Here is a 57,009-nt window from a genome sequence, read left to right on the forward strand (position 1 = left end):
CTTAGATTAATCTGCTGAATCCAGTCTGCCGCGATGCCGCTCACCGGACGATCCAGGCCGGTGCCGAACAGGGCGTCGATGACCAGATCGCACTGTTCCAAGCGTTCGGGCGTGAAATCGACAGGAGCAATCTTTAGAGGCTTAAGTTCGTCAAACGCCTGGCGCGCCTCGTTATGAAGACTGTCCGTTGAACCTAGCAGGGTCAGGTCCACCTGGAATCCGGCCATGGCCGCCAGTTGGGCGACCACAAAACCGTCGCCACCGTTATTGCCGCCGCCGCACACAATCAGCAGACGCTGCGCTTTAGGGTAATGATGGCGCAGGGTTTCAAAGGCGTAGAGGCCGGCGCGTTTCATCAGCAGCAGGCCGGGAATGCCGGCGGACTCGATGGCAAAACGGTCGATTGCCCGACTTTGTTCGGCGGTGTGAAAGCGCATCATAGGCAGATTCCTTGTCTTTATGCAGAATTATAGTGCAAGCATGAAATGAATTTCACCTTGTCTAAGTCTGACATCGTACAGGATTTAGCGTTAAAGAAATCGGCTGAGGTTAAGATGGCGTTTGTCAGCTGTGACGTTGACTGGAAGGGAGGAGAAAAAAGACCAATGACTGGCGTTTTATTCCGGGTCATTGGTCTTCGCATGTGATTTGAGCAGGCCGGTTTAGATCGTGTTAGAACACAGGCCTGTTGAGTTCAAATTAGAAAGTACTCCATTCGCTGGATTCATCTTCATTTTCGCTCACCGGAGAGGGGGCAACCGGCTTGGAGGCTGATTGCACGGCCGGTTTTGAAGGTATCGCTTTCTGAGCGGGCTCCGGTTTTTTTGAAGGGCTAGGCAGGGCCTTACTATGTCCTTGGTTACCGGTTTTAAAGAACGCCATATTGTGGCTCAGTTCTGTTGCCTGTTCAGACATGCTTTCTGCTGCCGCCGAAGTCTGTTCTACCAGAGCGGCGTTTTGCTGGGTGACCTGGTCAATGTCAGCAATGGCTTTATGCACCTGTTCAACCCCTTCAGCCTGTTCGCGAGAGGCCTGTGCAATGTGCTCGATCATCTGCGAAACGTTTTCAACCGCTTCGTTAATCTCTTTAAGCACTTCGCCCGATTCAGAGGCCAGTTTAGTCCCTTGATCGATGCGGGTAACGCTTTCGTCAATCAACTGTTTAATGTCCTTGGCGGCTTCTGCCGACTTCTGTGCCAGTGCGCGCACTTCACCGGCGACGACCGCAAAACCACGGCCGTGATCACCGGCGCGAGCCGCTTCGACCGCTGCGTTCAGAGCCAAAAGGTTGGTCTGGAAAGCGATGCCGTCAATCAAGGTAACGATTTCAGCGATTTTGTGGCTCGATTCCTGAATTTCATTCATGGCTGAAATGGTTTGCTGCATGACCTGGGTACCGTTATTGGCTTTACCTTGTACTTCGGTCGAAACACGTGTCGCTTCCACTGCATTTTGCGTGTTGTTCTGTACCGCGGAGTTCATTTCATCCATGGTGGCAGAGGTCTCTTCAAGCGCAGCGGCCTGTTCCTGAACGCGCTGACTCAGGTCGAGAGAGCCGCGAGAGACTTCTTCCGCCGCGCCGTTAACGACATTGGCGCTATTCAATGCGGAGGCGATAATATTCGCTAGATTGTCAGCGTTGCCATTGATGGCCGTTTTCAACTGATCCAATTGACCCGAGCACTCGGTGGTCACCGAAAGCGTCAGATCGCCCTGACTTTGCGCATCCATGACGCTGGTGATGTCACCAATGACCTTTTCAAGCACTTCAACGGTATTGTTGATGGCGTTTTTCAGTTGATCCATCTCACCGGATGCGGCAACGGTAACGCGTTCGTCAAAGGCCCCTTCAGAGACTTGTTGCATTACCTGATTGATTTCACTGATCACTCGATTCATGGTTTCCATCGAGTTTGATGCGGTTTCAATCATCGCCTTGTACTCACCTTGCGCGTTGGTGGTCAAGTTGACATCAAACTGCCCGTCACGCAGGTATTCCATGACTTGTTTTAGTTGCCCCATCACCTCGGTGATGTTGTCGGCACTGTTATTAATGCCGGATTTTAAGGTGTTCAAGTCACCGACATAGTCGCGTTCGATGCGCTGTGAGAAGTCACCTTGCGCGAGAGCACCGATGGTGGCATTGGCGTCACCAATGGCATTTTGAATGCTTTTAAGCAGTTCGTTAAGCGCTTCGGCGGAAAGCCCGATTTCATCTCGGCTTTGAACCTCTACCTGCTTGTCAAACTGTCCGGTGCGTACCACTTCTTGCATCGCGTTTTGCATTGCCACCACAGGGCGTACGACGGCGCGCATAATCCACAGGAAGAAACCGATACCGATGATCAGAGCAATGACCAAGATGACAATGGTGCTCGTCACCGCATTGCTGGCGGCCTTGGAGCCGTCATCGGAGGCGGTTTGGCTCAAGTGTTGCTGGTACTCAACCAGCTTAGCCAATGAGTCGCGGTAATCGCGGCTGAATTGACGCGTTTCAGGGGAAAGATACAAGGCGATGGCTTCTTGCGTTTGGTTGGCCAGAATCAACGCTTGAAGTTTTTTGTTGTTCGCGCTCTGCTTGGCGCGTGCGTCGATGACGTTTTTCAGCAGCTCCTTGCCTTTCTGTGAGCCGATCGTGCTTTCCAGGTAGTCGTAGCTTTTAGCGATGGCTTCACGACGTTTTTTAATTCGGTTGTCGGCCGTTTGCTTTTGCGCCGCATCCGTCGCCAGGAGCATCTGCGCGACATCACGCTCTGAGGCGACACGGTATTGATCCAGTCTCAGGGCTTCAGCAAGTTTGGGGGCACGGTCTTCCGCCACCAGGGTTAACGATTGATCGAGTTTGGAAATTTGCATTAACGCGGTGCCGCCAATAATCGCCGCCATCAGAATGATGGCGGCAAATGCGAGCATTAACCTGAGTTTCACGGTCATAATTGTTCTCTCTTAAGATTTAAAAAATAGCGCAAACGGGGTTTGTAAAGCCTAAAAACCGAAATAGAAGTAATTTTGTTATAAGCTATAAAATTTGCTTATAAGAAAGGTGGCGTAATATATAGAGATCTTGTCTAATTATCAAGACGTATCATAGACGATTTTTAGCTTATTGGTTGTTTTTTAAGGAATAGTCGGTTTTTTTCCGTTTTGGGGATGGGTGAGGGATGGGTGAATACAGTCGTTTATGCCGTGGCTGAGGGGGCGACACCATTCAGTCGCCAATGGGTATGTTGGCGGCAATGGAAAGGGGGTGCTGTATGGATTCGTGGGGTATCCGACTCAACCGGCCTGTTCGGTTTTCATATTCCGTTACCAGAAAAGGTAAATCAGCAGGCCGCCTAAGGCGAAACGGTACCAGGCAAACGGTGCCATGCCGATGCGGTTAATCCACTTTAAAAACAGCGCGATGACGATGTAGGCGCTGACGGCGGAAAGTAAGGTACCGCCAATCAGGGCTTGCCACTGCACTGGATCAGTGCTTTCCATCAGGTCTCTGGTTTTGAGCAGGCCCGCTCCCAAAATCACCGGAATGGAGAGCAGGAACGAGAAGCGTGCCGCCGCCTCACGGGTCAGGCCGAGCATCAGCGCGGCGGTAATGGTGATGCCGGAGCGCGAGGTGCCGGGAATGAGCGCCAGCGCCTGTGCGCCACCGATAATGGCGATGTCCTTGAAACTCAGACTGTATTCGTCGCGGATGCGCTTTCCCTTTACGTCGGACCACCACAGCAGCACCCCGAAACCGATGGTCGTCGCGGCAATAATCAACGGGTCGCGCAACTGTTCTTCCAGGCCGTTATTGATAAGCAGGCCAAAGCCGATGGCGGGCAGAGTGGCGAAAATCACCCACCAGGCCAAGCGGCTGTTGGAGGTCGGTTGGCGGGTGATGAGGGAGGTGCTCCAGTCGCGGGTCATGAGCCAAATATCATGGCGGAAGTAGAAAAGCACCGCCGACAGGGTGCCGATGTGTACCGCCACGTCAAATGCCAGTCCCTGATCCGGCCAGCCGAACAGGTGCGGCATCAGGATCAGGTGGCCGGAGCTGGAAATCGGCAGGAATTCGGTCAACCCCTGGATCAGGGCTAAAAAAGTGATTTGAATCCAGTCTAAAGTCGGTTGCATGGCGCCTTCTTGATTCTAGTGTGTCAATATTAGAGCTGGTGGCGCAGATCGCGCATTTTAAAGCCCATCAGTTTCAGGTCGAGCTGTTTGCTTAACGCTATGACCTTGAAAGTTTCGCCCATCTCATTCGGCAGCGTCAGGGTTTTAATTTGTTGGGCGATTTTAAGCTGCTCGGTAATCGGCGCGTTCGGATCGGACGACATTTCCAACAGGCCTGTCGCCATCAGAAAATGCGCCTGGGTGGTGTAACCGGCCACTTTCAAGCCGCTGTCATAAGCGGCTTCGGCCACCGCGGTAAAGTCAACGTGAGCGGTAATGTCCTGCAGTCCCGGATAAAAGAACGGGTTGCTGTGTGCTCGGTGCTGGTAGTGGCAGCGCAGGGTGCCCATGACGCGCGCGGGTTGATAATACTCTTCGCGCGTGTAGCCGTAATCGATCAGAAGAATCACGCCTTCACTCAGGCTGTCGCTGACCGCTTGTAGCCAAGGCCGAATATTGAGGTTGATTTCGGTTTCGTAGCCCAGTTCGGAGACCTCACCCAAATGTTCAATTAGCTGGTTGGCGAACTGCTGTAACGGCTTGTCGGTGATTTTCTGATAGTCCCACTCAAATTGCCGGGTTTCTTCGTTGAAGCGGACGTAACCGCGTAGCGCTTGGTGCGGTTCGATACGAAGGCGTTCAAACGGCATCGCATCCAACACCTCGTTGGCAAGTACGACGGCGGAAATCGGCTGCGCCGGCAGGGCGTCGAGCCAGACGACTTTATTAAACCACTCGATTGGCAATGCATCTTTAAGTGCCGCCTGTTGGCGTTCGCGCAGGTCGGCACTCAGTTCAATAATAAAATAGTGCTCTAAAGGCTGTTGCTGAAGTTGCAGCTCCAGCAAGATGTCTTTCGCCATGGTGCCCTGTCCGGCCCCAAATTCTATGATGTTCGGCGTTGGCAAGGTTTGCAAGACCTGAATCGCCTGGTTGGCGAGGCAGCGGGAGAAGATCGGCGACACTTCCGGGGCGGTAATGAAGTCGCCGCGTTCACCGATTTTCGGCAGTCCGCTGGCGTAGTACCCTAAGCCCGGAGTGTACAACGCCATCTGCATATACTGTGCAAAGGTCATATGCGGGTGGCGACGCAAACTGCGTTGAATTTTTTCACTGAGTTGCAGGCTGTGGTGTTTGGCGTCTGCCGAAGGTTCCGGAAGGGTATGTTTGGCTTTCATGCTTTTGAGTATTCGTTTAATGTGGAACTATTATGCAATAAAGGCAAACAAACGACCAGTCACAGAATGTGACAGTGTCATGATGATAAGCTGGTAATTGGCGAATATATTGCTTATATTGCCTCAATAGAGCGGTTAACGAATCTGTTTAATTTACAGTCAGTGGCTCTTAGGAGTAAGGGATATGAAGGTCGGAATAAAAAAGCTGCATGAAAATGAGTGGCAGGTGCATATTGGTTGTGCTTCCATGAAGCTGGATCGTTTTTCGTTGGCACTGTTGCAGATTACGCTCGATCACCTGTTGGCGCTGGAGCATGGACAGACCCATTCCACTTTGCAAAGTTACGTCAAATTGGGACTGAGGTTAAATGAACTCAGTGATCGCGCTTTACAGATCGTACTGAGTGAAGTGGATGATCGCGCCTTGTTGGATCTGTTGCTGTTAGCCAATGACAAAGAATTTACCGAACGAGTGTTGAGCAATACCGGGGGGATATTGGCGAAGCAGCTCAAGGAGGATCTGGATTCTGCCGCGATGCCGGATGAGGCGGACGCCAAGCAGGCGGTTAAACATTTAATTGAAAAAATGTTTGAGCTTGAGGCGGAAGGCAAAATTGAGTTTATTACCTCTGAAACCCGCTATATATAAAATAAACCTGGAACCGTTTTGAGGAAGTAAAAATGGATGTGTCGGCAAAACGAGGTCATGATGGTGAATGCTTGCTTGAGCTGGGACCGGTCACTTTGACACTCTCGGATCAAGTCATTCAGGCATTGCATGATGTGATTGAGCAACGTCTAAATCAGTCGGGCGCACAGCAGGCTGAAGAGCTGCATAGAAAGTTGCAGGCGTACCGCACGCTGGCTTCAAAGATTTCAGAAGTGGATGATCGTATTTTGCAGAAGTTCGCGCCTCAAGTGCCGGCCGAGCAGCTGGTGACTTTGGCGCGTTTGGCGGAGGGCGATCGATTACGCGAGAAGATTCTTAAAAATCTTTCCAAGCAGAATCGCCGCCAGTTTGAAGAAGATGAAAAATCCTTGGATAAAATTACTGAACAACACGCCTGTATCTACATGGAGAAGCTGGTGCCTACTTTGAAAAAAGTCGCCCAGGAGCAGAAAGCGCTCCAGGCTGAGTTGGAAGCCGAAAAATCAGGCGGTTGATGTGCGTTTCCGCCGGCTGTGCTACGGTCGATGGCGGCGGATTTTAAGTCCGACTCCGTCGGCCTCAGGCACCGCTTGCGGTTTGTTGACTTTCAAACTGACGGATTGCACCGCCGGGTGATGTGACAAAATGTGATCGCAGAGGCTTTCTGCCAAACTCTCTAACAGTTCAAAACGGTTGTTCTCGACCAGTTCAATAATCTCATCGCTGACCTGTTTGTAGTCAACCGTATCGTCAATGGCGTCACTTTGCGCGGCCTGGGCAATAGGGAGTTGCATTTCGATATCAAAAATCAGGGGTTGGCGCTGTTCGCGCTCCCACTCGTAAATGCCGATAATGGCTTGGGTTTTTAAGCCTTCAATAAAAATGGTGTCCATGTTTGCCGCCTGCTATGCCTGTTTTTTGGGGAATGAGATTTAATTGCCCGCTTATTATCTACTTCTTGTACAATCATGCCAACTTCAATCCATGCAAACGCCTCTCCCTGTCTGATAGGGTTACGGCTTAGAACATGAGAAATGATTAAAAGGTTAAGGAAATGGAATTCACTGCAATTGGGTTAATCGTCGGCGCTTATTTATTGGGCTCTTTATCGTCGGCGATTATTGTTTGCCGTTTGATGGGCTTTGATGATCCGCGTCAAGGCGGTTCCGGTAACCCGGGAGCCACCAATGTTAAGCGCCTCTACGGCAATAAGCCGGCCGCGATTACCTTGGCGGGCGATCTGTTGAAAGGGGTGTTGCCCGTATGGTTGGCCCACGCTTTGGGAATGTCCGCTGAAGTGGTTATTTTGACCGGCTTCGCCGCGTTTATCGGCCATCTTTATCCTGTGTTTTTCGGGTTTAAGGGGGGCAAAGGGGTGGCGACCATGTTGGGCGTGATGCTCGGATTGTCTTGGTCGATCGGTTTGGCGGTTGCGGCGACCTGGTTGTTTGTGGCCAAGGTGTTAAAGATTTCTTCTGCGTCGGCGTTAGTGGCGACCGCTTTGGCGCCGCTTTACATCTATTTTTTATCCGGCGAAATGAGCTGGGTGTGGCTGACCGTGGTGATGACCTTGATTCTGTTCTGGCGCCATAAAGGCAATATCGAACGTTTGCTTAAAGGTGAAGAAAGCAAGATCAAAAAAGAGGCTGAAAAGAGCGAATAGCGTTAAACCCTGACGGTAAAAAGTAGGTTTAAAACACAACAGGCCTGGTCAGATTCCATCTGCCAGGCCTGTTTGGTTCTCGGTGCGGGAATAAGTTTCTTACGGGAATAAGTTCCTTAATTGATCGGGGTTAGTTCTTCCAGCGACCATCTGGGCGTGGCGGCAAAATCCAGCCCCTGATGTTCACCAGCCAATAGGCGTTGTGCGCCGGCATAGGCGATCATGGCACCGTTGTCGGTGCAGAATTCCAGGCGCGGGTAAAAGACTTCGCCGCGGCGTTTGTTCATTAAGGCATCGAGTTTGGCGCGTATCTCGCGGTTGGCACTGACACCGCCGGAAACCACCAGGCGATCGAGCCCTTCTTGGTCGAGGGCGCGCTTGCATTTGATGCTGAGGGTATCGGCTACCGCCAGTTCAAAGGCGCGGCAAATGTCGGCTTTGGTTTGTTCGGTCGCGTCATTTTCCGCCACGGCTTCTTGCCAGGTGTTCAGCGTGTAGGTCTTCAGGCCGCTGAAACTCATATCCAATCCCGGACGGTCCACCATCGGGCGGGGAAATTGGTAACGATCACTGCGACCTTGCAGCGCCAGTTTGGAAACTTCCGGACCGCCAGGGTAGCCCAAATCCAACAGCTTGGCGGTTTTATCGAAGGCTTCGCCGGCGGCATCGTCCAATGTATCGCCCAATAATGTGTAACGCCCGATGCCGTCCACGCGGATGATCATCGAGTGGCCGCCGGAGACCAGCAGACAGATAAACGGAAACTCCGGTTGTTTCTCTTCGAGCATGGGGGCGAGAAGGTGGCCTTCCATATGATGCACGCCGACAGCGGGAATGTTCCAGGCGTAAGCTAAACTGCGCGCCACCGACGCACCGGCGAGAAGCGCGCCCATCAGCCCCGGGCCGGCGGTGTAAGCGATGCCTTGAATATCGGTCGGAGCAATGTCGGCTTGCTGAATGGTCTGCTGAATGAGTGGCGTTAGTTTGCGGATATGGTCCCGGGAAGCCAGTTCCGGCACGACGCCGCCATAGAGGGCGTGCAGTTCCACTTGAGAGTAAAGGGTGTGTGCCAACAGGCCTTTTTGAGTGTGGTACAGCGCAACTCCGGTTTCATCACAGGAGCTTTCAATGCCTAAGACAAGCAGGGCGTTATTCATCAGGATTACTCTACGACCATTCAAAGTGGCTGAATTTTAACAAAAATAATCGTTTTTTATTGGAAGTTTTCTTGCAAAAGGGTTTGCAAAAAATAGAATACAAAACTATAATTCGTCGTTTTCCACTGTCTTCTTACTGAGTTCGAACATTAAAAGGCCAGTTGGATGACGGTAAACCGAATTCAAAATTTAATAGGTAGAGTTATGCCAAGTGTAAAAATTCGTGATACAGAACCATTTGACGTCGCATTGCGTCGTTTTAAGCGTGCTTGTGAAAAAGCAGGTGTTTTGACTGAAGCGCGCAAGCGTGAATTCTATGAAAAGCCAACTTGGGCGCGTAAGCGTATGAAAGCGGCTGCAGCTAAGCGTTTGGCTAAGCGTCTTTCACGTGAGAACCGTCGTACAACTCGCATGTACTAATCCGGAGTGATTCGTGTCTAGTGAGTTGAAAGCACAGCTAAGCGCAGCCATGAAGGCTGCGATGAAAGCGAAAGAAAAAGAGCGCTTGAAGGTCATCCGTTCAATGCAGGCTGCGGTTAAGCAGGTTGAGATTGATACTCAAACCGAACTGGATGATGCAGGGGTGTTAGCGGTATTGGATAAAGCGATTAAGCAACGCCGCGATGCCGAACAGCAGTATCTTGATGCCGATCGTGCTGATTTGGCCGAACAAGAAGCTTTTGAAATGACGGTCATTCAAGAGTTTATGCCGCAAGCGCTGACTGAAGACGAAATCAATGCGCTCATCGATGAAGCGATGACTGAAACCGGTGCCAGCTCCATGCAGGACATGGGCAAGGTGATGGGTCTGCTAAAACCAAAAATGCAGGGTCGTGCCGACATGGGCCAGGTAAGTAAGTTAATCAAGGCGAAGCTGAACGGCTGATTTCAGATACGGTTGTTGGTTCCACTGCTGGACGAATCAATCTGATTTTTAAAAAAAACCTGCCAATTGTTGGATTGGCGGGTTTTTTGCGTTTTAGGGTGTGTGTATTTCCTGTGGATAAGGTGTGAATATTGGTGGCACAAAGCGGATCCATCCCACGTTCCTTTATCGAGAACCTGTTGGCTCGAGCCGACTTGGTGCAGGTAATAAATCAACGCGTCCCTCTTAAAAAAGCGGGGGCTACCTATAAAGCCTGCTGCCCGTTTCATGACGAAAAAACCCCTTCCTTTAACGTCAATCCGCAAAAACAGTTTTATCACTGCTTTGGCTGCGGTGCCAGTGGCGATGCCATTAAGTTTTTAATGGAGTATGACGGCCTTTCCTTTGTTGAAGCCGTAGAAGCGTTGGCCGCACAATACGGCATGGAAGTGCCGCGCGAAAAGCTTTCCCCAAAACAGCAGGCGCAGCAGCAGGTCAAGCAGCAACAGCAGCGCGACCTGTATGATGTGATGCATTTGGTGGCTAAATTTTATCGCCATCAGTTGCGGGATCATCCGGCTGCACAGGAAGCCAAAGCGTATCTGAAAGCGCGTGGCCTGAGTCCGGATATTGCCAAAACTTATGTGATCGGTTTTGCTCCGCCCGGCTGGGATTCGCTGTTGTCGGGTCTGAAAGCGGATGAAAAATTAAAGCGGCAGCTGATTGAGACCGGCATGCTGGTTGAAAAGGAAGGCGGCAAAATTTACGACCGTTTTCGCCACCGAATCATGTTTCCGATTCGCGATGGGCGCGGTCGAGTCGTGGCTTTTGGTGGCCGGGTGCTGGGCGACGACCAGCCAAAATATTTGAACTCCCCGGAAACCCCTATCTTCCATAAAAGCTATGCGCTTTATGGGTTGTATGAGATGCGCCAATCTCGCCAGAAGTTTGATCATATTCTGGTCGTGGAAGGGTATATGGATGTGGTGGCGCTGGCGCAATTTGGCCTGCGCAATGCCGTCGCCACCTTGGGTACCGCCACTACGGCCGATCATCTGGCGATGCTGTTCAGGCAGGTGAATGAAGTGGTGTTCTGTTTCGACGGCGATCCTGCCGGAATGAAGGCGGCCTGGAAAGCGATGGAGCTTGCGGTGCCATTGATGGAGAATGAGCGTTCGGTGAAATTTCTGTTTTTGCCGCAGGGAGAGGACCCCGATTCGATGGTGCGTAAAGAGGGAGTAGACGCCTTTCAAACCCGAATTCGCAATGCTCTGCCTTTGTCCGATTTTTTATTACAGGGACTGCAGGGAAAGTTGTCTCTGCCGTTAAGCAGTATAGAGGGACGGCAACAGCTGGTATCGATGGCGCAGCCTTATATTCAGCAAGCAAAAGGCTTGTACCAGTACTTGTTGGTGGAAGGTTTGGCGCAATTGGTGGAATTACCCGCTTGGCGCTTGGAAAAGCAGATGAATGTCTATTCAGGATATGCCGGCTTTAAAAAGGGGCATGCGAATTCGTCAAAGTCAAAACAAACTCAACAGGCCTCCTCCCCGGTGAGTCGCGTGGTGACCTTGCCGTTAAAATTGGTGCGAATTTTGTTAAAAAGACCCGGGTGGGCGCAATTTTTTCCAGAAAATTTTGCTCAAGACCTTTTAAAAAGCACGCAGCGTGACTATCAAGTATTAGGCGGCGTGATCCAAAGTCTGGTTTTTAATGCTTTTTTAGCGGAAGCCGCCGTGCAGTGGTTGTTAGAAAATGGCTTTAAATCGGAGTTGGAGTTGATTCAGCAATCGGACTTACCGGATGATGACGGTTTTTTGCGTGCAGAGTTTGATGTGGCCATTGTCTCGCTCGCAGTGGCTTTGGATGAGGCGCAGCTAGGGCATTGCGGATGGGATTTGAATGAAATGATCCGTTTGCAGAGCTTGGCAGGGGCGCGTGATTAAGCTAACACGCTATTTTTAAAGCGATTTTAATAATATTTTCATTAAAAGCAGATTAAATTAGGTATAATTAAGGGTTCCGTTTTTCTGCGTGATTGCAGAGCAGAGTCCACAAGTTTCGAGGCAGACATGACAAAAGTTGAAAGAAAACAGCAGTTAATTGATTTGATCGAGCGTGCTAAAGAGCTGGGTTATTTGACCTATGCTGACGTAAATGATGTATTGCCCGATGATATCGAAGAGGATCAGTTGGGTCAGGTTTTGACCATTCTGAAAGATTTCGGTATCCAGCTGTTTGACTCTGCACCAGATGAAGACGAACTTTTGACCAAAGATGGTGAGTTGTTTGATGATGCCGCCGCTGAAGCGGCCATTGCCGCACTCGCTGAAGTCGATTCTGAGTTTGGGCGCACCACCGATCCGGTACGTATGTATATGCGTGAGATGGGATCGGTTGAGTTGTTGACTCGTCATGGCGAGATTGAAATCGCTAAACGTATTGAGTCCGGTATCCGTGGTATGTTGGATGCCCTAGCCACTTATCCGGTATTTGCTGAAACCATCCTCGATACCTTTTCCAAAATGGAAGACGGTGAAGGAAAGGTCGCGGACGTTATTCAGGGATTTGTACGTCCAGGCGATTTAGTGGATGTTCCTGTTGAAGAACTGTCTCCGGATAACGATAACCAGGAGCCAAAAGAAGACGGTGTTGATCCGGAAGAGCTGGCGGAATTCTTGGCGAAACTGGAAAAATTGAATTCGGCTGCACTGGAAGCGGAAGCCAAATACGGTTTTGATGATGAAAAGGCGCAAAAGAAACGCGCGGAAGTGGTTGCGCACCTGCAGGGCATTAAAATCACGCCAATCTTCTCCAATAAGATGATCAAACAGATCAAATCGAAAATTGCCTTAATCCGTGAACAAGAGCGTGTGATTGTGGATAAAGTCATGCGTGAAATCAAAGTGCCGCGTCCGGTTTTCCTGGAAACATTTGTAGGTAAAGAGATTGATTACGAGTTAATTGACCGTTTGATCGAAAAATGCCCTGATTTGGCCGACTCGCTTGAAGCGGCGCGCGCCGATGTTAAACGCGCACAAAAACGTTTGGCAATGATTGCCAAAGCTGAAAAAATGCCGATCGCACTTTATAAGTCGAACTACAAGGACTTGAGTAAGGCGGAAAATCAGGCACGCACTGCCAAGCGTGAAATGATCGAAGCCAACCTGCGTCTGGTTATCTCCATTGCCAAAAAATACACCAACCGTGGTTTGCAGTTCCTGGACCTGATCCAGGAAGGTAACATTGGTTTGATGAAAGCGGTGGATAAATTCGAATACCGCCGTGGTTACAAGTTCTCGACTTATGCGACCTGGTGGATTCGTCAGGCGATTACCCGCTCGATTGCCGACCAGGCACGCACCATCCGTATTCCGGTGCATATGATCGAAACCATCAACAAACTGAACCGTATTCAGCGTCAATTGCTGCAAAAAATGGGGCGTGAACCGACTCCGGAAGAGTTGGCGGAAGAGATGGAAATGCCGGAAGATAAGATTCGCAAGGTGATGAAAATCGCCAAAGAACCGATTTCCATGGAAACCCCGATCGGGGATGATGAAGATTCTTCATTGGGTGATTTCATTGAAGATTCGAATATTCTTTCGCCTCAAGATGCCGCGGATGCCGAAGGCATGAGCGAAACGGTGCGTGAGATGTTGAGTACTCTGACGCCGCGCGAAGCCAAAGTGTTGCGCATGCGTTTCGGCTTGAGCATGAACACCGACCATACCTTGGAAGAGGTTGGTAAGCAGTTCGATGTCACGCGTGAGCGTATCCGTCAGATTGAAGCCAAAGCGTTGCGTAAGTTACGTCATCCTAGCCGCGCCGAACGCCTGAAAAGTTTCTTAGACTAAGACCCTCTTATCGATGAACCGACCTGTTGGGGTTTGCTCAACAGGCCGAATCAAAAAAGCACGGCTTTATCGTTCCCTAAAGATCATGCAGCCGTTATAATAAGCGGCGTTTTTCGTATTTAGAACTGACCAGGCCTGGTCGGTTTTCTTCCTATCTAAGGGCCCTTAGCTCAGTTGGTTAGAGCATCCGACTCATAATCGGCAGGTCCACGGTTCAAGTCCGTGAGGGCCCACCATTTATTTCTGTCCAAATCGTTTAAGAAACAAAAATCATTAAGATGCAACTTGCCCTGGGAATAAAAGCTTACTCAATAGGTTTTGCTGATTAGGGTGTGTGAAGATTTTGTTTCCACTTGCAGTTTTTGCTGGCGCAGCGTTTTTTTGTGATGCTATGATGAGTAAAAAATAATAATAAGTAAAAAGGTTGAGCCATGGTTGTTGACGGCGTCAAAGGGCACTCTTCTAAAAAGAGTCTGATCATTTATTTTCTGGTGTTTATTTTGATTAACGCTTTCGGTTTAGGGGCTTTCTTATATTTGCAAAAGCAACATATCAAGACGATCAATCACGCAGAAAATGAAATTAGTCAGAAGCTCGTGCTTTATAACGATATTGTTTATCAATTAGGGTATGGCAATTACATTCACAATTTCAAGAATTTGATTTTGCGAGGAAAAGCGGATTACCGAGAAGCCGATTATCGCGAAAAGCTTCAAGAAAACTCCGCCAAATTAAAGCAGGCTTTTGCTGAGTATCGTCAGTTGACGGGTGTGGAGCCTTACGAGTTGGAGCGCTTACAGGTTGTTGAAAAAACGGTTACAGAATTTGACCAAATGGTTGCCAAAGCGGTTCAGCTTCGTAATCAAGGCAGTCGCATCGGCGAGATCGACCGTAACGTAGTGGTGGATGACCGTCCGGCGATGTTGGCGATCAAAGAGTGGCATGATTTCCTGCAGGAAGATGCCCAGGCAAAGAAACAGAAGGTCATTAGTGAATTAGCCTATCAAGAGAGAATGGATCTGAGTGTTTATTTTGTTCTGCTTATTTTGCTCAACTTAATCGCGTTTGAATTTTTGGTCCGCCGAGATTTGATTAAACCGGTTCTGCAGTTGCAGACGCAATTGAAGCACTTTTGCGACACCCGTGGCGAAGGCATCAGCGAAGATTTTCAGGTTAAAGCCAAGGGGAGTTTGGAAATCAATTTGGTTACCGAATACCTCAATCGCATGTTATGCATTATTTATCACAATATGCATGAAGTTGAAGCGGTTAAAGCGGTTGTCGATCAAAGCAGCGCCAATATCATGATGGCGGATGAAGACTTGGTCATCACTTATATGAACCCATCCATCGTGACCACTTTAAAGAAAGTGGAAAAAGAGATCCAGGAGATGTTGCCGCATTTTTCCACAGAAAAACTGGTGGGGCAGAATATCGATATTTTCCACGTTCATCCCGAGCACCAACGCAAGCTATTGGCTGAACTTAAAGAGACCTATGTGGCCAAATTGACCTTGGGGGAATTGCATCTTGAAATTGTGGTGAATCCGATTTGGGGGCCGAATGGTAAGCGTAACGGTTTTGTCACCGAGTGGCGTGATGTCACTCAATCGGTCAAACTCGAACAGATGCAGCATGCCGTTGAAGAAAACCTTAAGGTCATGGTGGAAAAAGCCGCTAAAGGGCATATTGGCGAACAAATTGATGTTTCGGTATTGAACGGCTTTATTCATGATCTGGGGATGCAGATCAACTTTATGTCGAAAGCGATTTTTGACGCCAACAATAAAATTTCTGAAGTGATTCAACAGCTTTCTCAAGGCAATTTAACCCAGCGCGTTGTCGGCGATTATGAAGCGAGTCTGGGAGAGATGAAAGACGCGATTAATCTCTCCTTGGATACGCTTTCTCAGATTTTGGCGCAGGTTCATGTTTCGATCAACCAAATTGCTCAAGGCATTGAGCAAACCTCTCAAGATAATTCCGAGCTTTCCAGCCGAATTCAACAGCAAGCGGCTTCCATTGAAGAAACCGCAGCGACGATGGAAGAGATGACCTCTTCGGTTCGCAATAACGCCGTCAATGCTCAGGAGGCGAATGCGTTAACGGTGCAAGCCAGCCAGAAAATGGCCGAAGGCGCCGACATCATGCGCCAAACCATTGAGGCGATGGAACAGATTCGGGATTCCAGTAGCCAAATTGAACAGATTATCGGCCTGATCGACTCGATTGCGTTCCAGACGAACTTGTTGGCGTTGAATGCCGCTGTGGAGGCAGCAAGAGCCGGTGAGCACGGGCGCGGTTTTGCTGTAGTGGCGGGTGAAGTGCGCAATTTGGCGAGCAAATCGGCGGAAGCTGCAAAAGAAATAAAAAACTTGATTGAACGTTCTGCACAACAAGTTCAAAAAGGAACCGAGTTGGCAGAAAGTTCCGGTTCGTCTCTTAACCAGATTTCCGAATCCATTCGGCATGTTACCGAAATCGTCGGTGAAATCGCGACCTCTTCAAATGAACAAGCTCGCGGAATTGAGCAGTTGAATCAAGCGGTGGTGTCTCTTGATAAAAACACTCAGGAAAATGCGCACCTCGTTGAGCGTTCGGCTGGGTCTGCAGAGATGATTGCTGAGCAGTCGCGCGAACTGGTCAAGCAGATCGATCAATTTAAGATTGATGAGGCCTTCATTCGTTCGGCAGAAGAGCAGCAACGAGCAACGGCGCTGACGTCGGTTGCCGAGAGCAATCACCTTGATCTTAAAGAAGCCCCGCAGCCTGTTAAGCCAGTTGTCGAAAACAAAGAGCGTTCTAACGACGAGAAGAAAAACCGTGTGAAGACGTCTTCAGAAGCGAGTGTCAGCCCTATGGGTGAACAGTGGGAAGAGTTCTAGCATAATGAGATTAACCGTGGCGCCCTAGGGCGGCTCGGTTCATCGCTTCCTTCACTTTGATTAAGATGGCCGCTTTGGCTTCAGGAGGAACGATTAATCGCTCATTAAACGTAGAAAAGTTTTTCAACTTTTCATAGTTGGCCTTAGCTTGCGGGGGGACTCGAAACTCGCTTTCGCTAAAAGCGGTGAAATCCAATTCCAGCTTGGGGGCTTCTTCATCCTCCGCCATTCTTTCAATGTCTTTAATGAATTCATCGGTATGTTCAAGCACTCGGCTTTGGGTTGCCAGGGTAACGGAGGTGTATTCTTTGGTGGTAAAGTCCACGTCTTTGGCAATACGCTGGGCGATGGCTTTTTGATCGTCAACCACAAAGGGTTCAAGGTGTTTCATGAACTCTTTTTTTTCCAGTTTCATAATCTGCTTCAAGGCTTGAGATTGGGCAAGGTTTTTATATTTCAAAATGATCGTGTAATAAATCAACCCGAACAGCAGCAGGGCGGCCAAAGTCAATAACCCTATTTGCAGAGTGGGCCAGTTTGAAAAAAACAGCAGCAGAAAGCCGATCAATAAGGTTGATGAAATGACGGCAAAAGAGATGCCCTTGATCGCGTTGGCTTGGATAAACCAAGGATAGTAAAGTTCAGGTTTAAAGACCGTGGTGTCCAGCTCTAACAGGTGTTTTAGAGCGGAGAAGTGACTGAACTTTGATTGCATTAATGACCTCCGGGGGCCGTGCCCATCGCATGGCCCCATTTTACCACGGCAGCACTGGCCGCCGTTAGTGCGTTTTCAGGCAGGTTTAGGGCATCAAAGGCCATCTCTTTATATTGCTTGAGTTCTTGGGTGATGTGCGTGTCATCGGCCGTGGCAACGGCAAAGTTCGCCGCCATGATCAGGGCCACCATCTGTCTGATTTTGTTTTGACTATTTGCTGTTTTCAGCAGAGCTGTATCATGGTGCATCAGGATGGTTTTGCAGAGAGTGTCATCCAGGCGCCATTTCTTGGCAATGAGCGCGCCTAAATGTACGTGGGTTGTTCCATACATCTCCGCTTCTTCTTCAAGGCTTTCGATAGGGTGCGCTAAATGCTGGCGAAAACGGAGAATGTAGGCCTGTGGGTTCAGTCGAGACAGGAACAGAGCGCCCAGGTTCTGCATCAAACCGGCCATATAGGCTTCTGAGCGCGAAACTTCGTAAACCCAAAAAGAAAGTTCTGATGCAGCGATCCCCGCTTTACTGCCGTGCGCCAGAATTTCTTGTTCAATCGCATTTTGGCTGACAGCTTTTTTTAGGCTAGCACTGACAAAAAGGTTGCTGATTTCGTCCAAACCGAGCAGGTTTACAGCCGTTTTGGCTTCTTTGATTTCGTGCTTGTGCTGAGTGACATTGGAGTTCGCTAACGCTAAAAAGTCGCCCAGTAATTCGGAATTGTGAGCAATTAAATTCGCAATGGTGACCGTATTGGGGTAAGGCTTTTCGAGTTCGGCTTTGAGTAATAGAACTTCTTCTGAAAGCGTCGGGACGTTGACCTTAGGGTAAATTTGTGCCGCTTTTTGAAGCCGTTCCTGCATACGCCGACCTTTGATTTTTTGATTGTTTACTTCGGTCCATTTTATCTATTTCTATTCGGTTGCGATAGTAAAAGCATTTAAGGTGTTTTATGCAGCGAGCCATGATGTGTTTTTGCGTTGTTATTCAGGGTTTGGTATGATTCCGGTTAATAAAATAAGTGCTTGAACATACTTGGTTTTTCCGTTAAATGATTACGCCAGCTTACTCTCATTCATCGATGCTATCGTCGCTGCACTCGCAGGCAGCACGACCCGTTGTGGACCGCTCTCAGTTCAGTCCGGGAAACACTGGAACCGTCGAAACGAATACGGTAGGCAACGCTCCATCCTCCAGAACGGCTGGTACAGATAAGTCTACAGCCTCAAATGAGGTCTCTTCGACTCAAGCTCCCGACGCTCAGTCTGAACAAAATGAAGTACAGGTTCAGCAGGTCATCAATCAGCTTAAGTTAAGAGATCGTGAAGTCAGAACGCATGAACAAGCCCATCTGGCTGCCGCTGGAAGTTATGCCACAAGCAGCGCCTCCTTTGTGTATCAGCAAGGACCGGACGGTAAACGCTATGCCGTGGGGGGCGAAGTGGGGATTGATGTCTCGCCTGTCGCCGGTGATCCGCAAGCGACTATTCAAAAAGCGATGGTCGTTCGTAGTGCCGCTTTAGCCCCTGCGGAGCCTTCTTCGCAGGATATTAAAGTGGCTGCGCAGGCCGTGCAAATGATGGCGCAAGCGCGCGCTGAGTTGGCGCAACAGTCTCAGCAAAGCGGTGAAGAGGGTAAAAGCGAAACGCCCGAATCAGAAGTGAGTGAGTCAAGTCGTTCTCAAGATGAAAGGTCCGCTTACATTGCGCCAGCAGGACAGGACGGAACAGAAAAGGAAACCGAAGCGACAGGCCTGGTCAATAATTCGCGTAATGCGTTTGATTTAAGGGTCGCTTTTCAAAACGTCTAGGTGAGCGGTTAGGGTAGAAGGCATGGAGGTGAGGCTTTAAAGGCCGTTCCTGATTGCGATGAAAAACGGCCTTTAGTCGATTTCAATCAGTTTACTGGGCAGAAGGTTTCTTGCATTGCATCCATCAGTTTAAGGATGGCCGGATCTCGCACCTTACATAAAATTTTGCTGCCTTCACGGCGTGAGGTGATAATTTCTTTCTCCCTGAGAATGTCGATATGCTGAGAAATATTGCTTTGGGTCGTACCGACTTTAGAGACAATGTCCATGACCGGCAACTCCTGTTCTCCAATGACGCATAAAATTTTAAGTCTCAATGGATGCCCCATGGCTTTGAGTGCTTTAGAAGCTTTGTTAATATTCTCTTCTTTCATTTCAAATGGTTTAGCGTCTGAGTTAGCTTCTTGCATTCTGATATCACCAATTCACTGTATAACAATATTATTAATTATTTAATTCTGTTTTAATTTTCAAGATTTTAATGAAAAGCGGCCATCATGTCACGCAAACATAATTTATAATGAATTAAATTATTTTGCTGGTAAACGGCTTTTAATGGGCGCTTAAAGTCGCTATAAAGACTTAAATGAACCGCTCGAAAAACAATTCTGGAGATGCATGTGCAAAGTATGGCATATAAAAAAGTAACCTGGATGGGAATGGGGATATTATTGGGGGCCTTTATTGTGCTCGCTTCCACGGTCATGGCCGATAAATCCGACCGTGATGAAACTGCTCAGGCCTCATCGCCCACTGTTTCCTTACCTTTACAAGAGTTGCGTGCTTTTGCCGAGGTGTTTGAACGAGTCTCCAGCGATTATGTTGATGAAGTCGATGACAAGAAGCTGCTGGAAGGCGCGATCAGCGGCATGTTGTCGAGTTTGGATCCGCATTCGGCCTATTTGCCACCAAAAAACTTTAAAGAGATGGAAGAGCATACCAAAGGCGAATTTGGCGGCCTGGGTATGGAAGTAGGCATGGAAGACGGTTTTGTGAAAGTTATCTCGCCGATCGATGACACGCCAGCGCAAAAAGCCGGCGTTAAGGCAGGGGATCTGATTATCAAGCTGGGGGATGAGCCGGTTAAAGGCAAAACCCTGAGCGAAGCAGTTGACATCATGCGCGGTAAACCGGGCACAAAACTTAAGTTAACGATTGTGCGCAAAGGCGAAGATGCGCCGATTACCTTAACCATCACCCGCGCCATTATTAAGGTAAAAAGCATTAAGCAGCGCCTGTTGAATGACGGCATTGGCTATGTACGCATCAGTCAGTTCCAAGTGCGCACCGGCCAGGATATGGTCGAAGCGATCAAAAAACTCGAAGAGGAAAATCAAGGTGATCTGAACGGATTGGTTCTGGACTTGCGCAACAACCCGGGCGGAGTCTTAACTGCTGCGGTTCAGGTATCGGATGCCTTCTTGAATGACGGTCTGATTGTGTATACCGAAGGTCGAATCAAAAACTCGCAGATGCGTTTTGAAGCGACTAAAGGGGATGTGATGCAAGGCAAGCCGGTGGTGGTTTTGATCAATGAGGGTTCCGCCTCGGCTTCGGAAATCGTGTCCGGCGCTTTGCAAGACCAACAGCGCGCGATTGTGGTTGGACGTACCAGTTTTGGTAAAGGGTCGGTGCAAACCCTGCTGCCACTCAACAATGGCGCGGCCATCAAAGTGACGACGGCGCGTTATTTCACTCCGTCCGGACGTTCCATTCAGGCCGAAGGGATTAAACCCGATATTGAAGTGGATCTGGTGAAAGTGGAGAAGGTTGATGCCTCAGAATTGATGAACGTCAAAGAGAAAGACCTTACCGGGCACCTTGAGAATGGTAATGGCCATGCCGAAGAAGGCAGTGAGCAAGAGAAAGCGGATAAGGCTTCTAAAGAGATCAAGAAACTGCTTGAAAAAGACTATGAGTTGAATGAAGCGGTCAGAGTGCTGAAAACCCTCTCTCTGGCGCAAAAAATGAAACTCTAGGTCGAGTCACTGAAAACCACCCCAATTAGGGTGGTTTTTTATTTTAAGGAGAAGGTTTCATGACTAAAAAAGTATTGGTGCCTTTGGCGCAGGGTTGCGAGGAACTGGAAGCGGTCACCATCATTGATCTGTTGGTGCGCGCCGGGATTGAAGTGGTGACCGCCAGTTTGGATAGCGAGCGCATCGTTACCGCGAGCCGCGGCGTGCAGTTGATAGCCCAAACGGCGTTAGACGATGTGATGCAGGAATCGTTTGACTTGATCGTGCTGCCGGGCGGCCTGCCGGGAGCGGACTATTTGCAGCAGGACAGCCGCATCGCGCATCTGCTGAAAAATACCGCCAAGCAGGGCGGGCTGATCGGCGCGATTTGCGCGGCACCGAAAGTGCTGGTTTCAGCAGGCCTGTTGGATAACAGAAAAGCCACCAGCTTCCCCGGCGTGATTGATGTGCAACCAGCCGAAAACATGCAGTATCTTGATCAGCCGGTGGTGGAAGACGGGCAGATCATTACCTCAAAAGGACCGGGAACGGCCATGGATTTTGCGCTGACCTTGATTGAAAGATTGGCCGGAACGGCGAAACGCCAAGAGGTTGAGAAAGGGCTGCAACGTCCCTGACTGTCTGGTTTTTTTGTTGCGGTGCTTGAGATTTCAAACCCAACAGGCCTGTTGGGTTTTTTATTTGCCCCTTTTTGTGCTCCGTGTTTCTTCACGGACAAGCGCTACTGTTGCGCCTGGCCATAACCGCCGCCGCCCGGCGTATGAATCGCAAAAATATCTCCCGACTGCAGCTGTATCGTCAATGTGCTTGGGAGCGACTGCGGTTCCTTCACCTCTTCGCGAGAACATTGATCTTCCGCTTTAATGACAAAATGGCAACCGGGTTTCCCCGGGTTGCCGCCGTTTAAGCCGTAAGGGGCCACCTGGCGGTGATTGCTGAGCATGGAAACCGTCATTGGCTTTAAAAACTCAAAATGACGTTCGCAGCCGTTGCCACCGTGGTGTTCCCCTGCACCGCCGCTGTTGCGGCGGATGGCAAAACGCCGCAAGCGCACCGGATAACGCAGTTCGAGAATCTCCGGGTCGGTCAAACGCGAATTGGTCATATGGCTGTGAATCGCATCGTGACCGTTAAAATCCGGACCGGCTCCAGTACCGCCGCACAGGGTTTCATAATACTGCCAGGTATCGTCGCCAAAGGTCAGGTTGTTCATGGTGCCCTGTGATGCCGCTTGGGTTCGTAAAGCGCCGCACAGGGTGTCGGTCACGACCTGAGAGGTTTCCACATTGCCCGCCACCACCGCGGCCGGATACTGTGGATTAAGCAGGCTGCCTGTAGGCACAATCAATTCCACCGGACGCAAGAAACCGTCATTCAGCGGAATCGGCTGATTGATCAGGGTGCGCAGCACATAGAGTGTCGCCGCACGAGTAATGGCATGTGGTGCATTAAAGTTATTGTTCTGTTGCCGGCTGCTGCCGCTGAAATCGATGATCAACTTCTGCTGTTGCAGATCCGGGGTAATGCGCACGCAAACCCGGGTGTGTTGATCGGTGCGGTAGCAGAACTCGCCGTCTGCTAGATTCGGCAGAAGTTCGAGTACAGCGCGCTCTGCATGATCCAAGGCATGCTGCATATACTGCGCGACAATGTCGGTGCCGACCTGCTCGCAGAGTTGCTGCAAGCCTTGAATGCCCTGCTGGTTGGCGGCCACTTGAGCGTGCAGATCGTTGAGGTTCTGCGTCAGGTTGCGCACCGGGTAAGTGGCCCCGGTCAGCCGTTCGCTGATGAGGTCGGTTTGGAACTCGCCGTTTTTGACCAGTGGCACGCAATCGAGCAGCACGCCTTCCTCTTCAATATGTTGGCTGCTGGCCGGCATGGATCCAGGCGTCAACCCGCCGACATCGGCATGGTGGCCCCGCGAGGCGACATAGAAACGTAACGCGCCGTCGACAAACACCGGCGAGATCAGGGTGATGTCGGGCAGATGGGTGCCGCCGGCGTACGGGTTGTTGAGTACATAGGCGTCGCCCGGCTGCAGCTGTGAGCCTACTTTGGCAATCACTGTTTTCACCGATTCGCCCATGGAACCGAGATGCACCGGAACATGCGGGGCATTGGCAATCAGTTGACCTTGGCCGTCGAAGATAGCGCAGGAGAAATCCAGGCGCTCTTTGATATTGACCGAGTGCGCCGTTTTGGCGAGGGTCGCGCCCATCTGTTCGGCAATCGCCATAAAACGGTTATTGAACAGAGCCAATTGCACCGGATCGGCTTCGTGGGGGGGCTCGGTTTGGGTTGAACGGCCGGCTGTTGTGGACTGAGGTTTCTCTTGATCGATCACTAATAGCTGACCATCTTTCTGCAGTTGTGCTTGCCAGCCCGGTTCGATCACCAGGGTGCCAGTGGCTTCGAGAACCAGAGCCGGCCCTTGAATGGTCTGCTGAATGCTTAGCGCTTCGCGCTGATAGACGTCGGCCTGTTGCCATTGGCCTTGGGCGTAGAGCGCGACCTGCTCACAAGGCTGCGCCTGCTTGTCCCGGTTGACCGGGATAGGGGTCACTGGATGACCGGCCGAAGCGACCTCGACGCTGATGCTGTTGAGGCGTACGCTGACATTGGGCTGGAAAAAACCGAATTGTTGGCGGTGCTGCTGTTCAAATTCGCTCAGATAGTCGGCGAATTCAGCCTCTTGACGGTAATCGAGATCTAATAAGGTATCGCTGCCCTGATAGTGCAGATGCAGGGTGATCCGAGTTTGGGAAACGGTTTCATTCTGTGCCTGAAGTTTTGAGCAGGCCTGCTCAATTTGGGTATGCAGTTCGGGTTTCAGGCTGTCGAGCGCCTCCAGCGGCTGTTCGTAGGAGCGGGTTTCGATATGGCTTTTTTGCGCCAGCCCCATGCCGTAGGCGGAGAGCACGCCGGAATAGGGGTGAAGCAGTACTTTGCGAATCCCCAGCTTGCGCGCCACCGCACAGGCATGCTGGCCGCCGGCACCGCCAAAGCTGACCAGCGTGTAGTCGCGCACGTCATAACCGCGCTGGGTGGATATTTTCTGCACCGCGCTCGCCATGTGTTCAATGGCGATCTCCAAGGCGCCTTCCGCCAGAGCTTCAGCCGGTCGGTTGAGTTGTTCGGCTAATTCGGCAAAACGCTGTCTGACCGCGTTGATATCCAAAGGCTGGTTGGCATTGGGGCCGAAAACGGCGGGAAAGTGTTGTGGTTGAATGCGTCCCAGCAACACATTGCAGTCGGTCACTGTCAACGGGCCGCCGCGCCGGTAACAGGCTGGCCCCGGATTGGCGCCGGCGGAATCCGGGCCGACTTGCAGTTCGCCATGCAGCGATTTCACAATCGAACCGCCACCGGCCGCCACCGTATGAATGTCGAGCATGGGCACACGCATCTGCACGCCGGCCACTTCGGTGTCAAAGCTGCGTTCGTACCGTCCGGCGTAGTGGCAGACGTCGGTAGAGGTGCCGCCCATATCAAAGCCGATAATCCGATCATGGCCCGCATGCAGGGCGGTCTGTACCGCGCCGACCAGCCCGCCGGCCGGACCGGACAGAATGGCATCCTTGCCCTGGAAACGGTCGGCTGCGGTCAAGCCGCCGTGAGATTGCATAAACTGCAGATCGACACCGGGAAGCTCGCTCGCGACTTGATCGACATAGCGGCGCAGAATGGGACTGAGGTAGGCGTCAACCACCGTGGTGCGGCCGCGGGCGATGTATTTGATCAGCGCGCTGCTCTGATGAGAGGCCGAAATCTGGGAAAAGCCGGCTTCTTGGGCCAATTGTGCAACGATCTGTTCATGCTGCGGGTTGAGATAGGCATGCAGCAGAACAATGGCGATGGCCTCAAATCCAGCGCGTTTAAGCTGTGCCAGGCGCTCACGGGTCTGCGACAGATCCAGCGGTTCGATTTCGCGGCCTTGCGCATCGAGGCGGCCGGCGATTTCGATGCTGGAGTGGTAGAGCGGTTTGAGGGCTTCGATTTTCAGGGCGAAAATGTCCGGACGGTTCTGGTAACCGATCTCCAGAGCGTCTTGGAAGCCATGATTGGTCACCAGCGCCACGGCTTCACCCTTGCGTTCCAAAAGGGCGTTGGTGGCCACGGTGGTGCCCATTTTGACCACGCCGATCCGCTCAACCGGAATGGGGTGAGGTTCCGGCGTTTTCAGAAAGTGGCGAATTCCGGCGATGGCGGCATCACGATACTGTTCGGGATTCTCGGACAGTAGCTTATGGGTATGCAGACGACCTTGAGGATCGACGGCGACCAGATCGGTAAAGGTGCCGCCGCGGTCGATCCAGAATTGCCATTTGGCTTCTGTTCGTGCTGTTTGGTTCCGGTTGTTAAGGTTATTTTCCGCCATGGGTCGTCACATCATCGCTGGTTATTTTGGGAGTGGCGTCGGCCATTGCTCAATGATCTTGCTTTAGTTATCTCGAAATGGGCCATTCTACAATATTCCCATCCAATGCGCTTTCTTAGGTAGGGTGCCTAGGGGGATATAAGGTGGTCAGGTGTCGATCGCCATGGAATGGGGTATGATACACCTGCACAAGCAGAGCATATCACTACGTAAATCATCAGCTAGGAGCATGAACGGTATGGCTGAATCCGCTCACAGTCAACAACAAGCTGCTCAATCGGAAGCCGGGCAAACCGTCTCGAATCCGAGCCAAACTCAACGGGCCTCTGCGGATTCAAAGCTGCAAGCCCCGTCAAACCGTTCGGTCGGGGAAGCCATCTGGCACTGGATGTTCTGGAAACGGGTGGTGGTGCGTTTTCAACAGCGTCAAGGCATGGATGCGGTGGGGATTTTGGCCTATACCACGCTGCTCGGTATCGTGCCGATGTTGGCGGTGATGCTCAGTCTGTTTTCCGTTTCACCATGGTTCTCGGATTTTGAAGGCCTGGTGATGGATCAGGTGGTGCATAATCTGATTCCCTCATCGCAGCCGGTGATCGAATCCTATTTGATGGCTTTTTCGCAACAGGCGGTCAATCTAAAAGGGCCGGGACTGGTGGTGATGCTGGTCACGACGCTGATGCTGTTGTGGAAAGTGGATGAGAAACTCAACGGCCTTTGGCCGGAAGTGCGTCGGCGCCGCTGGTGGGTGAGTCTGCTGCACTATCTGGGAGTGAGTCTACTGGGTCCAATCCTGCTCGGCTTGAGCCTGTTGACCAGTTCGTATCTGCTGGCGGTGCCATTGCTGAGCGAAGCCTATCCGTTACTGGAAAAACTGACCTTTGGCATCAGCCTATTACCGTTTGTGTTTTCGTTTTTAGGGTTTGCGGCGCTGTATAAGTTTGTGCCGAGACATAAAGTGAGCGGCAAGGCGGCGATGATCGGCGGCTTGTTTGCCACTGTGCAGCTTGAGCTGTTGAAAGAAGGTTTTGGATTTTATGTTCAATGGTTCCCGTCCTACAGCCTGATTTACGGCGCTTTTGCCGCCGTACCGCTGTTTTTGCTCTGGCTCTATCTGATCTGGTTTATCGTCATCTGGAACGGGGTGGTGGTGTCGGTATTGAATCCGCGTTATCTGAAAGCACCGCGCAGGCAGTCAGAAGTTCCAGCGGCACAGAAATCCGAGATAAGCCATGATTCAAACCGGGAGCGCTAAGTGCCATTGAGCGGACGTTTTTTGTTATTGGCATCAGGCCTCATCGCCGTTATGGCGTTCTCCTTGCAGTCGGGAAGCTTGGCTATTTCGCTAAGTGATTGGTGGCAGGGGCTTTCCGAGCCGCAATCATTAGTGCTGTGGGAGTTGCGGCTGCCAAGAGTGCTGATGACGGCACTGGTCGGTGCCGGCTTAGCCGTGTCCGGGGTGGCGTTGCAGGCGCTGTTCCGCAATCCGTTGGCGGAACCTGGATTGATCGGCGTTTCAAGCAGCGCCGCGCTGGGTGCGGTGGCGGTGATTGTGCTGGGCGGTGTGTTGTGGGGCGAGGTTTCCGGTTGGCAGATGAGTCTAGCGGCATTCATCAGTGCCGCGGCGGTGACGATGCTGATTTATCTGATTGCCACCCGTCAAGGAAGCACCGATGTCGCTTTAATGCTGCTTGCCGGAGTGGCGGTGAATGCGGTGGCCGGGGCGCTTACCGGGCTATTGATTGCGGTTTCGGATGATGTGCAGTTGCGCAGCGTCATTTTCTGGATGATGGGCTCCTTTTCCGGAGCCGACTGGTCTCAGGTGGCCCTGCTTGCGGTGATCTCTTTGCTGGTGATCGGACGGTTTCTAATGCTTTCTCGTCCCCTGAATGCGTTGCTGTTAGGCGAATCCAGCTGCTTGCACATGGGGTATGCGGTGCAGCCGTTGAAATGGCAAATCATGGGGCTAAGTGCATTGCTCGTGGGAACCGCCGTGGCGCTGGTCGGGGTCATCGGTTTTGTCGGGTTGATGGTGCCGCACATGGTGCGTCTGTGGGTTGGCCCCGACCATCGTCAACTGTTGCCGTTGAGCGCCCTTGGCGGGGCGTTGCTGATGGTGCTGGCGGATTGGGGCGCCCGTTCGGTGATGCCGCCGGCGGAATTGCCGATCGGTCTGTTGATGGCGTTATTGGGCGGGCCGTTCTTTTTGGGCATGCTGCTGAAACGGCGCGGTCGTTTGAGTTTGATGGGGAATGGTTAGAGTGATGCATAGGAATGAATCGCTGCCAACTCCCGCTTCGTCGATCGAATTTACGGATCTTGGATTCCGGGTGGATGACAGGGCGCTGTTGACCGATCTCAACGGCCGCTTCGATGGTGGACGCATCCATGCGATCGTCGGCCAGAACGGTGCGGGTAAAACCACGCTGCTGCGTTGCCTGACTAAGGAGTTGGCACCTACTCGGGGGCAGATTCTGTTTAACGGCAGGGCGTTAAACCATTGGTCTTTTAAAGCGTTGGCAAAACAAAGAGCGGTGTTGCCCCAACAGTCGGCGGTGCATTTTGCATTCACGGTTGAAGAATTGGTGTCACTCGGTTTGGAAGTGGCGGAAAGCCAAACCAACCATATCAATCAGCTTGAGCAGATTTTAGCCGTGTGTGATCTGCAATCGCTGGCACAGCGCAATTGTTTGACCCTGTCGGGCGGGGAGCAGAAACGGGCGCAGTTGGCGCGCGTGCTGGCGCAGATCTGGCCCGACCATCCTGAGGCTGACCAAGCCTTTAGCGGCAAATGGCTGTTTTTGGACGAGTGGTCGGAAGGGCTGGATTTGAAGCATCAAATTCAGATTTCCGCTTGGTTGCGTCGCGCCAGTCGTCAGGGATTGGGTGTGGTGATGATTTTGCACGATTTGAATCAGGTCGTTCAATGGGCCGACGAGGTATTGCTGCTCAAGCAAGGGCGGCTGCATACACAAGGTGACATTGCAGACGTATTCACGGCAGACAACCTGCATCAAGTCATGGACGTGCACCTGCGTTTGTGGCGTGATCCTGCTCTGCCTTATCCTCTGATTGTGCCTGAATAACCGTCTTATGAATGTTTGCCGGAAAACCGGCATTTAAAATGAACAGGCCTGTTCAGTTCTGATTGCCGTCGGTTTAAATCAAATCCAAGGAGATGGCGACCACTTGATCGTCCTCTTCCAGCGGATGCAGGCGGAAACCGAAAGTTTTAGCCAGGTCGAGCATGGCGCGGTTTTCGGTCAGCACTTCTCCCTCCATCTTGCGCAACCCTTTCGATTTGGCGTGGTTGATCAGGCTTTCCATTAGCAGGGAAGCCACGCCTTGGTGCTGATAATCGTCGCGGACCACAATCGCCATTTCACAAGACTGGCCGTCCGGATTGGTCGTGTAGCGTGCGACGCCGATTTCGACCGTGGTGTTGTCTCTCATCTCAGTCGTGGCAATAAACGCCATCTCCCGGTCGTAGTCGATCTGGGTGAAGCGATACAGCATTTCCGGGGTCAGGGTCTGCAGGTGCTTCATAAAGCGCAGATAGCGGCTGCGTTCGGACAGATGATCGACAAAATCCATCTCTATTTTGGCGTCTTCCGGGCGGATCGGTCGCAGGGTGATTTCCAGTCCGGTGCGGGTGCGCATGCGTCGGCTCAGTTCTTGAGGATAGGGATGGATCGCCATATGCTGGTAGGCCGTTTGCCGTGCCGGCGGTGTTTGTACCTTGATGCGTCCATCCACTGCCATCACGCCGGTCTCATCGGCAAACAGCGGGTTGATGTCCAGTTCAATAACTTCAGAAAGCTGCGAAACCATATCGGAGAGATTGAGAAGGGTGTCGATAATCGCCTCCCGATTGACCGCGGGAAGCCCGCGGAAAATGCCGAGCCTTTTCGCCGCCTTGGTACGTGCGATCATGCGTTCGGCAATAAAGTGGTTCAGCGGCGGCAGGGCGATGCTGCGGTCCTGCTGCACTTCGACGTCAGTACCGCCGCTGCCGAAGGTGATCGCCGGCCCGAAGACCGGATCGCGGACCACGCCGATCAACAATTCGCGTGCGCAAGCGTTCTGGTACATCGGCTCCACAGTGACCCCGAGAATTTTCGCCTCCGGTTGGGTCTGTTGGATCTGTTCCACCATTTGAGTGAAGGCGCGGCGTACCTCTTCAACGGAGTTGAGATTGAGTTTAACTCCGCCGACATCGGACTTGTGCGAGAGGTTGGGAGAATGGATTTTCAAACTTACCGGAAAGCCGAGCGATTCGGCCGCCACCATCGCCTGGTGAGCGTTGACCGCTTCAATCGCTGCCGTGATCGGTATGCTAAAGGCATGAAGCACCGCGCGCGTTTCGGTGCTGCTCAAGATCGTGCGGCCTTCTGACAGTGCGGCTTGGATAATGGCGCGGGCACCGTCAGTATCATGCTGACGGCCATACTTCTGTCCGGTGTCCGGCGCCTGCATCAACAGTTGCTGGTTTTGACGGTAGGCAGAGAGAAAAGCAAAGGCTTCCACCGCGCCTTCTGGAGTGCGGAACGAGGGGATTCTATGCTCGGCAAAATGAGAGCGCGCCTTTTTGACCAGGCTTTCGCCCAACCAGGCGGTGAAAATCGGTTTGTGCGTCGGATCTTGGTGCATCGACTCACTGATGGCATGGGCGACGGCCAGCGGTTGGGTCATCGCCTGCGGCGTCAGCAAAATCAGAATGGCATCGTATGCCTCGTCTTGTTGACACGCTTTCAGGGTTTGCGCATAGCGTTCCGGGGTCGCATCCCCGAGAATGTCGATCGGATTGCTGTGAGACCAATGTTTCGGAAGAAAGTCATTTAAGGCTTGCAGGCTGGCTTCACTTGGTTCGGGTAAATCGATGCCGAGTTCGGCCGCGCGGTCGGTGGCCATGACGCCCGGCCCGCCGCCGTTGGTGATGATCGCCAAACGGTTGCGTTTAATGTGGAGGTTGTCCGACAGGGTTTTGGCCGCCGCAAACAGTTGAGAAATGGTCTGTACGCGGATCGCTCCGGCGCGTTCAATCGCCGCATTAAACACATCGTCTCCGCCGACCAGAGCGCCGGTATGGGAAAAGGCGGCGCGCGTGCCTTCGGGCATGCGACCGGATTTCAACAGAATCACCGGCTTCATGCGCGCGGCGGCTTTGAGTCCGCTGATAAATCGGCGCGCATTGGCGATGCCTTCGATGTACAGCAAAATGCTATGGGTGTTGGGGTCCGCGGCGAGAAAATCCAAAATCTCCCCAAAATCGATGTCGGCGGCGTCACCGGTGGACACCACCTGGGAAAAACCGACGTCATTGGCTTCGGCCCAGTCGAGTACCGCGGTGCACAGCGCGCCGGATTGCGACACTAACGCCAAATGTCCCGGACGCGCCTGGTTTTTGCTGAAGGTGGCGTTCATGCCGATCTCGGGACGGATAATGCCCAGGCAGTTGGGGCCCATCAGGCGCATGCCGTAGGCGTGGGCGTTGGCGGTCATCTGCTGTTGCAGACGTTTGCCGACCTCGTCTTCAAAACCGGCCGACAGGATCACGGCATGGGCGACGCCTTTTTGCGCGCAGGCCTGGATAATGGATGGAATGGTGGACGCGGGCGTGGCGATGACCACCAGTTCGGGCGTTTCCGGAAGACTGGCGATGTCCGGATAACAGGCTTGATTTTGCACCGTGTCGTGTTTAGGATTGACGGGGTAAAGTCGACCTTGATAACCGGACTTCAAAAGATTAGCCAAGGCGTGGCCGCCGACGGATTCGGCGCGATCGCTGGCACCGAAAACTGCGATGCTGGCTGGCTTGAACAATCTGGAAAGATAGTGTGGTCCCATAAAATTACCTTGTTGATGTCACCTTCCAGGAAATAAGATGAATCTCTATATTACGCACTCTTCATGTCGTTTGCATGACAATGGAATCTATCATCCTGAGATGGCGGAGCGTATCGGGCGCATTGAAGATCAGTTGATCAGCAGTCAGTTGTTTGAATGGTTTTTGCATGACGAAGCCAGAGCCGCAACCGATGAAGAGATCGCTCTGGTGCATGATCCTCGTCTGATTTCGGTTTTGGAAGAAGCGTTGCCGGAAGAGGGGGTGAGGGCGGTGGACGAAGATGTCTATCTGAGTCCTCACAGCTTGGAAGCGGCGCGGCATGCCGTGGGCGCGGTGCTCGACGGGATTGACGCCTTGCATGAAGGGCGCGCTAAACGGGTGTTCTGCAATGTGCGTCCGCCGGGGCATCATGCCGAGCATCGGCGTCCGATGGGATTCTGTCTGTTTAACAATATCGCGATCGGTGCCGCCTATGCGCTGCACAAGCACGGCTATGAACGGATCGCGATTGTCGATTTTGACGTGCATCACGGCAATGGCACCGAAGAGTACGTGCGCAGCGAACCGCGCGTTTGGCTCGGTTCCAGTTTTGAACATCCGCTGTATCCGCACAGTGATCCGCTCTCCGATCTGGAGAATATGGTGAAAATGCCGTTGGCCAAGTTCAGCGGCAGCGACGCATTTCAACAGGCCTGGTTGGAACAGGCGTTTCCGGCATTGAGGGTCTTTCAACCGCAACTCATCCTGGTGTCCGCCGGGTTTGACGGCCACGCGTTGGACCCTTTGGCGAATTTGCGTTTGCATGAAAACGATTACGCCTGGATGGCGCAGCAGCTGGTAAAGCTCTCCGAAGAATCTGCGCAGGGCCGGGTTCTGGCAGTGCTGGAAGGCGGCTATGACCTGGGCGCCTTGTCGGTGTCGGTGCGGGAATTCATCAAAGCGTTGTTTGAACTGTCTGCTTAAAATGTATTTTAAACAGGCCTGTTCAGTTCCTTAGGCATTCTGACCCTGTTTTCAAGGACGCTTTTAATACTGTTTTTATTTTTAATAGCTTTGTTGGCGCCCTGGTTACCTTTTTGCTTGCCCAAAAAGAGTAACCAGAAAAAAGGTACCCACTCCATAAATTGGCAAATTCTAAACTTGTTCACTGAAAACACGGAACTCGCTTTCGCTCAAACAACCGCGTTTTAACCGTTCACTGCGTTAAGAACATTGCACAATTTATTCCAATGGGAGTTGCTTCGAACGATCGTGCATAAACTCAATTCAAAGTAATTAAGTTGCACACGATATTCACAAACCTAACATAAACAGGCCTGTTGAGTTGTTAAAGTTCTGAATTGATGATATCGAGAACTTGCGCCTGTGCGGCATCAAAGTCGATCTTGCCGGTAATTTCATAGACGCGGCACGCTTTTAACAACGCCAGATAATCTTGCGGATCGGGTTGGAAGCCGTTTTTGAGAAAACCGTTTTCATCACGGGCATAAAACGGCCCCGGTGTTTTCATGATTGCCGGCAGCAAGTCGGGTCGTTGTTGCAGATTTACCGGGGTGACGCGCGTCGGCTCGGCGCTTTGCGCCTGCCAGTTCAAAATAAACAGCGCATTCAATGGCGCCTCACTCTGATAACAGCCGGGGAAAAACAGGCTGTTGACCGGCGCGTCGTATTTCTGTTCCAGTGCGCGTAGGGTTTCGCTGGGCAGAGACAGAAACCGCTGACGTTCGCTGTCACTGATCAAGGCATGCAGTTTGGGGTTGTGCACGATGGTGCCCGGATTGATTCGCGGCTGTTTGGGAATGCCGCGCATCACCAAGCCGTTTTCGCCCTGTTTGAGCAGCAGACGATCGTTGCTGATAAAGTGCTGCCCCTGTTCCAGCAGATGCAGCATCAATGTGGATTTGCCGCCGCCTGAAAGCCCGGCGAAGGCGAGGCCTTGGTTTTGAATTTGTAACCCGGACGTGTGCGCCAACACCCAACCGTGGCGCAGATGCCAGTTAAGATATTGGGTGAGGATAAAGTTAATGATCTGGCTGCTGCGGGTTTCGATCGGCCCGAATGCCAGCGGTGAAAGCTGGCTTTGCTGCGATGAAGGGGCGGGCTGCAAAAACAGCATGCCGGTTTTGACTTTGCGCAGCAAACGTACCGCTTGACCATTAAAGTCAGTATCGAAAACGGCATCTTTACGTCCGACTTTACCCGCTTCACGTTGCCAGTCGGTCCATTCGGTGGTTTCCGCCAGAGGGGAGAGGGCATCCGTCTGATAGAAATACAGAGTTTGCTCAGCGGGCCAAGGACGATCTTCGTGATCCAGGTCCACGACCGAAATCAGCTCTTCAAAGTAATGCTCCAGAATGCGTAATAACTTGCTGGAGTTGCTGTGCAGTCGCAACGGAAAATCCGCTAGATTCAGCTGTAACACGTGTGTTTCTACCGGAAGGGCCTCCGCCACTTCCAGCATCTTCGTTAACAGAGAAGGCGAGCTTTGAGGAGTCTCTGTCATGCCGTTTGTTTTGCTTTGTTCTGTAATAGGCGCTCAATCACATAGTCGGTGTAGCGGGCGGCCATATTCAATCCTAATCCTTCTTGAGCCCCTTTAAAGCCGCCGAATGCGGAGACTTCAAAGCACACTGGACCTTGTTCGGTTTCGGCAATGTCTACGGTGGTGTAACTCAGGTCAAACTGCGCTTGCGCCTTACGGGCGATTTCGATGATCTCTTCGCTGGGCTCTACCTTGGCGTATTTGCCGCCCGAATGGATCGTGGTGTTCCAGCTGCTGCCATTGCCCACGCGAGCATAAGCGCCTTGATATTCGCCGCCTAAAAACACCAGTCCCATATCGTGGCCCGGCAGTTTAAGCTTCTTTTGCACATAATAAAAACCGTGGATTGCATAGTAGTCGTGCAATTGTTGTTTGAGTTTCTTTTCCGAAGTGTCACTGGAAAGCACTTCCATGCCGCGGGCTTTGGTGGAAAACAGCGGTTTGAGCACGACCTTGCCGAATTTCTGTACGGCATGGTAGGCGGCGTTAAGATCCTCGGTAATCACCGTTTCCGGCATAGGGATATTGGCTTTGGCCAGCGATACGGTGCAGCTCATGCGGTCCACCAGGCGGATGATTTCTGCCGGGTTGGAAAAAATCTGCACCCCGCAGCACTCCACAAAACGCAGAATTTCCAAACGGTCCAGCACCTTAGGACTGTAGGTCTGCGAAATTTTTTTGATAATCAAACCGTCCAACTTACATAAGCATTGACCTTGATAGAGAACTTCTGGTTTGGAGAGATCGGCGACGACTTTTTCGATGTCGATCACCAGGCGGAAACCGGTGCGTTTTTCGATTTCATCCGCCAAAATTTCGGTTGACCATTTCCCGGGAATGCCGACCACCCCGATCTTCAGATTAGTCATGGAACAGTTCCTTTGGAATGCGATAGGTTTGTCGTTGCTGGCTGTCGAGTTGCAGCAGTTGTTCAATCAGGTAGCGCCCTTTAAAGTGCATGGATTTGGCATGTTCTTTATCCAGCACAAAACGCGTTGACGTCAAAAAGGAGCGTGCTAGCCCCAAAGCCATACGCAGCTGGTAATCCTTATCCTCGATCTCTGCGGCGTAACGTGCGCCGAAGTCGAAAGTCGCTTCCATCGCCATAATGATGCGCTTGCATACGATGGGTTCAAAATTGGTGATCCGGTAGAAGGAGACCATCAGCACCGAGAGATCCTGGACATAGTCGGAATAGTCCGAACGATGCAGATCAATGAAACTGATTTGATTCTGCAGAACGTCGTAGATGATGTTGTCTACATTAAAATCGCCGTGGATATAGACGGCGTTGGGAACACTGAGTTTCTTCTCGAGTTTTTGGGCTTTTTTAACGATGCTTTCCAGCGAAGCCTGTTTGACCGAACCGATCTGCAAGCCTTTGAGGTTAAAGTCAGGGTGAACGTCATAGATGTGGCCGAGACGCTTTTGCAGCTGCTTCATAAAGTCAGCCGGATGCACTTCGTCAATCCGCGTTTGTTCCCAGATATCGTGCAACGTGGCAAACAAGGTATTTAAGGCCTTTTTCAGCGTTTTGCGGTCTTCGGTTAGCAGTAGCTTGTCAAAGGTATGGCCGGTGAGGTATTCAAACAGCAGAGCGGCTTTGTCCCCCTGTTTCTGATAAGAATACACCTCCGGTGCGATGCCGGGGAATTTCTGGTGCCAGCTTTCAATGCTCGCTTTTTCTTCCAGCAGTTTTTCTTTTTTGCCCTGTTTGAAAATCGCCAGTATGCGGTCTTCGCTTTCAGCCGAGGAGCGCACCCCGGAAATGGTGCAGCCGGATTTGGTTTCACCCATTGAGTGAATGTTCAGTTCCTCGCTGGAGACTTCTTCTTTAAGTGCGGATAACGTCGCTTCCAGAGCATGATAACGGTCAATCTGGATAAACTGACCAAGATTGGCGGAGATGATGCCTTCTCCGATACGCAGCAGAGCATCGCCCATCAGATTGATGTCTTTCAGAGTAAAACAGGCATGTAGCAGTGCTTCGGTATTTTGTCCTGTTTTAAGGCGCTTTTTGTATTTTTCCAGTTGCTGAGAGCAGGTCTTGTCAATGCGCACCTGTAAGCGACAGATGTCGATGGAAAGGGTTAAGTGCTCACTTTCGATGGCTGGGATAATCAGCGATAGCCCTTTATTGAGGTCGTTGAGCGCATTAAACACCGACTTTTTCTGGATCAGTTTCAGAGTATTCTGTTTTTTCAGCTGATAGGCCATCTCCTGAAGCTGCGAGGAAAGCGCTTTTAGACTGTGACTGATATGTTCGTAACTTTGGATGATGACCCGGTCGTCGTCGCAATCGTTCTGGCAGTACTGCTGGCCGGCACGGTTAAGCAGGTTGACGTGGGTGTTTTCGATGTAATCAATACGTCCCAGGCTTTTGTCTAACAGAGCGACGTCTTGGGTTTCCAAACCGTCGGTCAGGGTTTGCAGCTGCTTCTGGACATCCAGAATCAGAAAGCGCAGGGCTTCATAGAGTAAGGGAATGGTTTTCATGGACTTGAAGGTTACGCCTTGCTCTTCTTGGTTTTTTTGGCCTTTTTGGCTTTGATTTTGAGGGTGGCCGGTTCCGAGTCTTCCTGTTCCTTGTTGTTCCAGCTAATACGCAGGCGCAGTTCCTGCACTTTTTTGGTCTGACTGGCCTTGATACGCAAGCGGCCGAATGCCTGAGGGTGCAACAGCAAAGTTTCCTCTTCGTCCGAGAACAGGATTTCGCCTTTTTTAATGCCTTCGGTCAAGGCCTCAAGATAGCTGATGATGGCGTCCTGATCCTGAAGGGATTCATGCTCAAAGTAATTTGTCTTATTGGCCATGAGAAACTCTCTGTGTGAAGGGTATCGGTTTATGGAAACAGCCTAAGCGCACGTGAATACAGGGTGGAACTGTCTGGCGTATGGAAGTTCGCTGCAAAGGGCCGATACCGTGCCGTTGGTGGAAAATATTGTAACAGCTTCCCCCGGTGTTTTCATATTCGACTTGCGGCGGCAATTGGCGTTAAGCTGGGTGTCGCATTCAAAGTTCAGCAGGCCTTGGCGTACAAACAGCTGCTGGCCGTTGAGGTGGCTCCGATGTCCATTGACCAGGGCCAAAATGCCGATTTTGCGCAACGCTTGAGAACCGGTTTCCGTGAGCGGCCAGTCTTTGGGACGGTATTTGGTGCGGAATACATTCCCCATTTCCGAGTAGTACATCTGGAAGATCTGCCCTTCACGCATCTGTTGCTTAAAACGGTCATTCAGCTCCTTATCGGTACGGTTTTGCAGTTGCAATGCCACGCGATCATCGAGTCCGGCGTGACTGAACAGGTAACTGCCGCTGCGGTGCAAAAGATTCAATTCACGGAAAAACCAGGCAAACTCACCTTGCGGGTCGATAAACAGCGATTTGGCTTTTTGCGCCGCCTGATACACTTGGGTCAAATTCAAACCGTAATCGGAACAGGCCTGAAGAAAATCCGGTTGTTTTTTGCGGATCTGTTTCAACTCCTTATGGATTTGCTGCGTATTCATGAAGTGCTGTGCGTATTGCGGAAAATATTCAAACCATTCCTGTTGCGGAAACAATGCGTTGTGAATCAGACTTTCCGGCAGATCAGGCCCTGTTTGATCCTGGCAGTAGTGTTGGTAAATTTCCGCCAGAAAAGCCGCGGTTTTACGCCCCATGCGCACAAAAAAGTGCGACTGGCGCAAGTCGTCCATAAAATCCAGTGCCAGCAGTCCCGCATAGACGCGGATGTCGTGGTTTCCGGCCAGCAACACCAAGTCGGCCCCGGCTTGACGCAGTTGGTTCAGCAGCTTGAACAGGGCCAGATTGCTGGGCCCCTTGTCAAAGCAGTCGCCTCCAATAAGAATCTGCGCCTGTTTCGCCTTCTCGGTCAAAACCAGGTTGCCAGGCGTACTTTGAAACGTTACCAGTTCGCTGAGTTTCAATGAACGCAAAAAGGCGTCTGCGTCTGCATGCAGGTCGCAGAAAAAGTAGGTGTTTTTCTGCGGCATCAGCCAAGCTTCCAAAGGGATTTTGATTGTATCTTGAGGTTGCCAGGGAGTAATTGGGGCCATGTTCGCGTTCTCCAAATTGCGCTGATGCGTCTGTCAGCGTTTAATCCATTAACAAAGCGTTAGATTGAGTCTGTTCATTGCGCACTTTCCACTCGCCGCCCACTTTGCAAAGTGAGCAGGCCTGTTCGTTTTCACTCCAGCGGACTTCAAAATAGATCGGGTCGGCGTAGTGCATCGAATAGCGGCCAATATCATCAAACTCCAGTGCCCCCAACAGATAAGCGGCATGACGAAACGAGGCACCGTGACCGACCATGACGGTGAGGGTGTCGTGTTGCGCGCTGGTGTGAACTTGCTGCATCACTTCGACAATGCCGTGGCAGACCCGTTTTCCGGCCTCCATTAAGGATTCGGCGCCATCGAATGGCAGACGGTAGTGCGGGTCGGATTTCCAGTTGTGCGGAGGCAGCGGGTAACGCGGGTCTTGCTGCAGAATCTGCTCGATTTCGGTAATGGTCAGGTTGGCCGCGGCACCGACACTGCGTTCGTTAAGCTGTTCGGAACTGATCAGATGCGCCTGTTGATGGAGATTAAGTCGAATCTGTTCGGCCGTTTGCCAGGCTCTGAGCAGGTTGGAAGTATGAATCCTAGGCTCAATCTGTAAATTGTGTGTCTCGGCAAAGGCTAAAAGCGGCTGAGCCGCATGGCGGGACTGCTGAATACCGCGTTCGGTGAGGGCGAACGGCTGCCAGGCGCTGGGAACGTTCGGTTTTTGGCGATATTCGCCGTGGCGGATAAACGCCAGGATGGATCTTGCTTGCTTCATTCGGCCCATTTTAGGCAGGCCTGGTGAAACTCTTTTAACGGTTTTGTGACTGTTTTATGACGTTGGCGATGAGAGCAGAGGGGGAATGAATGGCAATAAAAAAGGCGCTTCAAAGCGCCTTTCAATTGCTCTGATTACAGCCGTTACAGTGAAAAGTCGCTGAAATCGTCTTTATTGACCTTGGAATCGACCTGGCCAACCAGGTAAGAGCTGATTTCCGACTCTTGCGGCGCGACTTGAACATTGTCGCTCACCAGCCAATTGTTCATCCACGGCAACGGGTTACTGCGGTTTTCGAAGATCGGTTCCAGCTTCAACGCTTTCAGACGCACGTTGGTGATGTACTCCACGTAGTCTTTGAGAATATTGGCATTCAGGCCGATCATGGAACCGTCTTTAAACAGGTAGTCGGCCCACTGTTTTTCCTGCTCGGCGGCCTGACGGAAGATGTTGTAGGTCTCTTCGAGCTGCTCTTTGGCGATTTCCGCCATTTCCGGATCGTCCGCACCTTCTGCCATCAGGTTGATCATGTTCTGGGTGCCTGACAGATGCAACGCTTCGTCTCGCGCGATCAGTTTAATGACTTTGGCGTTGCCTTCCATCAGCGAACGTTCGGCAAACGAGAAGCTACAGGCAAAGGACACATAGAAGCGGATTGCTTCCAGGACATTCACCGAAACCAACGTCAGGTAAAGCGAGGTTTTGATCTTTTTACGGAATTCGGCGTCTTTTTCGATGTCGATCTGATTGGCGTACATGTGATTCGTCAGGGCGATCAGTTCATCATAGTGTTCGGTGACGCTGATGGCACGCTTGGTGATCTCGTCGTTGGCGACGATATCATCAAACACCAGCGACGGGTCGGTGACGATGTTGCGGATAATGTGCGTGTACGAACGACTGTGGATGGTCTCCGAAAAGGCCCAGGTCTCAATCCAGGTTTCCAGTTCCGGAATCGATACCAGCGGCAACAGCGCGACGTTGGGGGAACGCCCTTGCACCGAGTCCAACAGCGTTTGGTATTTCAGGTTGCTGATGAAAATATGTTGTTCGTTGGCAGGAAGGTCCGCGTAATCGGTACGGTCAGTCGACAGATCCACCTCTTCCGGACGCCAGAAGAAGCTCAATTGCTTTTCGATCAGCTTTTCAAAAAAAGGATATTTTTGTTGGTCGTAACGTGCCACATTCACGTTCTGACCAAAGAACATCGGCTCTTTTAACGCATTATTTTGCGAGCGACAAAAAGTGGAGTAGGTGTGTTTATCCTGACAACTCATATAGTTCCGTATCCTGATATTAGGGGAATCGAAAACCGTATCGATCCAGTTTTGTAGGTGTCGATCATAGACGATAACGGGCTCGATTCCAAAATAGGGTGATCGATTATTTTAACCATAAATATGAGCCACGCAAATAAGATTTATTCTTATTTTTGCGGAATTTTTTATTGCTCTCAAATAGATGGTTAGGCTGATGGTCAGCGTTCGCCCATCACCATCGCTTCCAGCATTTCCCAGCGCTCAAAGGCGGCTTCCAATTCCGCCTCTTTTTGCTGGAGCTGTTGCAGTTTTTCTTGCACGATGGATTCTTCCTGCTGATAAAAGTCAGGTTGGTTCATCGCTTCGCTTAGCGCTTCCAAAGCCTGCTCCAACTCTTCGATGCGTTGGGGTAAGGCATCGTATTCACGCTGGTCTTTGTAGCTGAGTTTTTTCGGCTTTTTGGTCTCGTTTGCCGGTTTAGCTGCGGCTTTTCTGTTTTCAGCAGGCCTGTTTGCTTCTTCAGAAACAGCTGGTTTTTTGGAGTCTGCTTTTGCTTCGGTCAGATGCGAAAAATCCGGACGCTGGCGAAGCCAATCGTCGTAGCCACCGACATACTCGTTGACGATGCCGGGGGCGTCGAAGACGATGGAGCTGGTGACCACATTGTTTAAAAACGCCCGGTCGTGGCTGACGATCAGCACCGTGCCGGCGTAGTTGAGGAGAATCTCTTCCAGCAGCTCCAGCGTTTCCACATCCAGGTCGTTGGTCGGTTCATCCAGTACCAGCAGATTGGACGGTTTGGCAAACACGCGCGCCAGCAACAGGCGGTTACGCTCACCACCGGAAAGTGCCTTGACCGGCTGGCGGGCGCGATCCGGGCTGAAGAGGAAATCGCCCAGGTAACCGATAATGTGTTTGCGCTGGCCGTTGATCTCCACGTAATCGCTCTCTTCGATCACGCTTTCGGCTACGGTACGGTTTTCGTCGAGCTGGGCGCGATGCTGGTCAAAGTAGGCGATCTGAATATTGGTGCCGAGTTTGACCTTGCCGGAAGTCGGCGTCTGTTTGCCCAGAATCAGTGACAGCAGGGTCGATTTACCGCAGCCGTTCTCCCCGATGATGCCGACCTTGTCGCCACGCATAATGGTGGTGGAAAAATCGGTGACAATGATTTTGTTGTCGTAACTGAAGGAAAGGTGTTCGATTTCAATGACCTGTTTACCGGAAAGATCGGTGCGGTTCAGCTGCAGATTGGCCTTGCCCTGCTGACTGCGGCGTGCTTTGTGTTCTTCGCGCAGCTTTTCCAGCGCTCGCACACGGCCTTCGTTGCGGGTGCGACGCGCTTTGATACCCTGACGAATCCAGGCCTCTTCCTGCGCCAGTTTTTTGTCAAATTCGGCGTTCTGTTTGGCTTCGGCTTCCAGTTGCTCGGCCTTACGTTGCAGGTAGGTGTGATAGTCGCACTCCCAGTTGGACAGGCGGCCGCGGTCCAGTTCGACAATGCGGGTGGCTAACGCCTGTAAAAAGGCACGGTCGTGGGTGATAAACACCAGGGCGCAGCGGATCGATTTGAGGAATCCTTCGAGCCATTGAATGGAGGGAATGTCCAAATGGTTGGTCGGCTCGTCGAGGAGGAGAATGTCCGGTTCCTGTACCAGGGCTTTGGCCAGCAGGACGCGGCGTTTCATCCCGCCGGAAAGCGTGGAAAATTCGACTTCGCCCGGCAAACCGAGTTTGGAGATAATGGTCTCGACGCGCTGCTTCAGTTCCCAGCCGTTTTGGGCATCAATTTGCTGTTGCACCTGGGTCAGTTCGTTGAGCAGGGCTTCGGAGTAGTCAGTCTCCATCTGTGCGCTCAGTTGCTCAAAGCGTTCAATCAGCGGCCCGAGTTCGCCGAGACCGTCAGCAATGATATGGAACACGCTGCCGTGGGTATCATGCGGCACTTCCTGTTGCAATTTGGCAATGCGCACGCCGTCCTGAACAATGCGTGTGCCGCTGTCCGCCTGAATTTCGCCTTCAATGACTTTGAGCAGGGTGGATTTGCCTTCACCGTTACGGCCAACAATACACAGCCGTTCGTTGGCTTCAATTTGCAGGTTTACACCGTCCAGAAGTGGAGCGGCGCCAAAACTCAGGGTGAGGTCGCGTAAAAAGAGCAGAGCCATTGATATCCTTTGTGCCTTTTAAGTCAGGGTTTGATGTGAATGAAGAGATTATAAACGGTGAGAGGAAAAGTTGCCGAATCATAAATGACCGGCACTAGCATGAGATTCGAATGAATTCTATTTTGAGTGGGGTTTGTATAGATTTTAAGGTATAAGTGTTTTCTGAAGTGTAATAGAGAATACTGATTGGGATAGCGGTTTTGGGCTGCACGGCATTGAGTATAATTGCGTGTTTTTATGGCTGTTGAAGCCTGAACGAATGTCTTCGTAATGATCATGGGAGAAAATAGAGAATGAACGTAAAATTAATCGCCGCTATTTCCGCAGCGCTTGCACTGCAAGCCTGTGCCACTAGTCACCACAAAGAAGCGCACGGTCCGGTTGCGGATGAGGTGATTGCCGAGCAGCGCGCTGCGTTGGCCAAAAATACCGAAGGCAAAGGGTTTGGTCCACAGGCGCCACGTGATATTGACTCAAAAGCGGGGAATAACACCACTGCGTTCAATACCGCGCCGGCCTACACCAGCATGAATCTGTGTAACATCCACTTCCATAAGAATGCGGAGCACAAGGGCGGCGAATTCAATAAATACGCGGGCAACGGTGACGGTCACGGTTATCACAGCGGTTATGTTTATTCTGGCCAGTTGAGCGCGATCGAAACCCAAAAAATCGACGCTGAAATTTGTCCAAGCAAGCACGGTGCGTTGTACCCGGGCGACACCATCGAAGTGCATTACGTTCATTCAACTGCACAGGTCAAGCCCGGTCCAACACTGGGCTCATGCCTGAGCGATGCCAACAAAAACCCGCAGTTGCGCGTTGAAACCCAGGTGTATGTATTGGTGAATGACAAAAACGCGCTGGATTTTATGGAGTTGACTAAGCACGGCGTTAAAAACGGCGTGTATCAGGCGTTGAATATTCCGAGTAATACCGGCGAACCGGTGCAATATGCCGGTTCGACCACCGGGCCGGGCTATAACGAAAAAGGCTCGCCTTTCCAGGTCAGCTGGAGTGTGCGTCCGAAAGTCGCCAAGGTGAATATCGAAACCGTGGGCCAGTGGTGTAAAGGCAACGCTTTTGACGAAGACCACGCTCACGGCGTTCGCAACCTGGTGATCAACCCGGATTTGCTCTCAAAAATCCAGTAAGGTGAAAGCCTCACTCCATTTTTAGGAGTGAAGTCCCTTAAATTTAAAACCGCAGTTGGGCCCGTCTCTTCTGCGGTTTTTTTATGGGGTGAGCTTTGAATTGCGCTTAAAGGGGTTTGAACAGGCCTGTTCAGTTTGTTCGACCGCCAGAATCAGATTGTCGCTGGAACTAATGTTATAGCGGGTTTGTTTCAGGCTCTTATGCCTGCAAACCAGCGTTTGCCAGTGATTGAGCACTTGACCGCTCTCTTTGGTGGGGGTCGGTTTGTTTTGGCTGTTTTCGTTCTGTTTGTTCCACAAGTTAAATAGCAGCAGGCCGGGGGCATTCAGTTGCTTGAGCAGATTGCGCTGAAAATCGGCTTCGCTGAATTCGGCGGGAATGCCGTGGCTGTCAAACAGATCGACGATGACGGCATCGTAGGCAAACTCGTTGTCGGCGACAAAGGCCAGTGCATCCACCTGCAGGGTTTCAATTTCCGGTTCGTCGGGCAGCTGAAAAAAACGGTAGGCGCAATCGATGACCGCCTGACGCAGCTCCACCACGGTCATCTGCAAATTAGGCAGAGTGTGATAGAGGTGATGCGCCATGCTGCCGCCGCCAAGCCCCAGCATCAGCACGCGGAAAGGACGTTGCGGCTCACTAAAAGGAACTTGGTCGGCGAACTTAAGGAGCAGATCAATGATTTTCTGCTGGTATTCAAAGTTCAAAGTCATCGGCGCATTGAGATAAAAACAGCTCTGCTCCACCGGCGAATCGAAATAGAGCTTGCGCGTGGCGCGGTTTTCGACAACCTTGATCGGGCCGAATTCGTCCTCGGTGCTGAAAATGGTAAAGCCGTTATACATAGAAAATAATCGTCTTTATCACGGTTGCAGGCCGGCCCACCACAGGCGAAGACGCAGACCGAGTTCGCTGGTAAAACCGACTTCGACAAATTCAATCTGGCCGTTCGCGCCGAGTATAAAGTCGGCCGGCACCGCCTTGGCACCGAATTGTTTCATCAGTTCGCCGTCCAGGTCATTGACGATGATGGCCGGATTCATCTCATGCTGTTGGGCGTAATGGAGGAGCTGGTCGTCGTCGCCGGATTGAGTGGCGATATTGATCACGGTGTAATCTTCCGCCACCGATTCGACACTGCCGCGGGTCACCCCGCAGATCGGACACCAGGTCGCCCAGATATGAATCAACGCCGGCTGCTCCAGTTCCCGCAGGGAAAGGGTTTCACCTTGCAGCGTCTGTACGCTGATATCCGGCACCTGACCCTGAATGACGTCGCCCTGCATAAAGGGACGCAGTGCCAGATAGGCGCCGATAAAAATCAGCACGGTCAGGGTGTTTTTCACCCAGTTTCTTTGCCAAAAACGGGGGGAGGCCTGCTGAGTCTGGTCTGGCTGCGAGTCGTGATGTGACGACATGGTCAAGGAGTCCTTTGTGTTTTGTGAGTGTCAGTGAATGAACGCTTGTTGTGAGAAGCCGTTGTGAAGTTTCTGCTTCTCAACGCTCGGCTATTATAATGTCCCGTCAATCAAGAATCGAATTTCGCTGGGCGAAGATACAACAGGGAGGAACTATGCAGGCCGATTTTTGGCATGAGATGTGGGAAAGCGGGGTGGTAGGCTTTCACCAGAGCGAGATCAACGCGTTTTTGCAGCAACACTGGCAGCGTTTGCAGTTGCAGGGAAACGAGCAGGTGCTGGTGCCGCTGTGCGGTAAGTCACTGGATATGTTGTGGCTGAAGCAGCAGGGACATGATGTGATTGGTGTGGAATTGAGCCATAAAGCGCTCGATGAGTTTTTAAGTGAAAACGCCATTAGCGCCGAGCCGGTTAAGCACGATCGTTTCTGCGGTTATGAATTGGACGGCATGACCCTATTGTGCGGCGACTTTTTTGAGCTGAGCGCGGACGATTGTCAACAGGTCAAAGCGGTGTATGACCGTGCCGCGATTGTCGCGCTGCCGCCGCAAATGCGCCGTGATTATGTACGGCATCTGCAAAAAATCCTTGCCAAGGGCACGCAGTTTTTGATGGTGACCATGGAGTACGATCAAACTCAGTTAAACGGCCCGCCATTCTCGGTACCGGAAGCCGAAGTCAGAGAGTTGTTTGCCGAGTTTGCCAGCGTGGACAGAATCTCCGAACAGGCGTTCAGTCGCAAGGGGGTGGATGCGGTGGAAAAGGTATTTGTGATGCGTTATTGAGATGCTGTATTGAAAGTGCACAGGCCTGTCTGTTTAGTTGTTTTGATCAGGCCTGTTCAAAATCGCCTAAAGCGGAATGATTTCGTTGTAGGTTTCAAAGTGATCGAATTCCTGCGGGTCAATTTTGTCGAGTTTAGGACTGACATGAACCGCGCATAACAAATGTTGTATGCCGTATTGCTGGGCGGTACGCAGGGCGTGCAGGTTGTCGTCGATCAGCAGGGTGTGCTTGGGATCATAAGGCTGCACCGTTTGAATTTCCGACCAGATGCGAATGTCCTCTTTGGGCAGGCCGAAATCATGCGCGGAGATAAGGTGGTCGAAGTAGTCACCGATTTCGGTCATTTCCAGTTTGATTGCCAAACTGTCCCGATGGGCATTGGTGACCATTACCACGGTTTTGCCGAGCTGCTTGAGTTTTGCCAGAAAGTTGATGACGTCCGGATGGGTTTGGATCAGATGTTTCACTTCACGTTTGAGTTCGCTGACGGGCAGCTGCAAAGCTTCGCTCCAGTAATCCAGGCAGTACCAGTTTAACGTGCCTTGTTGCTGCTGAATCTTCTCGTGGATAATGCGCTCGGCCTCTTCCTGACTCAGGCCGTTGCGCTCGGCATAAGCCTGGGGAAGATATTCCATCCAGAAGTGCCAGTCAAAATGCAGATCCAGCAGGGTACCGTCCATATCCAGTAACACGGTATCAATTTGTGACCAGTCGAGTTTGGCAGTCATTGGCAATTTTTTTCCCTTGGCGTATGATTGTGAGTATGAAAAAACACACTGCTTCATTACAAAAACCGATTCAAGAGATGGAAGCATCGAAAACCGATGTTCGGCCACCGCTTGTGTTATCGGAGAAGATTGTCGCCCAGTCTCGCATTTTTACCGTCCAGTCTCAAGCGCTGGAATTCTCAAACGGAACTCAGGTGTTGTATGAGCGTCTGCTCGGCAGTGAGCAAGGTGCGGTTTTGATTATACCTATGCTCGACGATGACACGCTATTACTGATTCGTGAATTTTGTATTGGCGTCGGGCGTTATGAGTTGGGGTTCCCTAAAGGTAAGGTTGACCCGGGGGAAACCTGGGAGTCGGCAAGCATTCGTGAAAGTCAGGAAGAGGTCGGCTACAAACCGGCGCAAGTGCGTCTGTTGGATTCGGTCAGTATGGCGGCGGGGTATATGACCCACCACACTCATATTGTGTTGGCGACCGGATTGACGCTGGAACCTTGTGAAGGCGACGAACCGGAACCGCTGGAGGTGGTGCCGTGGAAGCTCGACGATTGGCCGGCCCTGCTGCAACATCCTGATTTTAGTGAGGGGCGTGCTTACGCCGCTCTGCTGTTGCTGTTGAAAGAGACCGGACGCCTTAAATGACATTGAATTCCCTGATCCCGCTATTGCCGGAAGTTTGCCGCATTGCGGTTGAGGCGGGCGAGCAAATTTTACAGATCTATCATCATCCCGACGAAACGCCGGTGGATCTGAAATCGGATGGCACGCCGGTTACTATTGCCGATCAAAAAGCCGATCTGTTGATCAGTGCTGCCTTAAACCGTCTGACCCCGGACATTCCCTTAGTCAGTGAAGAGAGCGTGAGCGAGATTCCATTTGAAACCCGACAGGCCTGGTCAACATTTTGGCTGGTGGACCCGTTGGATGGGACCAAAGAGTTCATTGAAGGCACCGGGGAATTCAGTGTCAACATTGCCTTAATTCACAATCAACAACCCGTTCTGGGCGTGGTGTATGTGCCGGTGACTCGGGTGCTGTACTACGCGTTTAAAGATCAGGGCGCCTACAAGCAAACCAATCCGCAGCTCGTCCCATCCATGTCGTGGGCGCAGTGCTTTAACCCCGAATATCAAATTTCGGTGGATACTGTGGAAGTTGGCAGGCCAGTTCGCGTCGCCGTCAGTCGGCGGCACGGTTCTAAAATCAATGCCTTTTTAGACGCGCTCGGACCGAACAAACTGGTGCGAATGGGATCGGCCATCAAGTCGTGTCTGGTCGCCGAAGGCGCTGCGGATGTTTACCCGCGATTCGGCCCGACCTCTTTATGGGATACGGCCGCGGCGCAATGTGTCGTCGAAGAAGCCGGTGGCCAATTGGTGGATCGCCAAGGAAACGCGTTGCGATATGCGCAATCAGAGACCTTATTGAACCCTTATTTTATGGTCGTTGGCGATTGCCGTTATTCATGGCCTGAATTCCCTCAGGTTTAACCGATACTCAGGCGGATGCGTTTGAGGGTTTCTTCCTGCAAATTGAGGACGGTTGAACTTTCTTGCAAGACTTTTTTTATCTCCAGCGATACTGACATTTGATTGCTTTTTTCAACGGCCAGTGCATGGGCTAATTCCAAAATGGCGGTCCATTGGCGGAGCTGGGTGTTTTTAATCGCCTGAAGGTTCGGTTCGTGATGCAACAGGATGGTTTGTGAAATCAACGGCGGCAACCCCCAGTTATCGGCAATGACATAGCCAAGAGCGGTATGTGTGGTGCCAAAGCGCGCGTATTCCTGTTTGTACATGCTGTAGTGATTGCGCATTCTTCCGACAAAAATCTGTCCGTAATTTTCGTCTATTTCACTGAGGGCAAACCCACCGATGTCATGAATCAAACCGAGTAGATAGGCTTCATCCACTCCGAGTAAGCGTGTCGAGCGGGCGATTTCCGCCATAATCAGGGCAATGTCCTGACTGTGATAACTCAGCCCCTTGATTTTCATGCTATTGAGAAGCTGGTTGATATAGATCGATAGGATGTAGTTTTTTAAACGCTTATTACCCAATCGGTAGAGGGCCGAATCGAGGTCTTTGACCGGGTTTGGCGCCTGATTTGAGATATTGGGTTGATTGGCCAGACTGATCAATTCGCCCGCTAGAAAAGGGTTGGCGGAAATCAGTTGTTTGATCGCACGAATATCAGGAAGGTCGCTCTCATTAAACAGCTTTTGCAGTGCTAACGCTTCTTGAGGAAGAAGTGGGATGTCGACTTTTCGAAGCACTTGTTGTGCTACCTGGATCTGTTCTCTTAAGTTCATAGCGCTGATGTGACGAGGGTCTGTTTAGAGTCGTTAAATGCGGTGTATTCTAATGCATTAAGCCTGTTTTAAACCAAAAATAACTATTTGAAGTGAATCCGAATCAACAAAAAGCGTTGCGATTTAAGAAGGGATTTCAATTTGTGCTTTAATGGCTGTTGGGAATGTAACGGTTTCAACGGCTTTTGAAGGTGTTCATGTGAGTATGTTTTTAGAGATGGATTGAATATGCACAGGGTTAAGTATATTCCGTGGTTGTGGGTGTTTGCCGTCACTTTATTGGGACTGGTATTTCACTATGGCTTTAATGAAGACGCTTTGGCCAATGTCACCTGGGTCATCGCTGCGCTCCCCATTTTGATCTGGCTGGCTGTGGATATTGCCAAAAGTCTGCGTCGCGGTGATCTAGGGGTCGATTTAATTGCCGCCTTGGCCATCATAGGGGCTTTATTGCTTGATGAATCACTTGCCGCGGCGGTCATCGCCCTGATGTATGCCAGCGGGCAATCCCTTGAGCAGTATGCGGCGAACCGCGCTAAACGGGAATTGACGGCGCTGCTGACCCGGGCTCCCGATTTAGCAGAGCGCTATGCAAATGACGCTTTGGAAACCGTTCCCGTTGAAAAAGTCAAACCCAAAGACCGTTTGCTCATTAAAACCGGAGCTGTTTTGCCGGTTGATGGGTTTGTCAGCGGTACGAGCGCCATTCTTGATGAATCCTCATTGACAGGGGAGTCGCTTCCTGTCACGCGCAATCAGGGGGAGGCGGTCAGTAGCGGAACGTTAAATATAGGGCCTCCGTTTGATTTGGAGGTGGCTCACGATGTCAACAACAGTGCCTATGCAGGAATTATCCGTCTTGTTAAAGAAGCTCAAACCGGCAAGGCGCCGTTTACGCGCATGGCGGATCGTTACGCCTTATGGTTTATCCCTCTGACATTAATCGTTTCAGGTGCGACATGGTTCTTTTCAGGCGATCCGGTTCGTGCCCTGGCCGTTTTGGTTGTCGCCACCCCTTGCCCTTTAATTTTAGCGGCGCCCATTGCCATTGTGTCCGGGATATCGGCTTCTGCACGTAACGGGTTTTTGATTAAAAACGGCGCTACGCTTGAAGCCCTGGCGCAAACGCAACGCATCATTCTGGATAAAACCGGAACCATCACGACAGGAAAACCGAGGTTGGTCAGCATTGAAGGTAATGGGCGTTACACCAGCGAAAAACTGTTGCAGTTCGCGGCTTCCCTAGAACAGACCTCTTTTCACGCGGTATCGAGTTCCATTGTCGAATCTGCCAAGCAGCGTAACCTATCTCTTACCATCCCCGATAATGTTGCAGAGACTCCGGGCAGTGGGCTCTGCGGAGAGATAGACAGCAAACAGGTGGTGGTAGGCCAGCCTCAGTGGGTGTTGCCTCAGGCACACGCCGGGGAATGGATCGATCCGCTGTTGAAGCAGGCGAGTAACGAGGGGCGCATGCTGGTGTTGATTGCGATTGATCAGCAAGTGGTCGGCGCGCTGGTGTTGCAGGACGAGGTGCGTACCGATACACCGCGCGCCCTGCGTAATCTGCGTATGGTGGGTATTCAAAGTTTATCGATGGCTAGCGGTGATCAGAAAGAAATTGCCGAAAGCATTGGGTTTGCTCTGGGAATGAACCAGGTTTACGGCAATTTGAAGCCGGAAGACAAGGTGGAAATTGTTCGCAAAGAGTCTCAGCAGGGCACGACTTTGATGGTGGGCGATGGCATTAATGACGCTCCTGCATTGGCAATTGCAGACATTGGCGTGGCGATGGGAGCGAGTGGGGCGAGTGCCAGTTCCGAAGCTGCTGATGCCGTGCTGCTTGTGGATCGAATTGAGATTTTGGCAGATGGAGTGCGTATTGCTCGACGCAGCCATAATATTGCTAGACAGAGTGTCATCATCGGTATGGTGCTTTCGGTTGGAGCCATGCTGTTTGCTTCGTTGGGTTATTTAACGCCTTTAGAAGGGGCGGTGCTGCAAGAGGGCATCGATGTTTTAGTCATACTTAACGCTTTGAGGGCATTAAGGTTGCCGGAATCACAGCCGAGCATTATTGGCGAGGAGCAAGAGAGAAAGTTACAAAAAGAACATGTTGATTTGCAGCCTGTTTTGGAAAATATTCGACAATTGGCAGATCGTTTAGCGAGTCATGATGAGGTAAGAGGCGCTGAGTTGTCGGCGCTTGCAGAACTTCTAAAGCAAAAATTAATTCCCCATGAACAAGAGGATGAGCGTCAATTGCATCCACGCTTGGCGCAGCAAATGTCTGGCAGTGATCCTATGGCGATGCTGAGTCGTACGCATCAGGAAATTCTGTATCTGTGTCGAGGGTATCTTAATCAGTTAGCGGCTATTGAAAGCGGCGTCCCCGATAATACTCAACGACAATCCCTTGCCCGCACTTTGTACAGTCTGGGCGCGATTCTTGAATTGCACTTTGCGCAGGAAAATGAGCTTTACAAACTGTTGGCAACAAAACGGATGGCTTAACCGAATGCTTAGGGTCAGTACTGAATCGCATCCATAAAAAAAGCCCCTTCCTTTCGGAAGAGGCTTTTAAGACTCGCTGAAAGAGCAGACCTGTTACAGCTTACAGGCACCGCCCGCGCAGCCGTCGTCTTCATGGGCATCATCGGCACCATCGCGCGTATTGTGATAGTAAAGCGTTTTAAGTCCCATTTTGTAGGCATAGAGCAGATCTTGCAGAATGACTTTAATCGGCACTTTTTCTTCTTCAAACTTCGCAGGGTCGTAGTTGGTATTGGCGGAAATCGCCTGATCCACGAATTTCTGCATAATTCCCACCAGCTGTAAGTAGCCGCGGTTGTTCGGAATCTGCCACAAGAGTTCGTAGTCGTTACGGTGCTCTTTAAAGCCTGGTACGACCTGCTTCAAAATTCCGTCCTTCGAGGCTTTTACGGAAACGTAACCACGAGGCGGTTCGATGCCGTTGGTGGAGTTGGTGATTTGCGATGAGGTTTCGCAAGGCATTAAAGCGGTTAACGTTGAGTTACGCAAGCCGTGTTCTTGAATCTCGGCACGCAGAGCTTCCCAATCCAAATGTAGAGGTTCGTCGCACACTTCATCCAGATCACGCTTGTAGGTGTCGATCGGCAAAATGCCTTGAGCGTAGGTGGTGTCCGCGAAATATTCGCATTTGCCGTACTCTTTCGCCAGCTTGTTGGAAGCTTTCAGCAGGTTGTACTGAATCGCTTCAAAGGTTTTATGGATCAAGCTGTTGGCCGAGCCGTCCGAATATTTGGTGTGGTTTTTCGCCAGGTAATAGGCCAGGTTGGTGACGCCTACACCAAGTGTGCGGCGGCCCATGCTGGCGTGTCGCGCGGCTTCTACTGGATAATCTTGATAGTCCAGCAGACTGTCGAGCGCACGCACGATCAGTTCGGATAATTGTTCCAGCTCTTCGAGGTTTTCCAGCGCACCCAAGTTAAAGGCGGATAGGGTACAAAGGGCAATTTCACCGTTTGGATCTTCCACAGAATTCAACGGCTTGGTCGGCAGAGCGATTTCCAAACAGAGGTTAGACTGATGCACCGGCGCTTTGTGCGGATCAAACGGACTGTGCGTATTACAGTGGTCTACGTTCTGGATATAAATACGTCCGGTCTGCGCACGTTCTTGGGCTACTTGGGTAAACAGATCCAGGGCTTTAACGCGCTTTTTACGGATGCTGTCGTCGGCCTCGTAAATTTTATACAGGCGTTCAAACTCTGCTTGATCGGCGAAGAAGGCATCGTACAGGCCTGGTACATCAGATGGACTGAATAGGGTGATGTCACCGCCTTCAATCATACGCTGATACATGAGTTTATTGATCTGTACGCCGTAATCCAGGTGGCGGGCGCGGTTTTCTTCCACACCGCGGTTGTTTTTCAATACGACCAGGGATTCGACTTCCAAGTGCCAGATTGGGTAGAACAAGGTCGCCGCACCACCACGGACACCACCCTGCGAGCAGGACTTAACCGCCGTTTGGAAGTGTTTGATAAATGGAATCATGCCTGTGTGGTAGGCTTCCCCCCCACGAATCTCACTGCCTAGAGCGCGGATGCGCCCGACGTTGACACCGATACCGGCACGTTGGGAAACGTATTTAACAATCGAAGATGAGGTGGCATTGATGGAATCCAAGGAGTCTCCGCATTCGATCAATACGCACGAACTGAACTGACGCGTTGGTGTGCGCACGCCGGACATGATCGGAGTCGGCAGCGACAGCTTAAACAGGGATACGGCATCGTAAAATTCTTTGATGTATTGCAGTCGTGTCTCTTTAGGGTAGTGGGCAAACAGACACATTGGAATCAGAATGTAGATAAACTGTGGACTTTCGTAAATTTTGCCGGTCACGCGGTTTTGTACCAGATATTTCCCTTCTAGCTGCTTTACTGCCGCATAGCTGAAGTTCATATCACGCTCATGTTGAATATAGCTGTCCAGCTCATCAATTTCCTGTTTCGTATAATCCTCGAGAATCTGGCTGTCGTACAGGCGTGTGCGCACCATTTTGTTGAGGTGTTCAAACAGAGTAGGAGGCGTAAAACGATCAAACGCTTTTTTGCGTAGGTGGAAGATAGCCAAACGCGCCGCCAGGTGTTGGTAGTCGGGTGCGCTTTCCGAGATCAGATCGGCTGCGGATTTAACGATAGTCTCGTGGATATCTGAGGTCGTGATGCCATCGTAAAACTGAATATGAGAGCGCAGTTCCACTTCGGAAACGGAAACATTCTCTAGGCCTTCAGCAGCCCAAGTAATCACACGGTGAATTTTTTCCAAATCAATCGGTTCTTTGGAACCGTTGCGTTTTGTGACCTGAATGTTCTGGTTTGTCATGAGCGTTTTAAACCTGTGTATAAAAAATTGGCAAGAGTTTTTATTCAAAAAATGGTTTTTTTAGCAAATTCAGATTGTTAGGAAGCAAATACAAAATGAACTCTAAAATGCATGGATAATGCATTGTGTGTTGCTAAATATTTTCTACTAGATGTAGTAATAAATGTGAATTTCTATCGCAAAATATAGTGGATTTTTTTAACCCGCGCAATAGCGAAATTTTGTTGAAAAGCAGAGATGTTTTGGATAATTTCCTGTGGAAAAGTTGGTAAAGATACGGAAAATCAATGTCTCAAAGCCTGTGGATAACTTTGTGAAATATTTTTTAAAAAAGAAAATAAATTTTTCTATTGATAGGTAAAAAAAACTATAGTAACGGCCGTGGTTTTTTTAGGTATTTTGGAACGAAAATTGCCAAAATATTGAGTGACTCTTCATGCTGTTTGAATGCAGGATTTAAGTCTATTTTCAAAGGCAATGAAGTTGAATGAACTGTGTTCATCAATAAGAAGGTCGATGCGAGAATCTCTTCGGTAAGCAATGTAGTCCCGATGGGCCTGGTGATTCGCCCACTGAAACAGCATCCAGGGTTTCCCTGCTCTAAAGACCCCTTTTGCGCGTTTTATCCCGGCAAAATTTTTATCTTGACTGAAGTCTTCAAACAGCGACTGTAATTTTTTCCAATCGAAAACGGTCTTGTCTGAGAAAAGATAACCCAAGGCATGGACACCAAGCTGATTTTGATATTTTCGGGTTATTTCAATTTCAAAGGAAACCGGGGTAAATGGCAAAGTGTTGCCTCTATTCACTGATGCATGTCGGTGCGAATGATTTGATGAAGGCGAGTATGGCCTGTAATCCGCTTGTATGGGCTGAACTAAAAAAGGGTGGGTTGCATGATCCTGGTTAAGCCAGGATGGATCTATTTTGCTTTGTTGAGTTGTTAAAACCGCCTTTTTGGGTGGGTACAGCGTTTCGAAATACTGTTTTAGTTCGTCGATTTGGTTAGAGGGTGTTAAGTCTGCTTTATTAATAACGAGTACATCTGCCATGTTGAGCAGGTTCTGCAGGACGGTATAGCGTTTTAATTCGTCAGTGCTGATATTGGAGCCATCCAGTACAGTGAAGATGTTATGCAGATTGAGCTGTTTGGTCTGAGAAAGGGTGTTGAGGATGTCGACAATCACGTCCGGCTCCCCTAGACCAGTGGGTTCAATGAGCAAGCGGTCAGGTGTGTGAGTAGAGAGAATGTGTTCGAGCGACTCTTTTAGTTCAGACTGCGCTGTACAGCAGATGCAGCCGCCCGGTATTTCCATGGTGTTAATATTGGAGGTTTCTGAGAGGATGGCGCCATCGATGCCGACGGCACCAAACTCATTCACCAAAAATGTCCAGTTCTCATTTTGCGGTTTGTGCTTGAGGAGGTTTTTAAGCAGAGTGGTTTTGCCTGATCCTAAAGGACCAGTAATTAAATTCACCGAAGTTTTGGATAACGCTGGCATGCTTGCGTGTTACAAGTCGGCTTCACCGCAAACCTGATTACGACCTTTGGTTTTAGCTTGATATAGGCACTGATCAGCACGCTTAATAAGCTGTTCAACATCCTCGCCCATCTGGTACATGGCGACACCCGACGAGACGCTGATTTGTAGTTTCTGGTTGTGACTTGTTTTAATGGTCAGCGAGCGGGACGCGATTTTGTGCCGCAGGTTATTGGCTAGCTGCATGGCACCATCATAATTGGTGTTAGGTAACAAAACGGCAAACTCTTCGCCGCCATAACGGGCAATGCTATCTTGTCCTTTGGTTTCTTGGCCTAATAGCTTTGCTATATAACGCAATACACTATCACCAATCAGGTGTCCGTAAGTGTCGTTTACGTTTTTAAAATGGTCGATATCCAGTAAGATGATGGCAAAGGTGGATTGTTGTTGTTGCGCTTCAACCGTCAGACTTTGAATAATCTCATTAAATCCACGGCGATTAGGAATATTAGTGAGTTCGTCCGTTTTTGCAATGGTCGTGGTACGTTCCAATTCTTCTTTAAGCAAGCGAATTTTATGTGCTGAATCCTTCACTTTTTTCTGAAGTTCTTGAGTGTCGGATAGGACTTGTTTAACGGTTGGAATAAACGCTTTTAAAACTTCTAGGGCTTGTTGCCCAGATTCTACTTCTTCAGCTTGGCCAATCTGACTATGAAGTTGATTATGCTTGTCAGCTGTTTTTATAATCCAGGCATCTAAATTGGTCAGCAGGTCGTTCAGCAGGTAATTGGCCTGTTCCGCCGGAATGCTTTTATAGAGCATTTGCGCAATCAGTTTCAAGAACAGCTCATCTGCTTTTTTATCGTCATATTCTCGAAGGCGAATCGCTTTATCCACTTCGTCTGTAAAGTAGGGATCTACTTGGTGTAGCCATTCATAGATCAGAGTGTAGTGGACAGGGTTTTTTTGCAGTTCGAATTCACTGATTTTTTGGCAGCAAAGTTCTGAGATATCTTGGGTACTAAGGTTTTTTTGTTTTTGAGTGTGGTTGGCGTAACGTTGGATAATTGAAAATTTAGGATTAGAGTTCATTGGGCCTGCCAGAATCAAAAAATAGTTTTTAATAATTTACCTTATCTCAGGTAGATTGGAAATGCATAAGCGTAATTTAAATTGCCGTGTTTTGATTACGCTGTTTCATTTTTTTGTCATATTTCGGTCATGTTCCTGTTATCTAGGTTCAATACACTTACCCCGTTTTTAATCTATTTGAGGAAAGTGAAATGAAAAAGATGTTGATTGCCTTATTGGCAGCCGGGATCATGAGTGGTTGTTCAACTGTTGAGGAAAAGCCTGCGCCTAAGGCTGACGCGGCTATGGCTCAATCTTTGAATAATGACGATTTATATGTGGTTTATCACGATGGTCGTATGAATGTGTTTTATGATGCCGATTTGTATAAAGGTTTCATGCAGGTAGGCGAAACAGCTTTCCGTAAAACATTTATCGGTGCTGGGCCAAAAGGTGAAACGCTTGTGTATGGTCTAACTAAGGCGGACAAGAAAAAAACGTCAGGTATTCCTTCAATTGATATGATGGAAGGGCGTTTGGCTCCAGCTGAAGAGTTCTACGGCGAGATCATCGCCGATGGTCGGATTAACGTATTCAGCGATTGGAAAAACTTTCAAGCCTTTTTGGTGCATGGAGAAGTGCCTTATCGTTTGACCGATATTGGCGCTGGTCCAAAAGGTGAGACGGTTGTTTACGCGTTGACTAAAGAAAACAAGAAGAAGCGTCCTGAAGGTTTGATCGCTAAGTTTAAAGCTTTTCATGGTATGAAATAGCCTTTCTTTACTCCTGGTTTGTGCAAAATAAAAAAGGCCGGAAATTCCGGCCTTTTTTATTTTTTAATTCTCTTATATATATTATATGCATTAACGTTTAACGTTTTCATGCAGTGGGCAGGTTTGAATACCAATTAAAGTATAAAGAGGGCACCAGCGCAACAGGCCTGTTACAAGCGGAATGATTCCTATGTAGCCCCAAAGTCCTATCGTATTGGTTGCCGCTGCAATGATTAAAACCAATCCAATAATAATGCGAATAATTCTATCTAATTGACCAACATTCATTATGCAACTCCTTGGTGTTCATATTTAAGTAAGAGCTTAGATTGCCAATATGGTCTCTTTATCGTGAGAGGGTGTCAACTTCAATTAGTTGTCTATAATATAAAAAATATCGATTATCAGTGATAAATAGTTAGGTGAAAGGTTTGGAGCAAGAAAATCACTCGTTACCGGAGAAATTGCCAGGGGAATGTT

At 50.6% G+C, this 57,009-nt stretch carries 50 protein-coding genes and 1 tRNA gene (2 of these 51 only partly in view); 24 read left to right on the forward strand and 27 right to left on the reverse strand.

The genetic code is table 11. The features are described 5' to 3' along the window. Positions 1 to 440 carry the 5' end (the start) of an NAD(P)H-hydrate dehydratase gene (locus QCB44_RS00740; RefSeq protein WP_279407328.1) on the reverse strand. Its footprint begins 1,051 nt before the window's first position, so the window shows 440 of its 1,491 coding nt (coding positions 1-440); its start codon is at positions 438 to 440; its stop codon lies off the left edge, out of view. A 259-nt stretch (positions 441 to 699) separates the two neighbouring features. Continuing rightward, positions 700 to 2,934: a methyl-accepting chemotaxis protein gene (locus QCB44_RS00745; RefSeq protein ID WP_279407330.1), complete on the reverse strand. Its 2,235-nt coding sequence runs from the start codon at positions 2,932 to 2,934 to the stop codon at positions 700 to 702. A gap of 231 nt (positions 2,935 to 3,165) precedes the next feature. On the opposite strand from QCB44_RS00745, the gene QCB44_RS00750 reads away from it, so the two are divergent. Next, complete coding sequence (locus tag QCB44_RS00750; RefSeq protein WP_279407331.1) at positions 3,166 to 3,339, forward strand: hypothetical protein; 174 nt, start codon at positions 3,166 to 3,168, stop codon at positions 3,337 to 3,339. Here the strand turns inward: QCB44_RS00750 and QCB44_RS00755 are convergent. Together QCB44_RS00755 and QCB44_RS00760 are read right to left on the reverse strand one after the other, a co-directional pair. Further along, a complete protein-coding gene (locus tag QCB44_RS00755) occupies positions 3,307 to 4,116 on the reverse strand; it encodes an undecaprenyl-diphosphate phosphatase (protein ID WP_279407333.1) in 810 nt (269 codons plus the stop codon). The two genes, QCB44_RS00750 and QCB44_RS00755, sit on opposite strands and share 33 nt — an antisense overlap. Before the next feature lie 29 nt (positions 4,117 to 4,145). Continuing rightward, positions 4,146 to 5,333 carry an SAM-dependent methyltransferase gene (locus QCB44_RS00760; RefSeq protein WP_279407335.1) on the reverse strand — a complete coding sequence of 396 codons (1,188 nt, stop codon included), beginning with the start codon at positions 5,331 to 5,333 and terminating at the stop codon, positions 4,146 to 4,148. A gap of 184 nt (positions 5,334 to 5,517) precedes the next feature. Between QCB44_RS00760 and QCB44_RS00765 the strand changes: the two genes are divergently transcribed. Beyond that, the gene (locus QCB44_RS00765) at positions 5,518 to 5,982 is read left to right on the forward strand and encodes a FliG C-terminal domain-containing protein (protein ID WP_279407337.1); all 465 of its coding nucleotides are present in this window, start codon (positions 5,518 to 5,520) and stop codon (positions 5,980 to 5,982) included. Between the two features lie 32 nt (positions 5,983 to 6,014). Then, positions 6,015 to 6,497, forward strand: coding sequence for a FliG C-terminal domain-containing protein (locus tag QCB44_RS00770; protein WP_279407340.1), 483 nt, complete (start codon positions 6,015 to 6,017; stop codon positions 6,495 to 6,497). Positions 6,498 to 6,518: 21 nt separating this feature from the next. Here QCB44_RS00770 and folB read toward each other — a convergent pair whose 3' ends face one another. After that, positions 6,519 to 6,875, reverse strand: a complete 357-nt coding sequence (folB, locus tag QCB44_RS00775; RefSeq protein ID WP_279407342.1) for a dihydroneopterin aldolase — start codon at positions 6,873 to 6,875, stop codon at positions 6,519 to 6,521. A 161-nt stretch (positions 6,876 to 7,036) separates the two neighbouring features. Between folB and plsY the strand changes: the two genes are divergently transcribed. Next, positions 7,037 to 7,645: a glycerol-3-phosphate 1-O-acyltransferase PlsY gene (plsY, locus tag QCB44_RS00780; protein WP_279407344.1), complete on the forward strand. Its 609-nt coding sequence runs from the start codon at positions 7,037 to 7,039 to the stop codon at positions 7,643 to 7,645. A 116-nt stretch (positions 7,646 to 7,761) separates the two neighbouring features. Here the strand turns inward: plsY and tsaD are convergent, their stop codons facing one another. Continuing rightward, the gene (tsaD, locus tag QCB44_RS00785) at positions 7,762 to 8,802 is read right to left on the reverse strand and encodes a tRNA (adenosine(37)-N6)-threonylcarbamoyltransferase complex transferase subunit TsaD (protein WP_279407346.1); all 1,041 of its coding nucleotides are present in this window, start codon (positions 8,800 to 8,802) and stop codon (positions 7,762 to 7,764) included. Between the two features lie 204 nt (positions 8,803 to 9,006). Between tsaD and rpsU the strand changes: the two genes are divergently transcribed. From rpsU to QCB44_RS00815, 6 genes are all read left to right on the forward strand, one after another. After that, a complete protein-coding gene (gene rpsU, locus QCB44_RS00790) occupies positions 9,007 to 9,222 on the forward strand; it encodes a 30S ribosomal protein S21 (RefSeq protein ID WP_279407347.1) in 216 nt (71 codons plus the stop codon). 13 nt (positions 9,223 to 9,235) lie between these two features. Next, positions 9,236 to 9,688, forward strand: coding sequence for a GatB/YqeY domain-containing protein (locus QCB44_RS00795; protein ID WP_279407348.1), 453 nt, complete (start codon positions 9,236 to 9,238; stop codon positions 9,686 to 9,688). A gap of 134 nt (positions 9,689 to 9,822) precedes the next feature. After that, a complete protein-coding gene (dnaG, locus tag QCB44_RS00800) occupies positions 9,823 to 11,613 on the forward strand; it encodes a DNA primase (RefSeq protein ID WP_279407349.1) in 1,791 nt (596 codons plus the stop codon). Between the two features lie 84 nt (positions 11,614 to 11,697). Continuing rightward, positions 11,698 to 13,524, forward strand: a complete 1,827-nt coding sequence (gene rpoD / locus QCB44_RS00805; protein ID WP_279409158.1) for an RNA polymerase sigma factor RpoD — start codon at positions 11,698 to 11,700, stop codon at positions 13,522 to 13,524. Between the two features lie 159 nt (positions 13,525 to 13,683). After that, positions 13,684 to 13,760, forward strand: a tRNA-Ile gene (locus QCB44_RS00810). 195 nt (positions 13,761 to 13,955) lie between these two features. Beyond that, a complete protein-coding gene (locus QCB44_RS00815) occupies positions 13,956 to 16,409 on the forward strand; it encodes a methyl-accepting chemotaxis protein (protein WP_279407350.1) in 2,454 nt (817 codons plus the stop codon). 10 nt (positions 16,410 to 16,419) lie between these two features. On the opposite strand, the gene QCB44_RS00820 is transcribed toward QCB44_RS00815, so the two are convergent. After that, positions 16,420 to 17,124, reverse strand: a complete 705-nt coding sequence (locus QCB44_RS00820; RefSeq protein WP_279407351.1) for a hypothetical protein — start codon at positions 17,122 to 17,124, stop codon at positions 16,420 to 16,422. Then, complete coding sequence (locus tag QCB44_RS00825) at positions 17,124 to 17,981, reverse strand: HDOD domain-containing protein (protein WP_279407352.1); 858 nt, start codon at positions 17,979 to 17,981, stop codon at positions 17,124 to 17,126. The genes QCB44_RS00820 and QCB44_RS00825 overlap by 1 nt, the downstream gene beginning before the upstream one ends. 257 nt (positions 17,982 to 18,238) lie before the next feature. On the opposite strand from QCB44_RS00825, the gene QCB44_RS00830 reads away from it, so the two are divergent. Next, positions 18,239 to 18,928 carry a putative metalloprotease CJM1_0395 family protein gene (locus QCB44_RS00830; RefSeq protein ID WP_279407353.1) on the forward strand — a complete coding sequence of 230 codons (690 nt, stop codon included), beginning with the start codon at positions 18,239 to 18,241 and terminating at the stop codon, positions 18,926 to 18,928. Positions 18,929 to 19,014: 86 nt separating this feature from the next. Here QCB44_RS00830 and QCB44_RS00835 read toward each other — a convergent pair whose 3' ends face one another. Beyond that, positions 19,015 to 19,338: a metalloregulator ArsR/SmtB family transcription factor gene (locus QCB44_RS00835; protein ID WP_279407354.1), complete on the reverse strand. Its 324-nt coding sequence runs from the start codon at positions 19,336 to 19,338 to the stop codon at positions 19,015 to 19,017. A gap of 219 nt (positions 19,339 to 19,557) precedes the next feature. Here QCB44_RS00835 and QCB44_RS00840 point away from each other — a divergent pair, with 219 nt between their 5' ends. Next, positions 19,558 to 20,907, forward strand: coding sequence for a S41 family peptidase (locus QCB44_RS00840; protein ID WP_279409161.1), 1,350 nt, complete (start codon positions 19,558 to 19,560; stop codon positions 20,905 to 20,907). A 59-nt stretch (positions 20,908 to 20,966) separates the two neighbouring features. Then, the gene (locus QCB44_RS00845) at positions 20,967 to 21,524 is read left to right on the forward strand and encodes a DJ-1 family glyoxalase III (RefSeq protein ID WP_279407355.1); all 558 of its coding nucleotides are present in this window, start codon (positions 20,967 to 20,969) and stop codon (positions 21,522 to 21,524) included. 104 nt (positions 21,525 to 21,628) lie between these two features. On the opposite strand, the gene QCB44_RS00850 is transcribed toward QCB44_RS00845, so the two are convergent. Beyond that, a complete protein-coding gene (locus tag QCB44_RS00850) occupies positions 21,629 to 25,285 on the reverse strand; it encodes a hydantoinase B/oxoprolinase family protein (RefSeq protein ID WP_279407356.1) in 3,657 nt (1,218 codons plus the stop codon). 238 nt (positions 25,286 to 25,523) lie between these two features. Here QCB44_RS00850 and QCB44_RS00855 point away from each other — a divergent pair, with 238 nt between their 5' ends. From QCB44_RS00855 to QCB44_RS00865, 3 genes are read left to right on the forward strand one after another with little or no spacing between them, the layout of a single operon-like run. Beyond that, on the forward strand, positions 25,524 to 26,540 hold the full coding sequence (locus QCB44_RS00855; protein WP_279407357.1) for a YihY family inner membrane protein: 1,017 nt from the start codon (positions 25,524 to 25,526) through the stop codon (positions 26,538 to 26,540). Beyond that, positions 26,541 to 27,545: an iron ABC transporter permease gene (locus tag QCB44_RS00860; RefSeq protein ID WP_279407358.1), complete on the forward strand. Its 1,005-nt coding sequence runs from the start codon at positions 26,541 to 26,543 to the stop codon at positions 27,543 to 27,545. 4 nt (positions 27,546 to 27,549) lie between these two features. Continuing rightward, positions 27,550 to 28,371 (forward strand): heme ABC transporter ATP-binding protein, encoded by an 822-nt coding sequence (locus QCB44_RS00865; RefSeq protein WP_279407359.1) that lies wholly within the window; start codon positions 27,550 to 27,552, stop codon positions 28,369 to 28,371. A gap of 73 nt (positions 28,372 to 28,444) precedes the next feature. On the opposite strand, the gene QCB44_RS00870 is transcribed toward QCB44_RS00865, so the two are convergent. Continuing rightward, positions 28,445 to 31,132 carry a bifunctional acetate--CoA ligase family protein/GNAT family N-acetyltransferase gene (locus QCB44_RS00870; RefSeq protein ID WP_279407360.1) on the reverse strand — a complete coding sequence of 896 codons (2,688 nt, stop codon included), beginning with the start codon at positions 31,130 to 31,132 and terminating at the stop codon, positions 28,445 to 28,447. Between the two features lie 37 nt (positions 31,133 to 31,169). On the opposite strand from QCB44_RS00870, the gene QCB44_RS00875 reads away from it, so the two are divergent. Beyond that, the gene (locus tag QCB44_RS00875) at positions 31,170 to 32,096 is read left to right on the forward strand and encodes a histone deacetylase family protein (RefSeq protein WP_279407361.1); all 927 of its coding nucleotides are present in this window, start codon (positions 31,170 to 31,172) and stop codon (positions 32,094 to 32,096) included. Positions 32,097 to 32,460: 364 nt separating this feature from the next. On the opposite strand, the gene QCB44_RS00880 is transcribed toward QCB44_RS00875, so the two are convergent. From QCB44_RS00880 to QCB44_RS00915, 8 genes are all read right to left on the reverse strand, one after another. Next, the gene (locus QCB44_RS00880) at positions 32,461 to 33,636 is read right to left on the reverse strand and encodes an HprK-related kinase B (RefSeq protein WP_279407362.1); all 1,176 of its coding nucleotides are present in this window, start codon (positions 33,634 to 33,636) and stop codon (positions 32,461 to 32,463) included. Further along, positions 33,633 to 34,544, reverse strand: a complete 912-nt coding sequence (locus tag QCB44_RS00885) for a GAK system ATP-grasp enzyme (RefSeq protein WP_279407363.1) — start codon at positions 34,542 to 34,544, stop codon at positions 33,633 to 33,635. The genes QCB44_RS00880 and QCB44_RS00885 overlap by 4 nt, the downstream gene beginning before the upstream one ends. Next, positions 34,537 to 36,171 carry an aminoglycoside phosphotransferase family protein gene (locus QCB44_RS00890; RefSeq protein ID WP_279407364.1) on the reverse strand — a complete coding sequence of 545 codons (1,635 nt, stop codon included), beginning with the start codon at positions 36,169 to 36,171 and terminating at the stop codon, positions 34,537 to 34,539. The genes QCB44_RS00885 and QCB44_RS00890 overlap by 8 nt, the downstream gene beginning before the upstream one ends. 11 nt (positions 36,172 to 36,182) lie before the next feature. Next, entirely contained in the window at positions 36,183 to 36,488 is a 306-nt protein-coding gene (locus tag QCB44_RS00895) for an amphi-Trp domain-containing protein (protein ID WP_279407365.1), read from the reverse strand. A 42-nt stretch (positions 36,489 to 36,530) separates the two neighbouring features. Further along, positions 36,531 to 37,733 (reverse strand): metallophosphoesterase, encoded by a 1,203-nt coding sequence (locus QCB44_RS00900; protein WP_279407366.1) that lies wholly within the window; start codon positions 37,731 to 37,733, stop codon positions 36,531 to 36,533. 40 nt (positions 37,734 to 37,773) lie between these two features. Then, positions 37,774 to 38,499 (reverse strand): histidine phosphatase family protein, encoded by a 726-nt coding sequence (locus tag QCB44_RS00905; RefSeq protein WP_279407367.1) that lies wholly within the window; start codon positions 38,497 to 38,499, stop codon positions 37,774 to 37,776. Positions 38,500 to 38,642: 143 nt separating this feature from the next. Next, a complete protein-coding gene (gene nrdB, locus QCB44_RS00910) occupies positions 38,643 to 39,776 on the reverse strand; it encodes a class Ia ribonucleoside-diphosphate reductase subunit beta (RefSeq protein ID WP_279407368.1) in 1,134 nt (377 codons plus the stop codon). A gap of 200 nt (positions 39,777 to 39,976) precedes the next feature. Continuing rightward, positions 39,977 to 41,926: an ATP-binding cassette domain-containing protein gene (locus QCB44_RS00915; protein WP_279407369.1), complete on the reverse strand. Its 1,950-nt coding sequence runs from the start codon at positions 41,924 to 41,926 to the stop codon at positions 39,977 to 39,979. 293 nt (positions 41,927 to 42,219) lie between these two features. Between QCB44_RS00915 and QCB44_RS00920 the strand changes: the two genes are divergently transcribed. Then, positions 42,220 to 43,080, forward strand: coding sequence for a delta-class carbonic anhydrase (locus tag QCB44_RS00920; protein ID WP_279407370.1), 861 nt, complete (start codon positions 42,220 to 42,222; stop codon positions 43,078 to 43,080). An 81-nt stretch (positions 43,081 to 43,161) separates the two neighbouring features. Here the strand turns inward: QCB44_RS00920 and QCB44_RS00925 are convergent, their stop codons facing one another. Next, a complete protein-coding gene (locus QCB44_RS00925; protein ID WP_279407371.1) occupies positions 43,162 to 43,926 on the reverse strand; it encodes a hypothetical protein in 765 nt (254 codons plus the stop codon). 18 nt (positions 43,927 to 43,944) lie between these two features. Continuing rightward, entirely contained in the window at positions 43,945 to 44,499 is a 555-nt protein-coding gene (locus tag QCB44_RS00930; protein WP_279407372.1) for a protein disulfide oxidoreductase, read from the reverse strand. Positions 44,500 to 44,654: 155 nt separating this feature from the next. Here QCB44_RS00930 and QCB44_RS00935 point away from each other — a divergent pair, with 155 nt between their 5' ends. Then, positions 44,655 to 45,284 carry a thiopurine S-methyltransferase gene (locus tag QCB44_RS00935; protein ID WP_279407373.1) on the forward strand — a complete coding sequence of 210 codons (630 nt, stop codon included), beginning with the start codon at positions 44,655 to 44,657 and terminating at the stop codon, positions 45,282 to 45,284. A gap of 66 nt (positions 45,285 to 45,350) precedes the next feature. Here QCB44_RS00935 and yrfG read toward each other — a convergent pair whose 3' ends face one another. Continuing rightward, positions 45,351 to 46,013: a GMP/IMP nucleotidase gene (yrfG, locus tag QCB44_RS00940; protein ID WP_279407374.1), complete on the reverse strand. Its 663-nt coding sequence runs from the start codon at positions 46,011 to 46,013 to the stop codon at positions 45,351 to 45,353. A 35-nt stretch (positions 46,014 to 46,048) separates the two neighbouring features. Here yrfG and nudE point away from each other — a divergent pair, with 35 nt between their 5' ends. Together nudE and cysQ are read left to right on the forward strand one after the other, a co-directional pair. Then, positions 46,049 to 46,657, forward strand: a complete 609-nt coding sequence (gene nudE / locus QCB44_RS00945; protein WP_347710078.1) for an ADP compounds hydrolase NudE — start codon at positions 46,049 to 46,051, stop codon at positions 46,655 to 46,657. Next, a complete protein-coding gene (gene cysQ / locus QCB44_RS00950; RefSeq protein ID WP_279407375.1) occupies positions 46,654 to 47,505 on the forward strand; it encodes a 3'(2'),5'-bisphosphate nucleotidase CysQ in 852 nt (283 codons plus the stop codon). Before nudE ends, cysQ begins: the two co-directional genes overlap by 4 nt. Here the strand turns inward: cysQ and QCB44_RS00955 are convergent. Further along, on the reverse strand, positions 47,502 to 48,326 hold the full coding sequence (locus QCB44_RS00955) for an HDOD domain-containing protein (RefSeq protein WP_279407376.1): 825 nt from the start codon (positions 48,324 to 48,326) through the stop codon (positions 47,502 to 47,504). The two genes, cysQ and QCB44_RS00955, sit on opposite strands and share 4 nt — an antisense overlap. Positions 48,327 to 48,554: 228 nt before the next feature. On the opposite strand from QCB44_RS00955, the gene QCB44_RS00960 reads away from it, so the two are divergent. Beyond that, positions 48,555 to 50,840, forward strand: coding sequence for a heavy metal translocating P-type ATPase (locus QCB44_RS00960; RefSeq protein WP_279407377.1), 2,286 nt, complete (start codon positions 48,555 to 48,557; stop codon positions 50,838 to 50,840). Positions 50,841 to 50,933: 93 nt separating this feature from the next. Here QCB44_RS00960 and nrdA read toward each other — a convergent pair whose 3' ends face one another. The 3 genes from nrdA to QCB44_RS00975 form a co-directional block, all read right to left on the reverse strand. Then, positions 50,934 to 53,201 carry a class 1a ribonucleoside-diphosphate reductase subunit alpha gene (gene nrdA / locus QCB44_RS00965; RefSeq protein ID WP_279407379.1) on the reverse strand — a complete coding sequence of 756 codons (2,268 nt, stop codon included), beginning with the start codon at positions 53,199 to 53,201 and terminating at the stop codon, positions 50,934 to 50,936. Positions 53,202 to 53,635: 434 nt separating this feature from the next. Further along, positions 53,636 to 54,703: a GTP-binding protein gene (locus QCB44_RS00970; RefSeq protein ID WP_279407380.1), complete on the reverse strand. Its 1,068-nt coding sequence runs from the start codon at positions 54,701 to 54,703 to the stop codon at positions 53,636 to 53,638. Positions 54,704 to 54,712: 9 nt separating this feature from the next. Then, on the reverse strand, positions 54,713 to 55,777 hold the full coding sequence (locus tag QCB44_RS00975) for a GGDEF domain-containing protein (RefSeq protein ID WP_279407382.1): 1,065 nt from the start codon (positions 55,775 to 55,777) through the stop codon (positions 54,713 to 54,715). A gap of 191 nt (positions 55,778 to 55,968) precedes the next feature. On the opposite strand from QCB44_RS00975, the gene QCB44_RS00980 reads away from it, so the two are divergent. Further along, positions 55,969 to 56,529 (forward strand): hypothetical protein, encoded by a 561-nt coding sequence (locus QCB44_RS00980; protein ID WP_279407384.1) that lies wholly within the window; start codon positions 55,969 to 55,971, stop codon positions 56,527 to 56,529. 90 nt (positions 56,530 to 56,619) lie between these two features. Here QCB44_RS00980 and QCB44_RS00985 read toward each other — a convergent pair whose 3' ends face one another. Beyond that, positions 56,620 to 56,817 (reverse strand): DUF2892 domain-containing protein, encoded by a 198-nt coding sequence (locus tag QCB44_RS00985; RefSeq protein WP_279407385.1) that lies wholly within the window; start codon positions 56,815 to 56,817, stop codon positions 56,620 to 56,622. 143 nt (positions 56,818 to 56,960) lie between these two features. Here QCB44_RS00985 and QCB44_RS00990 point away from each other — a divergent pair, with 143 nt between their 5' ends. Further along, a protein-coding gene (locus tag QCB44_RS00990; protein ID WP_279407388.1) for a winged helix-turn-helix domain-containing protein crosses the window boundary here: on the forward strand, positions 56,961 to 57,009 show its beginning. It continues 332 nt past the right edge of the window; the window shows 49 of its 381 coding nt (coding positions 1-49); the start codon lies at positions 56,961 to 56,963; its stop codon lies beyond the right edge, outside the window.

Origin of the sequence: Thiomicrorhabdus sp. zzn3, assembly GCF_029767755.1 — a bacterium.
Classification (GTDB): Bacteria; Pseudomonadota; Gammaproteobacteria; order Thiomicrospirales; family Thiomicrospiraceae; genus Thiomicrorhabdus.

Excerpts from the sequence above, each read along its gene's own strand:
- QCB44_RS00745 (WP_279407330.1), bottom strand. The coding sequence starts at position 2,934 with ATGACCGTGAAACTCAGGTTAATGCTCGCATTTGCCGCCATCATTCTG.
- QCB44_RS00755 (WP_279407333.1), bottom strand. The coding sequence starts at position 4,116 with ATGCAACCGACTTTAGACTGGATTCAAATCACTTTTTTAGCCCTGATC.
- QCB44_RS00760 (WP_279407335.1), bottom strand. The coding sequence starts at position 5,333 with ATGAAAGCCAAACATACCCTTCCGGAACCTTCGGCAGACGCCAAACAC.
- QCB44_RS00765 (WP_279407337.1), top strand. The coding sequence starts at position 5,518 with ATGAAGGTCGGAATAAAAAAGCTGCATGAAAATGAGTGGCAGGTGCAT.
- QCB44_RS00770 (WP_279407340.1), top strand. The coding sequence starts at position 6,015 with ATGGATGTGTCGGCAAAACGAGGTCATGATGGTGAATGCTTGCTTGAG.
- folB (WP_279407342.1), bottom strand. The coding sequence starts at position 6,875 with ATGGACACCATTTTTATTGAAGGCTTAAAAACCCAAGCCATTATCGGC.
- plsY (WP_279407344.1), top strand. The coding sequence starts at position 7,037 with ATGGAATTCACTGCAATTGGGTTAATCGTCGGCGCTTATTTATTGGGC.
- tsaD (WP_279407346.1), bottom strand. The coding sequence starts at position 8,802 with ATGAATAACGCCCTGCTTGTCTTAGGCATTGAAAGCTCCTGTGATGAA.
- rpsU (WP_279407347.1), top strand. The coding sequence starts at position 9,007 with ATGCCAAGTGTAAAAATTCGTGATACAGAACCATTTGACGTCGCATTG.
- QCB44_RS00815 (WP_279407350.1), top strand. The coding sequence starts at position 13,956 with ATGGTTGTTGACGGCGTCAAAGGGCACTCTTCTAAAAAGAGTCTGATC.
- QCB44_RS00820 (WP_279407351.1), bottom strand. The coding sequence starts at position 17,124 with ATGCAATCAAAGTTCAGTCACTTCTCCGCTCTAAAACACCTGTTAGAG.
- QCB44_RS00825 (WP_279407352.1), bottom strand. The coding sequence starts at position 17,981 with ATGCAGGAACGGCTTCAAAAAGCGGCACAAATTTACCCTAAGGTCAAC.
- QCB44_RS00835 (WP_279407354.1), bottom strand. The coding sequence starts at position 19,338 with ATGCAAGAAGCTAACTCAGACGCTAAACCATTTGAAATGAAAGAAGAG.
- QCB44_RS00840 (WP_279409161.1), top strand. The coding sequence starts at position 19,558 with ATGGCATATAAAAAAGTAACCTGGATGGGAATGGGGATATTATTGGGG.
- QCB44_RS00845 (WP_279407355.1), top strand. The coding sequence starts at position 20,967 with ATGACTAAAAAAGTATTGGTGCCTTTGGCGCAGGGTTGCGAGGAACTG.
- QCB44_RS00850 (WP_279407356.1), bottom strand. The coding sequence starts at position 25,285 with ATGGCGGAAAATAACCTTAACAACCGGAACCAAACAGCACGAACAGAA.
- QCB44_RS00855 (WP_279407357.1), top strand. The coding sequence starts at position 25,524 with ATGGCTGAATCCGCTCACAGTCAACAACAAGCTGCTCAATCGGAAGCC.
- QCB44_RS00865 (WP_279407359.1), top strand. The coding sequence starts at position 27,550 with ATGCATAGGAATGAATCGCTGCCAACTCCCGCTTCGTCGATCGAATTT.
- QCB44_RS00870 (WP_279407360.1), bottom strand. The coding sequence starts at position 31,132 with ATGGGACCACACTATCTTTCCAGATTGTTCAAGCCAGCCAGCATCGCA.
- QCB44_RS00875 (WP_279407361.1), top strand. The coding sequence starts at position 31,170 with ATGAATCTCTATATTACGCACTCTTCATGTCGTTTGCATGACAATGGA.
- QCB44_RS00880 (WP_279407362.1), bottom strand. The coding sequence starts at position 33,636 with ATGACAGAGACTCCTCAAAGCTCGCCTTCTCTGTTAACGAAGATGCTG.
- QCB44_RS00885 (WP_279407363.1), bottom strand. The coding sequence starts at position 34,544 with ATGACTAATCTGAAGATCGGGGTGGTCGGCATTCCCGGGAAATGGTCA.
- QCB44_RS00890 (WP_279407364.1), bottom strand. The coding sequence starts at position 36,171 with ATGAAAACCATTCCCTTACTCTATGAAGCCCTGCGCTTTCTGATTCTG.
- QCB44_RS00895 (WP_279407365.1), bottom strand. The coding sequence starts at position 36,488 with ATGGCCAATAAGACAAATTACTTTGAGCATGAATCCCTTCAGGATCAG.
- QCB44_RS00900 (WP_279407366.1), bottom strand. The coding sequence starts at position 37,733 with ATGGCCCCAATTACTCCCTGGCAACCTCAAGATACAATCAAAATCCCT.
- QCB44_RS00905 (WP_279407367.1), bottom strand. The coding sequence starts at position 38,499 with ATGAAGCAAGCAAGATCCATCCTGGCGTTTATCCGCCACGGCGAATAT.
- nrdB (WP_279407368.1), bottom strand. The coding sequence starts at position 39,776 with ATGAGTTGTCAGGATAAACACACCTACTCCACTTTTTGTCGCTCGCAA.
- QCB44_RS00915 (WP_279407369.1), bottom strand. The coding sequence starts at position 41,926 with ATGGCTCTGCTCTTTTTACGCGACCTCACCCTGAGTTTTGGCGCCGCT.
- QCB44_RS00920 (WP_279407370.1), top strand. The coding sequence starts at position 42,220 with ATGAACGTAAAATTAATCGCCGCTATTTCCGCAGCGCTTGCACTGCAA.
- QCB44_RS00925 (WP_279407371.1), bottom strand. The coding sequence starts at position 43,926 with ATGTATAACGGCTTTACCATTTTCAGCACCGAGGACGAATTCGGCCCG.
- QCB44_RS00930 (WP_279407372.1), bottom strand. The coding sequence starts at position 44,499 with ATGTCGTCACATCACGACTCGCAGCCAGACCAGACTCAGCAGGCCTCC.
- QCB44_RS00935 (WP_279407373.1), top strand. The coding sequence starts at position 44,655 with ATGCAGGCCGATTTTTGGCATGAGATGTGGGAAAGCGGGGTGGTAGGC.
- yrfG (WP_279407374.1), bottom strand. The coding sequence starts at position 46,013 with ATGACTGCCAAACTCGACTGGTCACAAATTGATACCGTGTTACTGGAT.
- nudE (WP_347710078.1), top strand. The coding sequence starts at position 46,049 with ATGAAAAAACACACTGCTTCATTACAAAAACCGATTCAAGAGATGGAA.
- cysQ (WP_279407375.1), top strand. The coding sequence starts at position 46,654 with ATGACATTGAATTCCCTGATCCCGCTATTGCCGGAAGTTTGCCGCATT.
- QCB44_RS00955 (WP_279407376.1), bottom strand. The coding sequence starts at position 48,326 with ATGAACTTAAGAGAACAGATCCAGGTAGCACAACAAGTGCTTCGAAAA.
- QCB44_RS00960 (WP_279407377.1), top strand. The coding sequence starts at position 48,555 with ATGCACAGGGTTAAGTATATTCCGTGGTTGTGGGTGTTTGCCGTCACT.
- nrdA (WP_279407379.1), bottom strand. The coding sequence starts at position 53,201 with ATGACAAACCAGAACATTCAGGTCACAAAACGCAACGGTTCCAAAGAA.
- QCB44_RS00970 (WP_279407380.1), bottom strand. The coding sequence starts at position 54,703 with ATGCCAGCGTTATCCAAAACTTCGGTGAATTTAATTACTGGTCCTTTA.
- QCB44_RS00975 (WP_279407382.1), bottom strand. The coding sequence starts at position 55,777 with ATGAACTCTAATCCTAAATTTTCAATTATCCAACGTTACGCCAACCAC.
- QCB44_RS00980 (WP_279407384.1), top strand. The coding sequence starts at position 55,969 with ATGAAAAAGATGTTGATTGCCTTATTGGCAGCCGGGATCATGAGTGGT.
- QCB44_RS00985 (WP_279407385.1), bottom strand. The coding sequence starts at position 56,817 with ATGAATGTTGGTCAATTAGATAGAATTATTCGCATTATTATTGGATTG.